Origin of the sequence: Clostridium gasigenes (genome assembly GCF_900104115.1) — a bacterium.
In the GTDB taxonomy this organism is placed as follows: Bacteria; Bacillota; Clostridia; order Clostridiales; family Clostridiaceae; genus Clostridium; species Clostridium gasigenes.
On sequence record NZ_FNJM01000004.1, the window covers coordinates 173,015 to 230,685 of the forward strand.

General features: G+C 27.9%; 55 protein-coding genes and 2 tRNA genes (2 of these 57 running past the window's edge). 46 read left to right on the forward strand and 11 right to left on the reverse strand.

Annotation, left to right across the window (positions count from 1 at the left end):
• On the forward strand, nucleotides 1-476 hold the 3' portion of the coding sequence (locus BLS77_RS09535; protein ID WP_089968759.1) for a helix-turn-helix domain-containing protein. 826 nt of this gene lie to the left of the window's left edge; only the last 476 of its 1,302 coding nucleotides appear in the window; its start codon lies beyond the left edge, outside the window; its stop codon occupies nucleotides 474-476.
• A gap of 17 nt (nucleotides 477-493) precedes the next feature.
• Nucleotides 494-1,756: a helix-turn-helix transcriptional regulator gene (locus tag BLS77_RS09540; protein WP_089968762.1), complete on the forward strand. Its 1,263-nt coding sequence runs from the start codon at nucleotides 494-496 to the stop codon at nucleotides 1,754-1,756.
• 55 nt (nucleotides 1,757-1,811) lie between these two features.
• On the opposite strand, the gene BLS77_RS09545 is transcribed toward BLS77_RS09540, so the two are convergent.
• Nucleotides 1,812-3,878: a helix-turn-helix domain-containing protein gene (locus BLS77_RS09545; RefSeq protein ID WP_089968764.1), complete on the reverse strand. Its 2,067-nt coding sequence runs from the start codon at nucleotides 3,876-3,878 to the stop codon at nucleotides 1,812-1,814.
• A 224-nt stretch (nucleotides 3,879-4,102) separates the two neighbouring features.
• Between BLS77_RS09545 and BLS77_RS09550 the strand changes: the two genes are divergently transcribed.
• Nucleotides 4,103-4,179: transfer RNA gene (locus BLS77_RS09550), tRNA-Arg, on the forward strand.
• 7 nt (nucleotides 4,180-4,186) lie between these two features.
• A tRNA-Lys gene (locus BLS77_RS09555) sits at nucleotides 4,187-4,262 on the forward strand.
• Between the two features lie 81 nt (nucleotides 4,263-4,343).
• Here BLS77_RS09555 and BLS77_RS09560 read toward each other — a convergent pair.
• The 4 genes from BLS77_RS09560 to BLS77_RS09575 all read right to left on the reverse strand — a co-directional run bounded on the left by BLS77_RS09560 (nucleotide 4,344) and on the right by BLS77_RS09575 (nucleotide 5,971).
• Nucleotides 4,344-4,526 (reverse strand): alpha/beta-type small acid-soluble spore protein, encoded by a 183-nt coding sequence (locus tag BLS77_RS09560; RefSeq protein WP_089968767.1) that lies wholly within the window; start codon nucleotides 4,524-4,526, stop codon nucleotides 4,344-4,346.
• Between the two features lie 88 nt (nucleotides 4,527-4,614).
• A complete protein-coding gene (locus tag BLS77_RS09565; RefSeq protein WP_089968770.1) occupies nucleotides 4,615-4,797 on the reverse strand; it encodes an alpha/beta-type small acid-soluble spore protein in 183 nt (60 codons plus the stop codon).
• Nucleotides 4,798-4,979: 182 nt separating this feature from the next.
• Nucleotides 4,980-5,162 carry an alpha/beta-type small acid-soluble spore protein gene (locus BLS77_RS09570; RefSeq protein WP_089968772.1) on the reverse strand — a complete coding sequence of 61 codons (183 nt, stop codon included), beginning with the start codon at nucleotides 5,160-5,162 and terminating at the stop codon, nucleotides 4,980-4,982.
• A 209-nt stretch (nucleotides 5,163-5,371) separates the two neighbouring features.
• Nucleotides 5,372-5,971 carry an ECF transporter S component gene (locus BLS77_RS09575; RefSeq protein WP_089968774.1) on the reverse strand — a complete coding sequence of 200 codons (600 nt, stop codon included), beginning with the start codon at nucleotides 5,969-5,971 and terminating at the stop codon, nucleotides 5,372-5,374.
• A 334-nt stretch (nucleotides 5,972-6,305) separates the two neighbouring features.
• Here BLS77_RS09575 and scfA point away from each other — a divergent pair, with 334 nt between their 5' ends.
• The 6 genes from scfA (at nucleotide 6,306) to BLS77_RS20565 (ending at nucleotide 13,000) form a co-directional block, all read left to right on the forward strand.
• The gene (scfA, locus tag BLS77_RS09580; protein WP_089968777.1) at nucleotides 6,306-6,443 is read left to right on the forward strand and encodes a six-cysteine ranthipeptide SCIFF; all 138 of its coding nucleotides are present in this window, start codon (nucleotides 6,306-6,308) and stop codon (nucleotides 6,441-6,443) included.
• Nucleotides 6,444-6,561: 118 nt separating this feature from the next.
• Nucleotides 6,562-7,917, forward strand: coding sequence for a thioether cross-link-forming SCIFF peptide maturase (gene scfB / locus BLS77_RS09585; RefSeq protein WP_089968779.1), 1,356 nt, complete (start codon nucleotides 6,562-6,564; stop codon nucleotides 7,915-7,917).
• Between the two features lie 32 nt (nucleotides 7,918-7,949).
• Nucleotides 7,950-9,173 (forward strand): M16 family metallopeptidase, encoded by a 1,224-nt coding sequence (locus BLS77_RS09590; protein ID WP_089968781.1) that lies wholly within the window; start codon nucleotides 7,950-7,952, stop codon nucleotides 9,171-9,173.
• Nucleotides 9,174-9,185: 12 nt separating this feature from the next.
• On the forward strand, nucleotides 9,186-10,598 hold the full coding sequence (locus tag BLS77_RS09595; protein ID WP_423231030.1) for an aminotransferase class I/II-fold pyridoxal phosphate-dependent enzyme: 1,413 nt from the start codon (nucleotides 9,186-9,188) through the stop codon (nucleotides 10,596-10,598).
• Nucleotides 10,599-10,912: 314 nt separating this feature from the next.
• Complete coding sequence (locus BLS77_RS09600; RefSeq protein ID WP_089968785.1) at nucleotides 10,913-12,298, forward strand: MATE family efflux transporter; 1,386 nt, start codon at nucleotides 10,913-10,915, stop codon at nucleotides 12,296-12,298.
• A gap of 75 nt (nucleotides 12,299-12,373) precedes the next feature.
• Nucleotides 12,374-13,000 carry a hypothetical protein gene (locus BLS77_RS20565; RefSeq protein ID WP_089968788.1) on the forward strand — a complete coding sequence of 209 codons (627 nt, stop codon included), beginning with the start codon at nucleotides 12,374-12,376 and terminating at the stop codon, nucleotides 12,998-13,000.
• A gap of 75 nt (nucleotides 13,001-13,075) precedes the next feature.
• Here the strand turns inward: BLS77_RS20565 and BLS77_RS09610 are convergent, their stop codons facing one another.
• Both BLS77_RS09610 and BLS77_RS09615 read right to left on the reverse strand, forming a co-directional pair.
• Nucleotides 13,076-14,989: a glycosyltransferase gene (locus tag BLS77_RS09610; protein ID WP_089968790.1), complete on the reverse strand. Its 1,914-nt coding sequence runs from the start codon at nucleotides 14,987-14,989 to the stop codon at nucleotides 13,076-13,078.
• Between the two features lie 17 nt (nucleotides 14,990-15,006).
• Complete coding sequence (locus tag BLS77_RS09615; RefSeq protein WP_089968793.1) at nucleotides 15,007-15,306, reverse strand: hypothetical protein; 300 nt, start codon at nucleotides 15,304-15,306, stop codon at nucleotides 15,007-15,009.
• Between the two features lie 157 nt (nucleotides 15,307-15,463).
• On the opposite strand from BLS77_RS09615, the gene BLS77_RS09620 reads away from it, so the two are divergent.
• The 12 genes from BLS77_RS09620 to hisE all read left to right on the forward strand — a co-directional run bounded on the left by BLS77_RS09620 (nucleotide 15,464) and on the right by hisE (nucleotide 26,522).
• Nucleotides 15,464-17,302, forward strand: a complete 1,839-nt coding sequence (locus tag BLS77_RS09620) for a glycosyltransferase (protein WP_089968796.1) — start codon at nucleotides 15,464-15,466, stop codon at nucleotides 17,300-17,302.
• 12 nt (nucleotides 17,303-17,314) lie between these two features.
• A complete protein-coding gene (locus BLS77_RS09625) occupies nucleotides 17,315-18,370 on the forward strand; it encodes a polysaccharide pyruvyl transferase family protein (RefSeq protein ID WP_089968799.1) in 1,056 nt (351 codons plus the stop codon).
• A 316-nt stretch (nucleotides 18,371-18,686) separates the two neighbouring features.
• Nucleotides 18,687-19,832, forward strand: a complete 1,146-nt coding sequence (hisZ, locus tag BLS77_RS09630; protein WP_089968802.1) for an ATP phosphoribosyltransferase regulatory subunit — start codon at nucleotides 18,687-18,689, stop codon at nucleotides 19,830-19,832.
• The gene (gene hisG / locus BLS77_RS09635) at nucleotides 19,822-20,445 is read left to right on the forward strand and encodes an ATP phosphoribosyltransferase (protein WP_089968805.1); all 624 of its coding nucleotides are present in this window, start codon (nucleotides 19,822-19,824) and stop codon (nucleotides 20,443-20,445) included. The genes hisZ and hisG overlap by 11 nt, the downstream gene beginning before the upstream one ends.
• A gap of 89 nt (nucleotides 20,446-20,534) precedes the next feature.
• Complete coding sequence (gene hisD / locus BLS77_RS09640) at nucleotides 20,535-21,821, forward strand: histidinol dehydrogenase (protein WP_089968808.1); 1,287 nt, start codon at nucleotides 20,535-20,537, stop codon at nucleotides 21,819-21,821.
• Nucleotides 21,822-22,877: a histidinol-phosphate transaminase gene (gene hisC, locus BLS77_RS09645; RefSeq protein ID WP_089968811.1), complete on the forward strand. Its 1,056-nt coding sequence runs from the start codon at nucleotides 21,822-21,824 to the stop codon at nucleotides 22,875-22,877.
• A complete protein-coding gene (hisB, locus tag BLS77_RS09650) occupies nucleotides 22,874-23,461 on the forward strand; it encodes an imidazoleglycerol-phosphate dehydratase HisB (RefSeq protein WP_089968813.1) in 588 nt (195 codons plus the stop codon). The genes hisC and hisB overlap by 4 nt, the downstream gene beginning before the upstream one ends.
• Nucleotides 23,462-23,555: 94 nt before the next feature.
• Complete coding sequence (hisH, locus tag BLS77_RS09655) at nucleotides 23,556-24,170, forward strand: imidazole glycerol phosphate synthase subunit HisH (RefSeq protein ID WP_089968816.1); 615 nt, start codon at nucleotides 23,556-23,558, stop codon at nucleotides 24,168-24,170.
• Entirely contained in the window at nucleotides 24,167-24,886 is a 720-nt protein-coding gene (hisA, locus tag BLS77_RS09660; protein ID WP_089968818.1) for a 1-(5-phosphoribosyl)-5-[(5-phosphoribosylamino)methylideneamino]imidazole-4-carboxamide isomerase, read from the forward strand. Before hisH ends, hisA begins: the two co-directional genes overlap by 4 nt.
• Before the next feature lie 8 nt (nucleotides 24,887-24,894).
• Nucleotides 24,895-25,656 (forward strand): imidazole glycerol phosphate synthase subunit HisF, encoded by a 762-nt coding sequence (gene hisF / locus BLS77_RS09665; protein WP_089968821.1) that lies wholly within the window; start codon nucleotides 24,895-24,897, stop codon nucleotides 25,654-25,656.
• A gap of 155 nt (nucleotides 25,657-25,811) precedes the next feature.
• Entirely contained in the window at nucleotides 25,812-26,150 is a 339-nt protein-coding gene (gene hisI, locus BLS77_RS09670; RefSeq protein WP_089968823.1) for a phosphoribosyl-AMP cyclohydrolase, read from the forward strand.
• 45 nt (nucleotides 26,151-26,195) lie between these two features.
• Nucleotides 26,196-26,522, forward strand: coding sequence for a phosphoribosyl-ATP diphosphatase (hisE, locus tag BLS77_RS09675; RefSeq protein WP_089968826.1), 327 nt, complete (start codon nucleotides 26,196-26,198; stop codon nucleotides 26,520-26,522).
• Between the two features lie 105 nt (nucleotides 26,523-26,627).
• On the opposite strand, the gene BLS77_RS09680 is transcribed toward hisE, so the two are convergent.
• On the reverse strand, nucleotides 26,628-27,395 hold the full coding sequence (locus BLS77_RS09680) for a histidinol phosphate phosphatase (RefSeq protein ID WP_089968829.1): 768 nt from the start codon (nucleotides 27,393-27,395) through the stop codon (nucleotides 26,628-26,630).
• Nucleotides 27,396-27,545: 150 nt separating this feature from the next.
• Here BLS77_RS09680 and BLS77_RS09685 point away from each other — a divergent pair, with 150 nt between their 5' ends.
• From BLS77_RS09685 to BLS77_RS09750, 14 genes are all read left to right on the forward strand, one after another.
• On the forward strand, nucleotides 27,546-27,887 hold the full coding sequence (locus BLS77_RS09685; RefSeq protein ID WP_089968832.1) for a hypothetical protein: 342 nt from the start codon (nucleotides 27,546-27,548) through the stop codon (nucleotides 27,885-27,887).
• Between the two features lie 46 nt (nucleotides 27,888-27,933).
• The gene (locus BLS77_RS09690) at nucleotides 27,934-29,184 is read left to right on the forward strand and encodes a TcaA 3rd/4th domain-containing protein (RefSeq protein ID WP_089968835.1); all 1,251 of its coding nucleotides are present in this window, start codon (nucleotides 27,934-27,936) and stop codon (nucleotides 29,182-29,184) included.
• Nucleotides 29,185-29,199: 15 nt separating this feature from the next.
• Nucleotides 29,200-30,573, forward strand: a complete 1,374-nt coding sequence (locus tag BLS77_RS09695) for a murein hydrolase activator EnvC family protein (RefSeq protein ID WP_089968837.1) — start codon at nucleotides 29,200-29,202, stop codon at nucleotides 30,571-30,573.
• Between the two features lie 526 nt (nucleotides 30,574-31,099).
• Complete coding sequence (locus tag BLS77_RS09700) at nucleotides 31,100-31,288, forward strand: hypothetical protein (RefSeq protein ID WP_089968838.1); 189 nt, start codon at nucleotides 31,100-31,102, stop codon at nucleotides 31,286-31,288.
• An 87-nt stretch (nucleotides 31,289-31,375) separates the two neighbouring features.
• Nucleotides 31,376-32,167, forward strand: a complete 792-nt coding sequence (locus BLS77_RS09705; RefSeq protein WP_089968841.1) for a hypothetical protein — start codon at nucleotides 31,376-31,378, stop codon at nucleotides 32,165-32,167.
• 156 nt (nucleotides 32,168-32,323) lie between these two features.
• On the forward strand, nucleotides 32,324-33,607 hold the full coding sequence (gene tig, locus BLS77_RS09710; RefSeq protein ID WP_089968843.1) for a trigger factor: 1,284 nt from the start codon (nucleotides 32,324-32,326) through the stop codon (nucleotides 33,605-33,607).
• 171 nt (nucleotides 33,608-33,778) lie between these two features.
• Nucleotides 33,779-34,366: an ATP-dependent Clp endopeptidase proteolytic subunit ClpP gene (gene clpP / locus BLS77_RS09715; protein WP_089968846.1), complete on the forward strand. Its 588-nt coding sequence runs from the start codon at nucleotides 33,779-33,781 to the stop codon at nucleotides 34,364-34,366.
• Between the two features lie 44 nt (nucleotides 34,367-34,410).
• Nucleotides 34,411-35,706, forward strand: coding sequence for an ATP-dependent Clp protease ATP-binding subunit ClpX (gene clpX / locus BLS77_RS09720; protein ID WP_089968848.1), 1,296 nt, complete (start codon nucleotides 34,411-34,413; stop codon nucleotides 35,704-35,706).
• Nucleotides 35,707-35,918: 212 nt separating this feature from the next.
• A complete protein-coding gene (gene lonB, locus BLS77_RS09725) occupies nucleotides 35,919-37,595 on the forward strand; it encodes an ATP-dependent protease LonB (protein WP_089968851.1) in 1,677 nt (558 codons plus the stop codon).
• 189 nt (nucleotides 37,596-37,784) lie between these two features.
• Nucleotides 37,785-40,118: an endopeptidase La gene (gene lon / locus BLS77_RS09730; protein ID WP_089968853.1), complete on the forward strand. Its 2,334-nt coding sequence runs from the start codon at nucleotides 37,785-37,787 to the stop codon at nucleotides 40,116-40,118.
• Nucleotides 40,108-40,716: a ribosome biogenesis GTP-binding protein YihA/YsxC gene (gene yihA, locus BLS77_RS09735; protein ID WP_089968855.1), complete on the forward strand. Its 609-nt coding sequence runs from the start codon at nucleotides 40,108-40,110 to the stop codon at nucleotides 40,714-40,716. The genes lon and yihA overlap by 11 nt, the downstream gene beginning before the upstream one ends.
• A gap of 210 nt (nucleotides 40,717-40,926) precedes the next feature.
• Entirely contained in the window at nucleotides 40,927-41,385 is a 459-nt protein-coding gene (locus BLS77_RS09740; RefSeq protein ID WP_089968857.1) for a hypothetical protein, read from the forward strand.
• A 40-nt stretch (nucleotides 41,386-41,425) separates the two neighbouring features.
• Complete coding sequence (locus BLS77_RS09745; protein ID WP_089968860.1) at nucleotides 41,426-41,650, forward strand: hypothetical protein; 225 nt, start codon at nucleotides 41,426-41,428, stop codon at nucleotides 41,648-41,650.
• 113 nt (nucleotides 41,651-41,763) lie between these two features.
• Entirely contained in the window at nucleotides 41,764-42,315 is a 552-nt protein-coding gene (locus BLS77_RS09750) for a hypothetical protein (RefSeq protein ID WP_089968863.1), read from the forward strand.
• 169 nt (nucleotides 42,316-42,484) lie between these two features.
• Here the strand turns inward: BLS77_RS09750 and BLS77_RS09755 are convergent, their stop codons facing one another.
• A complete protein-coding gene (locus BLS77_RS09755) occupies nucleotides 42,485-43,420 on the reverse strand; it encodes a hypothetical protein (RefSeq protein ID WP_089968865.1) in 936 nt (311 codons plus the stop codon).
• 110 nt (nucleotides 43,421-43,530) lie between these two features.
• The gene (gene perR, locus BLS77_RS09760; RefSeq protein ID WP_089968868.1) at nucleotides 43,531-43,938 is read right to left on the reverse strand and encodes a transcriptional regulator PerR; all 408 of its coding nucleotides are present in this window, start codon (nucleotides 43,936-43,938) and stop codon (nucleotides 43,531-43,533) included.
• Nucleotides 43,939-44,260: 322 nt separating this feature from the next.
• On the opposite strand from perR, the gene BLS77_RS09765 reads away from it, so the two are divergent.
• The 9 genes from BLS77_RS09765 to BLS77_RS09805 all read left to right on the forward strand — a co-directional run bounded on the left by BLS77_RS09765 (nucleotide 44,261) and on the right by BLS77_RS09805 (nucleotide 55,048).
• A complete protein-coding gene (locus BLS77_RS09765; protein WP_089968869.1) occupies nucleotides 44,261-44,593 on the forward strand; it encodes a hypothetical protein in 333 nt (110 codons plus the stop codon).
• 235 nt (nucleotides 44,594-44,828) lie between these two features.
• The gene (locus BLS77_RS09770; protein WP_089968872.1) at nucleotides 44,829-46,043 is read left to right on the forward strand and encodes an EAL and HDOD domain-containing protein; all 1,215 of its coding nucleotides are present in this window, start codon (nucleotides 44,829-44,831) and stop codon (nucleotides 46,041-46,043) included.
• 113 nt (nucleotides 46,044-46,156) lie between these two features.
• Nucleotides 46,157-46,375, forward strand: coding sequence for a hypothetical protein (locus BLS77_RS09775; protein ID WP_089968874.1), 219 nt, complete (start codon nucleotides 46,157-46,159; stop codon nucleotides 46,373-46,375).
• Between the two features lie 180 nt (nucleotides 46,376-46,555).
• Entirely contained in the window at nucleotides 46,556-48,547 is a 1,992-nt protein-coding gene (locus BLS77_RS09780; RefSeq protein WP_089968876.1) for an ATP-dependent helicase, read from the forward strand.
• A gap of 158 nt (nucleotides 48,548-48,705) precedes the next feature.
• Nucleotides 48,706-48,894 carry a hypothetical protein gene (locus BLS77_RS09785; protein WP_089968878.1) on the forward strand — a complete coding sequence of 63 codons (189 nt, stop codon included), beginning with the start codon at nucleotides 48,706-48,708 and terminating at the stop codon, nucleotides 48,892-48,894.
• A gap of 167 nt (nucleotides 48,895-49,061) precedes the next feature.
• A complete protein-coding gene (locus tag BLS77_RS09790) occupies nucleotides 49,062-51,038 on the forward strand; it encodes a cell division protein FtsA (RefSeq protein WP_089968881.1) in 1,977 nt (658 codons plus the stop codon).
• Between the two features lie 14 nt (nucleotides 51,039-51,052).
• Nucleotides 51,053-52,237, forward strand: a complete 1,185-nt coding sequence (locus BLS77_RS09795) for a M20 metallopeptidase family protein (RefSeq protein ID WP_089968884.1) — start codon at nucleotides 51,053-51,055, stop codon at nucleotides 52,235-52,237.
• Between the two features lie 66 nt (nucleotides 52,238-52,303).
• Complete coding sequence (locus BLS77_RS09800) at nucleotides 52,304-53,275, forward strand: RluA family pseudouridine synthase (protein ID WP_089968887.1); 972 nt, start codon at nucleotides 52,304-52,306, stop codon at nucleotides 53,273-53,275.
• A 159-nt stretch (nucleotides 53,276-53,434) separates the two neighbouring features.
• The gene (locus BLS77_RS09805) at nucleotides 53,435-55,048 is read left to right on the forward strand and encodes a putative polysaccharide biosynthesis protein (protein ID WP_089968889.1); all 1,614 of its coding nucleotides are present in this window, start codon (nucleotides 53,435-53,437) and stop codon (nucleotides 55,046-55,048) included.
• Between the two features lie 165 nt (nucleotides 55,049-55,213).
• Here BLS77_RS09805 and spoVB read toward each other — a convergent pair whose 3' ends face one another.
• Nucleotides 55,214-56,713, reverse strand: a complete 1,500-nt coding sequence (spoVB, locus tag BLS77_RS09810; protein WP_089968892.1) for a stage V sporulation protein B — start codon at nucleotides 56,711-56,713, stop codon at nucleotides 55,214-55,216.
• A gap of 194 nt (nucleotides 56,714-56,907) precedes the next feature.
• On the opposite strand from spoVB, the gene BLS77_RS09815 reads away from it, so the two are divergent.
• Nucleotides 56,908-57,671 carry the 5' portion of a PQQ-dependent sugar dehydrogenase family protein gene (locus tag BLS77_RS09815; protein WP_089968894.1) on the forward strand. It continues 526 nt past the right edge of the window, so the window shows 764 of its 1,290 coding nt (coding positions 1-764); the start codon lies at nucleotides 56,908-56,910; its stop codon lies beyond the right edge, outside the window.

Here is a 57,671-nt window from a genome sequence, read left to right on the forward strand (position 1 = left end):
TATCTCAAATTGAAAATAACTTAGGGAAATTATTTTATGAATTTGATAATTTAGAAGAATCATTTAAGCATTATGAGATTTCAAAAGATATTAGAGTTAGACGTAAAGATAATAAGGTAATTGAAACTTTAATTAATATTTGTGAAAATTATATTAAACTTAAAAATATTAATATGTGTGAACAAATATTAGAAGAAATTAAAAACTATTTAGGAGAAGAGGACATTGAAGAATTAATAGAAGTTAACCTTTTATGGTACAGAATTTATACAATAAAGGAAATGGATAAGGAAGCGGAATATATACTAATAGATACGTATAAACTAGCTAAGACAAATGACTTATTAAATAAAGCCGGTCAAGTTGCTATTATGATTGGCAAATATTACATTGATAATAAGAAAGATTTTGAGGCAGCTAAATATTTAGATGAAGGAGTTACTATTTTTAAGAAAATTGGAATTCTTAAAGAGTAATTCAACCGGGGGTTTAAATGGAAATACTATCAACAGGTGAAAAAATAAAAAGGGCTAGAATATATAAAGATATTACTCTAAAAGAATTATGTGAAGATAAAATATCTATTTCTAAGATGAGTTGTATAGAAAATAGTAAGATTAAAGCAGATGAGAGCATATTAAGATATATAGCTAGCAAGCTGTCAGTAGATTATAGTTATTTAGTTCAAGATGTACATGAAGAAATAATAGTTAATATAGGTCTGATTAATAATAATTCAATTAGAGAAGAAGAAGTAGAAGAAGTGTTAAATCATAACATTCACTATTCTTTAGCATATAAATATTATGATTTAGCATTTGAATTAATGCATAAATTATTTTTATATTATGTTGAACATAATAAAATTGAAAACATACAACTTATAACTTCACAGTATTATGATTTATATCAAAAAAATAATACTGAAGAAAGTACTATTCACTATTATAGAGATATGGCAACTTTCTTTTTAAGTATTGGAGAGTTTAATGAGTCTATAAATTATTATAGTAGAATTAGAGAAGTTATTATAGCCAGTGGAATTAAAAACAAAAGTATCTATGCTTATATTTGTTATAATCAAAGTGTAGTTTATGAAAAAATTAATATGATAAATGAATCATACACTGTTTTAAGTGAATCTATTAAATATATAAATAGTATACAAGATGACATAGATAAAGGTGAAATATATCATTTCTATGCTAGTTTAAGTATAGTTTTAGGTAAAGATGATGCACATTTATATAAGGATTTAGCATATAAATATCAAAAGGATAATCCTATAGCTTTAGCAATTTCAAAAAGTAAAAATGGGAAATGTTATTTTTGCGTAGGAGAAAGAGAAAAGGCTATAAAAGAGATATTAGATGGCATTGAAACTTTTCCTGTTGATAATAAGGAAAAATATGTTAAATTTTTGAACGAATGTATAAATACCCTTTATGAAAATAAAGAGTATGATAGGGCTTATGAACTAATAGAAACAGCTGTGGATATGTCTATTAATACTAAAGTTAATGAATTAATGGAAGAGGCTTATTATTTAAAGGGCATGATACTGCAAAAAAAAGGTATGTATATGCAAGCTGAAATGTATATGAACCTTTCTTTAGATTTCATATTTAAATGTGGTACAAAAGAAAAGATGTATAAGAGGTATTTAAATATGGCAGAACTCTATTATAACTTAAATGAACCAAAGGACTCTTTAAAGTATTTTACACTTGCAATGAAAATTGAAGGGAAATTTTAGAGAAAAATAACAAGTCAAATAGATTGACTTGTTATTTTTTTAGACTCTTAAAATATTATTTTAAGTTTTTAATTACAATTAGTTTAGCTCCATATCCCTTTAACTCAACAACTATGTTAAGAATGGTACTTTTTTTAGCATACTTAAAATCAATTTTAGGAAAGGATGCTTTATGGATAATTTCTTTTTCTTCATTATTCAATCTATCGGGAGAACCCATAGATAACCAATAATTATATGAGGAACCTATTTCTTCATTAACCTCATAAGTAATTATACGAGAGGCATTTTTAACATTAACTATATTTAAGGAAAGTTTCTTTTTAGAAGCTTTTGCTTTGAATCTCTTTTTATAAATTTCAGTATAATTTAATTCGTTTTCTACATCATCATTATGAGAGTACAATAGTATGCAAAATTTATCATCTTTCTTAGTTACAATACAGCCAGGATCCATACATACAATTTCATCTCCAAGCTTACTTAAAAGATAGTAAGCATAATAAGAAGGTTTTTTAATTCCCATATCATTAACTATTCCAGGAGCACCTATAAATACTTCGTTAGTTAGATAGACTTCCTTTTCTAAAACATCAAAAGCTCTTAAAAAGTCTAAAGAATCTTTATTAAATATATTATTATGAATTATATAAGGAATCATAAAGGCGGTATCATATAATTTGTTTAGGTTTTTTACAGAGCTAAAAGTATCCTCTAAAATTTCACAATTATATTTAGTAGTTAATAAATTAGTTATTTCATTTTTAATTTCATCTGTTATAGTAGTTGAAAATTGAAATTTAAAGTTAGATAAGTTTATAAAATCAATTTTAGAAAAATACTTAAAAAAACTATTAAGCACTTGTTTAAACCTATCTAATGAAAATAGTGGATTATCAAGAACTATAATAGGTTTTAAACTAATATAGTCTAAATATTCAATAACACTTTTAGTTCTATTCCAGTTACAGAATTCTGAATTTGTGAATATTCCCATATCACTATTAAATAAATTTTCTATTCTGCCATAGTTAAAATGAATATCTTCTTGTATACCTTCTAAAATATCTTTATTATCTTCAATTAATAAATCAAAAGCTTCACCAATGTTAATTATTTCTTTATAATGAGGCGTAAAGACATCGATATTTTCATCCATGTCAATATGTACTTTCCAAAGCTTATTTTCATAATTAAATCTTTCATAATCTTCAAGATCATAGGATAAACAATCTAAAGCATCTTCTAATTGAAATAACTCAATATTTTTAAGCCTTTCAAGAGCCTTTTCACTTAGCTTATTTTTCTTTCTATATTGAAGTGGTGTACAATCATAATAAATTTTAAAATTTTTATTTAAATATCTTATATGAGAGAAACCAACCACATCTGAAATATCAGAAATGCTCAAGTCTGAATCAAGAAGGAGTTTAACAGATTCCTCAACTCTTGTAATATTTATTAAATCTGTAAAACTTTTTCCTGTAGCATATTTAATTTCATGAGATAAATATTGAGGACTTAAGAATTCTTTTTTAGCAATATCTTGCAGTGTAATATTATTATTATAATTGTTGAATATATATTTAGATATTCTATGATATCTAGCTAATTGTTCTGTTTTTTCTTTAAGTGCCTCTTGTTCATAGGTTAAATAGTGAAAATTATTAATTAAATGATAAAGTAAATGAACAAGTAAGGATTCAACTTCTTGATCGTAATCTTCAGATTTTTGAACAGTTTCACATAAAATACGAGCAAGAAAGGCTTTTAGTTCATAATATTCTTCGCTTTCTTGAGCATCATCGTCAGTAGAATTTGCATAAAAGAAAATATTATTTATATCTTTATAATATTTTTCGAAAAAATAAGGATCTATATGAAAAATAAGTACTTTATTATCTTCATTGCTATAAATTCTATGGGCTTCATCTACATTTACAATTTCTAATTCCTTTTCTTTAATTTCAAAAGAATCTGTATCTATATTAATATTAATACTTCCTTTTAATACATATAAAATTTCAATAGAATTATGCCAATGTATTGGATATTCCTTTATATTAGCGTATGAAATTTTAATTGGTAAATCTAATGGATAGTTTATATATTCTTTTCTCATAAAACATCACCTTTTCTTAGTATATAGCTATTATACCCAACTTATAGCTTATAGTAAAATATAAGTCATGTTAAAAAAATAAGTTAGATAAAAAGAAAATAAAAAATCAACTTAAGTGAGATTTTGAATAGTATGAATTGTTGCCGAATTACAACATTTTAAAAAAACAAAAATAGTGTTGACCATTAAAGGAAAACACTGTATTATAGGATAAGTAGTAACAAGCGTCTTTAGCTCAGCTGGATAGAGCAATGCCCTTCTAAGGCATGGGCCAGGAGTTCAAATCTCTTAAGGCGCACCATATACTTGGTTTACTAGCTCAGTTGGTAGAGCACTTGACTTTTAATCAAGGTGTCCCGGGTTCGATTCCCGGGTAAGCCACCAAAAATAAATATTAATAATTTATTATTAATAAAAAAAAGAGAAACACTTAAGTGTTTCTCTTTTTTTATATTGTTATATGATTTACTTTATTCCACTTTCATATTGTTGAACCATTCTTTTAACCATTTCTCCACCAACACTACCGCATTGTTTTGAAGAAAGATTTCCGTTATAATCTGTAAATGGTACTCCCATTTCACTTGCTACTTCAGTTTTAAATTTTGATAATCCATTTTTTGCTTCTGGTACTAATGTTTTTGCCATAATAAATTCCTCCTTAAATTTGAAAAATAATTATCTGCTATAATACTTTTTTATTAGTTAATGTAATTAAAGAATAAATATGAATAGTTTATTTTATTCCAGATTCATATTGATTAACCATTCTTTTAACCATTTCTCCACCAACACTACCGCATTGTTTTGAAGATAAATCACCATTATAGTCAGTGAAAGGAACTCCCATTTCATTTGCTACTTCAGTTTTAAATTTTGATAATCCATTTTTTGCTTCTGGTACTAAACTTTGTGCCATGATAATTCCTCCTTAAATTTAAGAGATTTTTTATTTACTTTAATGTTATGACCAAATACACTATTCGATAAAGTGTATAAACGCATTTTATGAACTATTAAATATTTTTTACTTTAATGTTACAAGTTAATATACCCATTGGACAAAGAGTATAAATGCATTTAACTAATTGCTAAATGATATTACTTTATTCCAGATTCATATTGATTAACCATTCTCTTAACCATTTCTCCACCAACACTACCGCATTGCTTTGAAGAAAGATTTCCGTTGTAATCTGTGAATGGAACACCCATTTCACTTGCTACTTCAGTTTTGAATTTTGATAAACCTTTTTTTGCTTCTGGTACTACACTTTGTGCCATAATAAATTCCTCCTTTTCTTATTTAATATTTTGTTTTATAAAGCGTTTCTGCTTTACAATACTATTGTGTGCATAAGTAAAATATATAACCTGCAAAGATTAATCCAATATAGGGAAAAAGAATAACAAAAAGAAAATATTGTAATAAAATAAGTGAAATTGTATTAAAAAAAGCTCAAAACATAGTTTTGAGCTTTGGATATATATAATTAATTTTTCTTTGTTTTTAATATTCCTATTACAACAGGAATAGTTATTAATGCTGACAGTAAGGCTTCAGGTAATCCATTTGTCACACCAATAGTTAGCAAAGTAGTACCTACGATATTAGGTGATATTGCTAAAGCTTCAGCAAACTTATCTAAATAGAATATATATGTAAAACCTAAAACACCAATTGTATTAACTAAAGTTGCTAAAATAGCGGCAATGCCGATTGATAATTTTTGTTTTTTTAATTTGTTTTTTAATAGATTATAAACATAAAATGCTACTACACCAACAAGTATTCTTGGAACAAGTGCGGTTATAGGATTCCAAAATATAAATGATGTTGGACCAGGTGCTGTAAAATTTTGATACATTGAAAATAAACCAAATATTAAGCCTACAACAGCACCCACAATAGGTCCTTCAATTATACCACCAATTATAACTGGTATATGCATTATAGTAAGTCTAAAGGCTGGTAATGTGATAAAACCCAATCCTGAGACTCCTAAAAATATAGATATACCTGATAGCATAGCGATTACTACCATTTTCCGAATTTGTTCTCTCGATTTTCCAATTTCTTTGCTTTGAATCATTGTATAAATCCCCCTCGTTATTATTCCTTTTAGGATATAATTCGTAAAAATTTTTAAAATACTAGGTTCAGTTTCATATTAGAATACTGACTTTTTAATTTTACCATAAATATCAAAATAGTAAAGAGGTGGATGATATACAAATAGGATATTTTTTAAAAAAACTTTATTTAAATTTGAGAAGTTATTTATTTGGAAAAAAGTTAATGAATATTGAGATTTTATAATCATTATCCTATAATAAGGTAAATAAAGGCTTGCATATAGGACTATATTATGGTGTGAAATTATGTTATAATTAGATGTTATATTTCGCAAAAAGGGGAGGATTAGTATGAAACACATAAAAACAATAAACAAACCAAATATCAAAAATAGTTTAGCAAAACCAGGATGTAAAGAATGTGCAAACTCATGTCAATCAGCTTGTAAAACTTCTTGTACAGTTGCAAACTTAGAATGTGAAAACTAAATTTTTAAGGGCAGTAACTTTATTGTTACTGCTTACTTTATTGTAAATTAAAACTAGTAGAAAAATTAAAATAGATAGTTATTAATATAAATTGTTAATATAAATGGAGGGAAAAAACATGGCTTCAATTCATAAATTTAAACAAGGTGAAAATTTCTTTGTTTTAGACGTAAGTACAGGTGCAGTTCATATTGTAGATGAACTAGTATATGATTTAGTAAATGAAGAAAAGATGGAATCTAAAGAAGAACTTATAAATAAGTTTGGTAATAAATATGGTGAGGTTATTATTTCAGAGGCTTATGATGAAATAATGGAACTTGTCAGTGAAAATATATTATATTCAACTGATAACTATGAAGAAATAGCACATAGCTCTATGGATGATAGAGATTATATAAAAGCAGTATGTTTAAATATAATTCATGGTTGTAACTTAAGATGTAAATATTGTTTTGCTGAAGACGGAGAATATCATGGGAATAAAGGTATTATGTCACTTGAAACTGCAAAGCAAGCTATTGATTATGTAGTTAAAAGAAGTGGACCAAGAAGAAATTTAGAAATAGATTTATTTGGTGGAGAACCAACTATGATAATGGGTACTATAAAAGAAATAATAAAATATGCAAGAGAAAATGAAAAAGCTTGGAAGAAAAATATTAGATTTACAATGACAACAAATGCTACTCTTTTAAATGATGATATGATGGATTTCATGGATAAAGAAATGGGGAATATCATTCTTTCATTAGATGGAAGAAAATCAGTTAATGATAATGTAAGAATTAAAATAGATGGAAGTGGATCATATGATGATATTATTCCAAATATAAAGAAAATGATTGAGAAAAGAACAGAAGGAAAGATGTACTATGTTAGAGGTACTTTCACTAGAGCAAATACAGATTTCTATGAAGATGTAATGGCTATGGTAAATGAAGGCTTTGATCAAGTTTCAATTGAACCAGTTGTTTTAGAAAAGGGACATGCACTTGCTATTACGGAAGAAGATCTACCAAAAATAATGGATAATTATGATAAATTATATGAAGAAATGTTAGAAAGAAAGAGAACTGGCAAGGACGAATTTAACTTCTATCACTTTAACGTAGATTTAAATGGTGGACCATGTGTTTATAAGAGAATATCAGGTTGCGGAGCAGGGTTTGAATATGTTGCAATAACTCCTCAAGGAGATGTATATCCATGCCATCAATTTGTAGGAAGAGAAGAATATAAACTTGGAACTATTTATGATGATAGTTATAATGCAGAGCTTGGAAAAGAATTTAAAAAGGCTCATATATACAATAAGCCTAAGTGCAGAGAATGTTGGGCAAGATTCTACTGTAGTGGTGGATGCCAAGCTAATAACGTTAGTTTTAATGGCGATATGAATGTTCCTTATGAAATAGGATGCAAAATGCAAAAGAAAAGAATCGAATGTGCAATTGCGTTAAAGTCTGAATAAGATATCTTAAAAAAAGATCTTGGAGGTGTATTTTGAAGTCGTATATTTTAGAAAATAATTTAAAAATAATATATAAAAAAACAACTTCTAAGTTAACCTCTATTTCAATCTCTTTAGATGCTGGAGCTGCAGTAGATGGGAAAAGCCTCGGCATTGCCCATGCTACTGAGCATATGGTTTACAAGGGAACTAGCAAAAGAAATGAAAGTGAAATTAATAAAGATTTAACTAATATTTTTGGATTTCAAAATGCAATGACAAATTATCCTTATGTTATTTATTATGGTACTTTGTTAAGTGAAGATTTCAAAGATGGAGTAGAAATATTTTCAGATATACTTATAAATCCAACATTTAAAGAAGCTGGATTTAAAGAAGAGATGGATGTAATTATTGAAGAACTAAAAGAGTGGGATGAGGAAGTTGAGCAATACTGTGAAGATTGTTTATTTCTAAATGCTTTTAATGATAGAAGAATAAAGTATCCTATTATAGGAACTTCAGAAAGTTTGAAATCTATCACTTTAGAACAAATAAAGTCTTTTCATAAAGAATTTTATTACCCAGGAAATATGACCATTGCTGTAGTATCATCATTGGAGTTTGAAAAAGTTAAAGATATTATTGGGAATTACTTTGGAAATTGGAATAATATTAGTTATAAAAGCATAGAAAATGTAATATATGAAAATCCTAAAGTCAAAACTTGTATAAATTATAGAGATGGAATAAATACTTGTAAGATAGAAATTATATTTCCAATACATTCACTAGATAATAATGAATTAAAAGCCCTTAGAATATTTAATGAGTATTTTGGGGAAGGTGTGAATTCTGTACTTTATGATAAATTAAGAACTAAAAATGGACTTGTTTATGATGTAATTACAAAAATTGCATATGAAAAGCATATTAAGCTATATAAAATCAATTTTAGCACTTCAAAAGGGAATTTAAATGAATCATTAAGATTAGTTAATGACTGTATAGATGAAGTGAAAAATTTTGAAAGTTATATAGATGAACATAGAATTAAACAATTTATAAAAACATTAAAATTAAAAAGATTATTTAGAGAAGAGCAAGGTATTGTATTAGCTAAGGAATTATCTATTTATAGTACAATGTTTAATGATTATAAAGTATATTCAGAAGAATTTAATGGTTTAGATGAACTTACAAGTGGATTTATAGTTAGAACTGCATGCAATATATTACAAAATCCATCTATCGAAATAGTTTGTAGTAGAGATTAGGGAGATAACATGATTAAAAAAGAATTACCTTTATTAGAAGAATTATTAAAGTATCATAAAGAAAATAATTTAATCCTTTCAATGCCTGGAAATAAGTGCGGAAAAGGATTTTTAAGAGATGATATAGGACGTAAATTTGTAAATAACTTAGGTTTTTTAGATATAACGGAAGTTGAACCTTTAGATAATCTTCATTGTCCTGAGGGAATTATTAAAGAAGCTCAAGATCTACTAAGTAAAACTTATGGTGTTAAGAAAGCTTACTTCATGGTTAATGGAAGTTCAGGTGGGAATTTAGTTTCCATATTCTCAGCTTTTATAGAGGGAGATGAAGTATTAGTTGAAAGAAATTGTCACAAATCTATATATAATGGGTTAATACTTAGGAAACTTAAAGTTACATATATAGAGCCTATTATAGATAAAAAAAATGGAGTTTTTCTTCCTCCTAATGAAGAAAATATATATAAAGCTTTAAAAAAGGCTAATAATCCAAAGGGAATTATTTTAACATATCCTAATTACTTTGGGATTTGTTATGACATAGAAAATGTTATAAAAGATTTGAAAGGGAAAGGTATGAAAATAATAATTGATGGTGCTCATGGTGCTCATTTTGGGGTTAATGAAAAATTACCTAAATCAATAGTGGCATTAGGAGATTATGTTGTCTTGAGTGCTCATAAAACATTGCCTGCATTAACTCAAGGATCATATTTATTAGTTAACGAATATAATAATAATATTGAATTTTATATAAGTGCCTTTATGACTACGTCACCTTCTTATTTGATAATGGCCTCTTTAGATTATGGAAGATATTATTTAGATAAATATGCAGATCAGGATTATGAAAAGTTAATTATTTTAGCAGAAGAGTGGAAGAAAAAAATAAATACTATTAATAAAGTTCATATTTTAAATAAAGATGATTTGGAAGATGGATATGATTTAGACTTAAGTAGATATTTAATTGTACTTAAAGATGGATATAGTGGGCATAAGCTTTTAGATTATTTAAGAACTAAAAAAATACAAGCAGAAATGAGCTTTTCTTCTGGAGTAGTATTGATTTTATCCCCTTTTAATGCAGAGAAGGATTTTGAATATATATATAATTCTATAAATGAATTAGATTTAAATAGTTTAAAAGAAAATAGTAATATAGAATATTATAATGTGATACCAAGTAAGGTAATGGAACCTTATGAAGTATTTGAGAGTGAGTGGAAATTTGTTGATATAGAACAGTGTGAAGGGGAAATATCTAAGGATGCAATAGTTCCATATCCTCCTGGAATTCCGTTAATTTGTGCTGGTGAAATAATTTCTAAAGAAATTATTGAAATTATAAATAATTATATTGAAAATAATAAAACAGTAATTGGTGTAGTTAATAAAAGGTTAAAGATTTTAGATGTATGAAAAATAGACTAGTATAGTGACTTTTGGATTATTTTAGTGTCTCTTAGACAATTAATGATAAAAAGATTATAAAAATAGGGACTTTCGTCATATGCTAAAAGGGACTTTAATCACCTTTTATAATTAAATAATAAGTAGTATAATAGTTACATAACCAAAATAAATATTATATATAATGATTACCCCTTATTATATATGTAAAAGCCCTTGAATTTTAATTCAAGGGCTTTTTTATATGTATATACAGCTAAGTAGTATATACTAGATAGTATATTTTAAAATATAAATTTATAGTCAATAAGTAAGGAGAAAAAATGGAAATAAAAGAAAAAAATAAAATTAACTTAGGAACAGATAATGTAGGCAAGCTATTGTTTAAACTTGCACTACCTGCAATTATAGCTCAAATTGTAAATGTATTGTATAACATTGTGGACAGGATTTTTATAGGACGAATGATAGATGGAGATATTGCTATGGCTGGAGTTGGAATAGCATTTCCAATAATAATAATAATATCTGCCTTTAGTTCTCTAATTGGTGTAGGTGGAGCTCCACTTGCAGCTATTAAAATGGGTGAAAAAGATAATGATGGTGCTGAAAAAATAATAAGCAATAGTTTTTCTATGTTAATTATAATAGGCATTATATTAACAATAGGATTTTTAATATTCACAGAACCATTACTTTGGGCTTTTGGAGCAAGCGAAACTACTATAGGATTTGCTAAAGAATATTTAAATATTTATTTAATAGGAACTATATTTGTTCAAATATCACTTGGTATGAATTCATTTATTAATACACAAGGATTTACTAAAATTGGTATGTCAACTGTGTTGATTGGTGCCGGTATAAACATAGTATTAGATCCCATATTTATATTTGGATTTAACATGGGTGTTAGCGGAGCAGCTCTTGCTACAATAATAGCTCAATTAGTTTCAGCAATATGGGCATTGAAATTCTTGTTTGGAGATAAAAGTATAATAAAGATAAGGAGAAAATATTTAAAGCCAAATATGAAAATAGTATTATCAATTACAGCATTAGGAATTTCGCCATTTATAATGCAATCAACAGAAAGTTTAGTTTTAATATCATTAAATAATAAATTAATGATGTATGGTGGAGATTTGGCTGTTGGTGCTATGACTATAATGAGTAGTATCATGCAAATAGTAACACTCCCTATTGTTGGATTGGCTCAAGGCGCGCAACCTATAATGAGTTATAACTTTGGTGCTAAGAAAATAGAAAGAGTAAAGAAAACTTTTAAAATACTATTTACATGTGCAATAATGTATACCGTGTTTATGTGGTCATTACTTAATATTTTCCCAGAAGTATTTGTAACTATATTTAATGATAAGCAAGAGATTATAGAAATGACATCTTGGAGTATAAAAATATTCTTCGGAGGAATATTCTTATTTGGAGCACAAATGGCATGTCAACAAACATTCCTTGCTCTTGGGCAAGCTAAGATATCATTAATATTAGCACTTCTTAGAAAAATAATATTATTAATACCACTAGTGTTTATACTTCCAACATTATTTGATGACAAGTTAAAAGCAGTGTTATTTGCAGAACCAATTTCAGATATATTAGCAGCTCTCACGACAATGGTATGTTTTGCGATCTTCTATAAAAAAACATTGTCTAAAATAGATGAAAAATCTAGCAATGTTAAGTAAGAAGTTAAGAACAAACACTAAAAAAATACATATATTATAGTAGGGATAAAATATATTCGCAAAAGAGGTGCTTAAATGGATTATTATGCTGAAAGTCATGAAATGTATATTAACAAATTTGATACAAGAATTTCTGAAAATATACAAGGATTTTATAATAGAGGATTTAGATGTTATTGTTATGAACACAGATGCTCAGGAAAATGTTGGGTAGGGCCGATGGGACCGATGGGACCAATGGGACCAATAGGACCAATAGGGCCAATAGGGCTACAGGGACCAAAGGGGGATCCTGGCATTGGTGTAATTAACACAGTTTTTAATGGAACGATATTAAATAAGAGTACACCAAATAATAGCAATATATCATATAAAAAGGATTTTGTAAGTGGAGCTGATATTATACAAGTAACAAATACAATGTTTAGTTTAGCTGAAAATCATATATATATGGTAGCTCATAATACAAGTGCGACTATAGATATACCAGGATTTATAGCGGTTATAGCGAGATTAGACGGTATTGAACAAGAAGAAAATTCAGTAAGAAATGTAAATAATACTACGAGTGGAAATATAAGTATGTCTGCTACTTTTCTAGTAAAAACTATGGAGACAAAGAGGTATATAGACTTTTTGATCAGGTCATCTTCAGTAAATTCAAATATGACAGGTAGTATATCAATAGTTAAAATAATGTGATGTTGTAGAAAAGAATGAGCCCTTATATAAATTTACTTTTAGTAGATTATATAAGGGCTTATTTTTTAAAAAACTTCAAATATCAGATAAATTTAATAGGTCATCGAATAGTTTACTAATAGAATGTGCTGTATTTATTAAATTCAAATTTTTGTTGCAATAGACTTTACACCATCTCCCAAGTGATTCACAGGACTTAGTATTACTAAGGAGATAAGTAATACTTTGAGTTAAATATTCTGAATAAATACCTAAATTTTTAGTATTTGCTTTTGAAGTGTGATCTCCAAAATTAGTACAAATCATATCTGAAATATTATTTTCATTAACTATTTCAACGAGTCCATTAAGCCCAAGAGTTATTACAGGTTTAGAGCAATTCATTGCTTCTAAAGCAACTCTACCTGTCCCTATAACCAAAATGCTATCAGAATAATAATCATTAACATTATATACAGCTCCTAGTACAAAAACTCTTTTAGATTTATAAAGGGAGTTTATGGTTTTAGCATAGGAATCAATTAGTATCTTGCTATCTCCATCTCCAAGAATTACGGCATAAAGGTTAGGGTCATTACAAGTGATTTTTTCAAAGCTTTTAAGAAACATAATTGCAGCAGGAGCTTTACCGGAAGAAAGTCTGCTACAATATAGTATGATTCTACCATCATTAGGTAGGTTTAATAGTTTGTGAAGAAAGTTAGTTGATTGTGTATATACATAAGGTTCAATAGTATTTGGTATTAGTGAATAAGATACTTTATCATCATTTGGTAGATAGTGAGAATAGAAGGTTTCAACCTCCTTACTAACAAATATAATTCTTGATAGATATATTGAATAATTTTTAATAAGGTCTTTAGAATAAAAGGTTCCGTGTAGTGTTAATATTATAGGAATATCTGAAAATTTTTTCAAATCACAGCATAAAGGGATATCATTAGGAAGATGAAATTGAATTAACTTAATATTATACTTTGCAATTATTTCTCTTATATAATTTATTAAACCCCAATAAGATTGGGGTTCATTTTTAGTTTGACGTAGATTTATTTTGAGTACAGGTATATTATTTTGGACAAATAAATCCTCTAATACGCCACCGGAAGTAAGAATATATGTGTATATCCCAAAATTACGTAATGCCATTGAAATAGTAAAAATATAGGTTTCAGTACCGCCAATATTTAAACTATCTATAATAACTAATATATTATATTTGATATCATTATTTAAAATGCTAATATTTGAATCCTTTATTATAGCTTCATAAAGATAATTTCTATATTCAATACATTTATTTGTATTGAATATAGATATCTTATTTGAACTATTTAAACTGTTATCCATCATTATGCTTTCAGGATAGGGTATTCGTGCATTTCTAAAGTAATAGAGGACTTCGGGTATTTTCTCTATAGATGTATAACGAAGAAGATATAGTATAAAATCTAGTTCGGTGTCTAAGGAGTAGTTTAACAAAAATTTAGTAATTGATAGCAAGAAACTTTTTTGCATCATAAATGTATATATATCTAGAGGAACATAGCCTCCTAAGGTTGCAAAATCAATTTCATTTGCTGTAATAAAGTTATTAGAGTCATTTGAAGTATTTTTTAGTTTTGACTTACTAGTAAGTGGTAGTTCTAAACATGAGCAAATAGATAAAGAACTATTTTCTTTCATAAAAGAACTTTGTCTCTCTAATCTTTTATGATGCTGAATATCTGAGCTATTTAAAATAGCTATTAAATCTCCTTCAAAATGTGGAAATAAAGTTAATAAACAGTTTATTAGAGAAGTTTCATCTTTTCTTTCAACTATATGAATTCTACTATCAGATAAAGGTGTAATAATATTCAAATCTTTTGATTTAAATATTAAGAATAATTCCCAATTTATAAGGCTTTGAGATGTAATGTTTTTTAATGCAAAATGAAAGTTATTAATATCTGATACTATCATAACCAAGCTTATTAAGGTATTCATAATAGCTAAACTCCTCTTTAAATATTAGAAAATGTCACAGTAATATCAGGACTTGTTGGACCATAGTAAACTTCGTAAAGTATTATATTGCGTGTATCACCATAACCATTGATTACTAAAGGGAAGTCAATAGTATTAAATCCATTTGCTGATACAAAATAATTTTTGGAATCTACCAAAACAGCAGAGCCAGTATCCCAGTTATAGATGTATATAGATTGAAATGCTAATGATTGAGAAGTATTTCTTAAAACTATTCTTAAAATTTTTGTGTCAACTGGACGTCTTACAACACCAGTAGATAAAAAATCATCCATATTAATTTCCTCCTGTTAATAAAAATTTTTATTATTAAAATATACATATATATTCTATTGTATGAAAAATAAAGAATAGTGCTATAAGAATATAACAAAATTCTTTATTTATCATAGTATATAATAGCTGGAATATAAAACGGGAGGAAAAAATAGTATGGAAAAACTAAGAGAAATAGAATTAGTTAGTATAGTTGTATCAAATTATAATAACGAAAAATATATTGAGGAGTGTTTAGATTCATTAGTAAATCAGACTTATAAAAATATTGAAATAATTATAGTTGATGATGCATCTACAGATAATAGTGTAGACGTGATAAATAATTGGATTAAAAAAGTAAGTGTGGATTTAGATAAAGAAAATAGAATAGTTTTTTTGAAGTTGCCAAGGAATGTTGGATTTTCAGGAGCAGTTACGGCAGGGTTATATTTAACAACTGGCGAATATATAGCCATGCAAGATGGTGATGATTGCTCTAATGAAATGAGAATAGAAAAACAAATTAAGTATTTAAAAGAGAATAAGGATATTAAAGTTGTAGGAACAAATTATGCAACATTTACAGATAAGAGAGAAAAGCCTAAGCTATTACCTAATTTTGTTGAGTATGGTGTTGAGAAAATCAGAGAAATATATTCTAAAGGTGGTAATGCTATATCCTACGGAACACTTTTATTTGAAGGTAATATTTTTGATGCTGTAGGAGGACTAACAAAGAAGATAGATGGCGCGGAGGATTATGACTATATAACAAAGTTATTAAGTTATGGAGCCGATAATATAAACGAGGGACTATATTACTATAGAATTCATACAGCTCAAAGATCTAGAGAGTTCTATGGATTAGCATCCAAAAAGAGATATAAAATTGATAGGGAGAATCTAAGAGTAATGTTAGTCTTAGATAGGTTTAATGTGGGTGGCACAGAAACGCATGTACTAACTTTAGCTAAGGAATTGTTAAAACAAGGAATAGCAGTTACTATTTTAGGAGCAGATGGACCCTTAGGGCCTGAATTTAAAAAGTTAAAATGCAAGATATATAATATGGAATTTCCACTTATAGTAGCAAGAGATAAATTTACTATTGATGTATTTAAAGAGCAGATAAGAAGAGTAATTGAAGCTGAGGATATTAATATAATACACGGACATCAGTCTCCTTCAGGAAGTCTTGCTTTAGAGGCTGGTAGGGAATTTAATATCCCATATATATTTACTATACATGGCAAGTATTATCACGATATATTGAATGATAAGCTACCACGATGTAATTCGATAATTAGTGTAAGTCATCCAGTATATCAATGGTTATTAGAGGCTGGAATTCAATCTAAAGTAGTCCCAAATGGTGTTATTTATAATGACTTTAATGAAGGTAGTAAAGATAATTATATAAGAGAAAAATATGGAATACCAAAGGATGCTATGGTTGCAATGTATTGTAGTAGACTTGCATGGGGGAAAGTTAAAACGTGTGAAAATTTAATAAGAGTTTGTAGAGATTTAAAGAGACGGGAAAATATAGAAATGCATGCGCTGATTGTTGGAGATGGACCAGGATATGAGGAGCTTAATAGAGTTGGAAATAGAGCTAACAACTTAATTGGAGAAGACCTTATTCATTTTGCGGGTAATCAGCTAAATTTGGTAGATTTTTATGCTACAAGTGATTGTGTGGTTGGAACAGGAAGGGTTGCAATAGAGGGTTTAGCGGCTAAAAAAATTGTTATTGCCACAGGAAATGATGGATATTTTGGTTTAATAAATGAAGATAACTTTTATGATTCATGGAAGCTATATTTTGGAGATCATGGATCGAATATAGTTAATAATGCAATGTATCTATATAATGATTTAAGAAAGTTCTATTTAGAACAAAAAACTTTGGATTTAGGTATTGAAAAAATATATATAAAAAGTAAATATATATTTGATATACCTGTTATTGCTAATGAAATTATAGATATATATTTAGATTCATTTAATTAGGGGGAAGTAGTTATGAAAGTATTGTATCTTGGTTGGGTTGGGGCAAATAATATTGGTGACGAATTGATGTTTAATAATTTTAAAAAAGTAATAAAGAATAAATATGGAGATAAATGTAGAGTTACTCCATTGTTTTGTCCGGAAACTTATAATGATTTTGATGAATATGATTTAGTATGCCTTGGTGGAGGATCTATTCTATTAGAGGGATTTATAGCTGTGTTGTATAGAGCATTAGAGCAGGGAAAAAGAGTAATGGTATGGGGATCGGGTTATGATGATTTATTGGGAAATGAGTTTATAACAAGACTAGAAGATTTATATATTTCTCCATATGTATATTCTGATTCAACAGAGGAAAAATTAAACGAAATAGCAAAAAAAGCAGATTTTTTTGGTGTAAGGGGTCCGTTAACTTATAAAATATTAGAAAAGTCAAATGTGGATATGACAAATATTGTTATATCGGGAGATCCAGGGTTTTTACTAGAAAGTGCAAATATTAATGAAATAGGAACGAATATTGATTTTACAAAGAGTGATAAAGTTGTAGGTATTAATATGGGGACTTCTTATAATAGGATTTATGGTGGTAGAGAAGATTTGGTGGAAGTGGAACTTATAAAAGCTTGTAATAAGCTTTTAAAGACTGGGTATAAGTTGTATATCTATGCTATGTGGCCAACTGATTTAAATTTAGTATTAGATTTGTATAAGAAGTTACCAAAATCAGAAAATGTTATATTAGATATATTTATTCATACTGGGGAGGAATTAGTTAGTATAATGAAAAACTGTGTCTTTACAATAAACTTTAAATTACATGGTAATGTAGCTTCAGCTGTAGCAAAAGTACCATTTATATGTTTAGGATATAGATTAAAAGCATATGACCTTGTTAAATCTATTGAATGTGAAGAATTAAATATACCTACAGATTCAGAGAATATATATGAAGAAATTGAAAAATGTATTTTACGTATAGAAAAGAATAAAGACGAAATAATTAGTAAAATAGATAAAAATATTACAAGGTATAAAGATATTCTTACTAATTGCTTTAAATAATGTATCTAATATAGGGATATACTAGTTTAAGTATATGGTTGAATCTATAATGTGATATTTTAATAGTAAAAAATAAAAATTATGATGGATATATATGAATTTTTATAATGACTAAGATAATATGCTAATTACAATTAATTATAGTGAATATGGTGTAATTATGTTCAAATAATAGAAAACCACGCATTATTTTGTGCATGGTCTTTTATTATATATATTTAAATTATAAAGTATTGACAATAAACATGTGGTGTAATATTATAAGAACACATCACTTTAGTGTATTAAAGTGATAAAATGTGAAGGAGGTTTGGATATGCAAGAAAATATAATACCAGAAGGAACAAGGGATTTACTTGGTGATGAATGTAGTGTACGAGAAGAATTAATTAAAAACGTTAAAAGCGTATTTACCAAATGGGGATATGATGAAGTAATAACACCTACAGTTGAATATTACAATACATTTCATTATAAAACACAAAGCTTAAAAGAAGAGGAAATGTATAAGTTTTTTGATAGTAAAGGAAGAATTTTAGTTTTAAGACCAGATATGACAGTTCCAATAGCTAGAGTTGTTGCAACAAAGTTAAAAGATCATAAGACCCCAATTAGGTTAAGGTATGAATCGAATGTTTATAGAGTTAATGAAAGCTTAGGTGGAAAAAGAAATGAATATACAGATTGTGGAGTTGAACTTATAGGGTTAGATAGTAATAGTTCTGATTTAGAAATACTAATAACGGCTCTTGAAGTTCTAAAAGTTGCAAATGTAGAAGAATATAAATTAGAAATTGGAGATATAAATTTCTTTAATTCAGCAATAAATACTTTAGGAGTAAAAGAAGAAGAGAAAATAAGATTAGCTGAATTAATAGAAAAGAAAAGCTTAAAAGCATTAGAGGATTTTCTAGAACAATTAGATATTGAAGAAGATAAAAAACAATTTTTCAAAAGGCTTCCTTGGTTGTTTGGAGGAAAATCAATTTTAGAAGAGTGTAAGAGTCTTACATTTAATGAGGGAATGAATGCAAGTTTAAAATATTTAGAAGATTCATATAATAAGTTAGAGAGGTTAGGATTTGGAGGTTTTATAACATTAGATTTAGGAATGGTACCAAGACTTGACTATTATACAGGTATTATTTTTAGAGGTTATGTGCAAGGTGTTGGGAATACAGTGCTTAGTGGCGGTAGGTATGATAATTTAATCAAAGTATTTGGAAGAGATGAGAAGGCTATTGGTTTTTCAATTAATATAGATTGCTTAATACAACTAGTAAAACATGAATCTGTTTCACATGAAAACAAATTTGCAATAACTTTCAATAAAGATAATGAGACTTTAGCAATGACTAAGGCACTAGAAATAATAGAAAATGGTGGAATGGTAAAAATGTTTCCAAGTGAAGAAGTAAATAAAGTTATAGTTGCAGGTAAGGGGGAGAAAAATGGGAATTAGTATTGCATTAACTAAGGGGCGTTTAGAAGAAGAAACAGTAAAAATATTAGATAAAGCAAATTTTGGAACATCAGAGCTTAAAAATAAGGGGCGAAAGTTAGTTTTTAAGGATGATAAGGAAGATATAAGATATTTTTTAGTTAAGGCAGCAGATTCTATAACTTATGTTGAACATGGAGTAGCTGACATTGGAGTTGTAGGAAAAGATACTTTACTTGAAAGTAATCATAGTTGTTATGAAGTTATGGATTTAGGCCTTGGAAAGTGTAAATTCATAGTAGCATCATTACCAGGTAGAGATTTATTTAATTCTATAGGTCATATAAAAATAGGAAGTAAATATCCAACAGTAACTAAGGAGTTTTTCAAGAAAAAAGGAATGGATGTAGAAATTATTAAAATAGAAGGATCAGTTGAACTTGCACCAATACTTGGGCTTTGTGATGGAATTGTAGACATTATGGAAACAGGAACAACACTTAAAGAAAATGGCTTAGTTGTTCTTGAGGATATTTGTGAAATAAGCGCAAGATTAATTGTTAATAAGGCTAGTTTTAAATTAAAGCAAAAAGAAATTAACTGTTTTTTAAGTAGAATAAAAGAGCACATATAATAAATAATATTAGGGCAAAATAGCAATTAGAAATATAAGTGATTTTAAAAGTTAGTAGGTATAAGCAATAAATAAAGGGGTGGGGCTAAATGCTTAGATTAATGGAGTTAACAGAAAAAAACAAAACAGCATTAATAAAAGAATTAAAGGAAAGAGAAAAAGACGACGATTTAGAAGTTGTAGCAAAAGTTTCAAATATACTTAGTAAAGTTAAAAAGCTTGGGGATAAGGCTTTATTATCATTTACTAAAGAATTTGATGGGGTAGATTTAAAAGAATTAGAGGTTAAAAGTGAAGAATTAGATAATGCTTTTAAATTAGTAGAAAAAGAATTTATTAATGCCTTACAAGAGGCAGCCTTAAATATAAAAGAGTATCATGAAAATCAAAAAAATAGAGGATATATTTTAAATAAGGAAGATGGAGTTTATATGGGCCAAAGAGTCATTCCTTTAGAAAAGGTAGGGATATATGTTCCAGGAGGAACTGCGGCCTATCCCTCTTCAGTTTTAATGAATGTTATTCCAGCTAAAGTTGCTGGAGTAAAAGAAATAATAATGGTTACTCCACCAAGTAAAGATGGCGGAATAAACCCATATATTGCAGTAGCTGCTAAAATTTCAGGAATAGATAAGATATATAAAGTTGGAGGAGCACAAGCAGTTGGAGCATTAGCTTATGGAACAGAAACTATTCCTAAAGTAGATAAAATAGTTGGACCTGGAAATATGTTTGTAGCAATTGCTAAAAGATTAGTCTTTGGAAAAGTTGATATAGATATGATTGCAGGGCCAAGTGAAATATTAGTTATTGGTGATAAAAATGCCAATCCTAAATATATTGCAGCTGATTTAATGTCACAGGCAGAACATGATAAGTTAGCTTCTTCTATTTTAGTAACAACATCAATGGAGTTATATAAAAATGTAGAGAAGGAACTTGAAAAGCAAGTTGAAGAGCTAGAAAGAAAGGAAATAATAAAAGAATCTCTTAAGAATTTTGGAATAGCAATAGTATGCGATAACTTAAAGGAATGTATTGAAATATCAAATATATTAGCACCAGAACATTTAGAAATAATGACAGAGAATCCTATGGAGTTATTAGGAGAAGTTAAAAATGCTGGTTCAGTATTTTTAGGACATTATTCACCCGAACCAGTTGGGGATTATTTTGGGGGAACAAATCACGTGCTTCCAACTAACGGAACAGCAAGGTTTTTTTCGCCATTATCAGTAGATAGCTTTATAAAAAAATCTTCATATCTTTATTATTCAGAAGAAGCCCTTAAAAAACATGGTGAAAAGATAATTTTGTTAGCCCAAAAAGAAGGGTTAACAGCACATGCAAATTCTGTGAAAGTGAGGTTGAATTAAATGAAAGAAGTTAACTTGTATGATAATGGAGTAGATGAAAAAGGAATAAGATTAAATGGAAATGAAAGCTATATAGCACTTGATGAAAAAAATCTATTTAAAATAATAACATTAATGAAGAATGTTGAATTAAATAGGTATCCAGATACTGAAGGATTAAAGGTAAGAGCCTGTTATGCAAAATATGCAAAAGTAAAGGCAGAAAATATAATAATGGGAAATGGCTCAGATGAAATGTTATCACTAGTTATAGGCTCAACTATTGGAAAAGGTAAAAGAATTTTAACCCTAGATCCAGATTTCTCTATGTATGATTTTTATGCGACCTTAAATGATGGAGAAATAATTAAATATAAGGTAAATGAAGATGGTAGTTTTGATATACAAGATTTCATTATGTTTGGAATTGAAAGTAATGTTGATTTAATAATGTTTTCGAATCCAAATAATCCAACTGGTTTCGCTTTGCCTAATGAAGCTATTATAGAGCTATTAAAAGCTTTCAAAGATACAAAAGTAGTTATTGATGAAGCTTATTATGAATTTAATAAAGAAAGTATAGTTGAATATATAAATGAATATAAGAATTTGTTAGTTACAAGAACACTATCAAAGGCATGGGGTCTTGCGGCTATTAGAATTGGGTTTTTAATTGGAAATGAGGAGCTTATAAAAAAATTAAGAGATTACAAAGTTCCTTATAATGTGAATTCGCTTTCTCAAGTTGTAGCTGAAAATATGCTAGGAAATACGGAGAGAGTAATATTAGATTCAAATGTAATAATAGAGGAAAGAGAAAAGCTATTTTCAAATCTTAAAGAATTACAAAAAGAAAGTTCTTTAGAAATAAAGTTTTATAAATCATCTGCTAACTATATTTTTGGAAGAACTAATTATAAGGATGTATTAATTAAAGCTTTAAATAACAAAGGAATAGTTATAAGAAATTTTAGTGATGATTCATTTAGAATAACAGTTGGTTCAGAATTCGAAAATAATAAAGTAGTAGAGACTATTAGAAAAGCCTTTGTTTATAATGGAGGGAAAATGTTATGAATAGAATTAGTAAAATCGAAAGAATAACAAATGAGACAAGTATTAAATTAAAAATTAATTTAGATGGAGAAGGAAATAGCAGCATAGATACAGGTGTTGGTTTTTTTGATCATATGCTAACACTGTTATCTTTCCATAGTGGAATAGATATTGATTTAGATGTTAGGGGTGATATTGAAGTTTGTGATCATCACCTAGTTGAAGATGTAGGAATTGCTCTTGGAAAATGTGTTAATGAAGCTTTAGGAAATAAAATTGGTATAAAAAGATATGGAACATTTTATATTCCTATGGATGAAGCGTTAGTAACTGTTTCTTTAGATATAAGTGGAAGAGGATTTTTGCATTTTGAAGGAGAATTTAAAAGAGAATCAATAGGAAATTTTTCAACAGAAATGGTTAAAGAGTTTTTTAGAGCATTTGCTTTTAATGCGGGGATTACACTTCATGGAAGAGTTCTTTATGGTGAAAATGATCATCATAAAATAGAAGGATTATTTAAGGCTTTAGGAAGAGCTTTAAAAGAAGCGATATCAATAGGAGATAGAGCAGACTTATTACCTTCTAGTAAAGGAATGATATAGAAATATGTAGTTAGTTACATAAAAACGTTGATTTTTATGTGGTGTAAACTATAGATTTTTATGGGCTAGTATTTTAGAGTTTAGGAGGGTATTTATGATTGTTATTATAGATTATGGAATGGGAAATTTAAAAAGTGTATATAATGCCTTAAAGGTTTTGGGTTTAGAGTGCAAAATATCATCATCTCCTAATGAAATAAGAGCTGCAAAAGCATTGATTCTTCCAGGCGTAGGAGCTTTTAAAGAGGCTATGGATAACTTATGTGAAAACTCTTTAGATAAAGTTATAAAAGAAGAATGTGCAAAAGGAAAGTTTTTACTAGGTATATGCTTAGGTATGCAAATGCTTTTTAATAAAGGTTATGAACCAGAAGAGACAGAGGGGCTTGGACTTTTACATGGAGATATTGTCAAAATGGAACCTAAGGAAGAAGTGAAAATTCCTCATATGGGATGGAATAGTCTAGATTTTAATAAACAAGATGTAATAACTAGTGGATTAACTGGGGATAGTTTTGTCTACTATGTGCACAGTTTTTATGTTAAAGGATATAAAAATGAAGATTTAGTAGCATCTTCAAGTTATGGTGAATTAATTATACCAGGCATCGTAAGAAGAGGCAATATTATAGGGGCACAATTTCATCCAGAAAAAAGTGGAGATATAGGGCTTGAAATTTTAAAGAACTTTGGGGAGATGATTAAATGATAATTATACCTGCAATAGATATTATAGATGGAAAACCTGTTAGGTTATATCAAGGGGACTATAACAGAAAAGAAATTGTTGCAGAAGATGTTTTAGAACCTGCATTATCTTTTCAAAAACAAGGGGCAGAATTTATTCATTTAGTTGATTTAGATGGAGCCAAAAAAGGAAAATCAGTTAATGGGGAACTTATTATAAAAGTAGCTAATGCTTTAGATATTCCTGTTGAGGTTGGTGGAGGAATAAGAACCTTTGAAACAATAGAGTATCTAATTAACAATGGAATTTCAAGGGTGATACTGGGAACAATAGCGATGGAAGATAGAGAACTAGTTAAAAAGGCTGTTGAAAATTTCGGAGAAAAAATAGCAGTAGGAATAGATTGCAAAAATGGATATGCCTATGGAAGAGGATGGCTAGAAGGTAGTGAAATTTATTATATAGATTTTGCAAAGGACCTTGAAAGATTAGGTGTTAAAAATATAATTGTAACTGATATAAGCAAAGATGGAACATTAGAGGGACCAAATGTAGATATGATTAAAAAGTTAAAGAAGGAAGTAAACATAGATATTACTGTTTCGGGTGGAATTGCTAACATATCAGATATAAAAGAGTTAAGGGATATAAGTGTGTATGGAGCAATAACTGGAAAAGCTATTTATGCAAAGACACTATCTTTAGAAGAGTCTATAAACTTATGTAAGGAAGAGTAGGTGACGGTATGCATACAAAAAGAATAATACCTTGTTTAGATGTTAAGGATGGGAGAGTTGTTAAGGGAATAAATTTTAAAGGTTTAGTAGATATTGGAGATCCAGTTCTACTGGCGGAGTTTTATAATAAGCAAGGTGCAGATGAATTAGTTTTCTTAGATATTACAGCTACTCACGAGGGTAGAGGGACAATGATACAAGTGGTTGAAAGAACTGCAGAAAGAGTCTTCATTCCATTTACAGTTGGAGGGGGAATAGCAAACCTAGAAGATATTAAAGCAATATTAAGAGCTGGAGCGGATAAAGTAAGTTTAAATTCAGCAGCGGTTAGGGATAAAAATATAATAAAAGAGGGATCTTACTATTTTGGAAGTCAATGTATAGTTTTAGCAGTAGATGCTAAAAAACGTAATGATAACACAGGATGGAATGTGGTGATAAATGGTGGAAGAATAGATACTGGCATAGATGCGTTAAAGTGGATAGAAGAGGCAACAAACCTTGGGGCAGGAGAAATTCTATTAACTTCAATGGATGCGGATGGGACTAAAAAAGGATTTGATTTAGAGTTAACTAAAACAGTAAGCAATGCTACAAATGTGCCAGTAATAGCATCAGGTGGATGTGGGAACTTAGAACATTTCTATGATGTGTTTAAAGATGGAAAAGCTGATGCAGCGCTTGCAGCATCTTTATTTCACTATGGAGAATTAACAGTAGATGAAGTTAAGAGATTCTTAAATACAAAAAATATTCCAATGAGATTTTAATACGGTTAATTCAATAAGTAAGGATCAAAATAGATTAGCGTATTGACTAGTTATTTCTTTGAAGAGGTCTAAGGTAAGTAAATATTCCTTATATGTAATTAGTGCAACTGCATATAAGGAAAATTAAAAATATAGTTAGTAGAAGGAGAATTATTTTGGGGAATATTTTAGAGAATGTTAATATAATAGACTTTAATAAGGGGAAAGGGTTAGTTCCAGCAATAGTTCAACATTATATAAGTAAGGAAGTTTTAATGCTTGCGTATATGTCTAAGGAAAGTTTAATTAAAACTTTTGAAACGGGAACTACCTGGTTTTATAGTAGAAGTAGAAATGAGTTATGGAATAAGGGAGCAACTTCAGGAAATATTCAAATAGTTAAGGAAATAAGAATAGATTGTGATGAAGATACATTATTAATTTTAGTAGATTCTAAAGGAGTAGCTTGTCACACTGGGGCAAGAAGTTGTTTTTATAGAGAGTTAAACATATGAAATAAAATAAAAGTTTAGGGCGCATTATAAAAGGGGGAAAATTATATGGAAAACATAATGAAGGATTTATATGATGTTATATTAGGAAGAAAGAACTCAAAAGAGGAAGGTTCATACACCTCTTATTTGTTTGCAAAGGGAATAGATAAAATATTAAAGAAAATTGGGGAAGAATCAACGGAGGTTATTATAAGCGCAAAGGGAACTGATAAGGAAGAGCAAATAAATGAGATATGTGACTTGAGTTATCACTTGTTAGTTATGATGGCAGAGCTTGGCATATCTGTTGATGAAGTAGAGGCTCAGTTAATAAAGAGAAAAGAAAAAATAAATAATTTTAAAGGTGAAAGAAAAGAAATAGAGAAAGTGTAAGGGATCTGAAGAAAATACACTAACATATTTACTAGTTATTTTAAAAAAATGTCTAAATAAAAGCTGAATTTAGCAATAATGCTAAATTTAGCTTTTTTTAATTTGTTAAAAATACTGAGGAGACCTTTCTTTAAAATAAATTCCTTTAAGACCTATTTTAGAAATCATTTCCTGAGCTAGGGTAAAGTTTCTAAAAATATCCGATGATTTATGTGCATCAGAACCTAGTGTTATATGGACACCGCCTAAGTCTTTATAAAGAGTATATATATCAAAAAGTGATTCTTGAGCTTCTTTAGAAGTTAAACGTGCAGTGTTTAACTCTAAGACCTTATCCTTAGAAATTAATGTCTTCATAATTTCAGAAAGAGTATCTTTATAATCAGCTACTAAGATTTCATTATTATCAAAAGGTGCATACCTACAAAGATAATCTATATGACCAAGTGCATCAAAGTTATTATAAAGCTTTGAGCATTCTAACATATCATCTAAGTAGTTTTGAAAAAATTTCTTTTTAGGATAATTAGTATTTATATAGTTATTATAAATATCCATATTATTTACTGAATGAATAGATCCTATAACATAATCAAAATTAAAGTTAGTGGTAATTTCATTATTACCATCATAGATATCTTTGGCTAATCCTATTTCTATACCAAGTAATAAAGAATGGGATTTATATTTTTCATAGGTTGATAAATAACTAGGGATATCACATCTAAACTCATCTAATACTGGATAATTTAAATCTGTATGTTCTGTTAAAATGATACCCATATTATTTTTATTAGAAGTATTAATAGCATCTTCTATAAGCATAATACTATCGGTGGAAAATTTAGAATGCATGTGGCTATCAAAAATCATAAATTACCTCCAATTGAATAAAATTTAATTATTTGTAAATTATATCATAAAGCGATATGTCTTTATATAAAATTTACATTAAAAAACAGTTAAATAACTTGGAAAACTGTGTTAATATATATAAAATTAAGATAAAAAGAGGTAAAAATTATGATGGAATTATTTAAAATTAAAGATTTAGTATTTAAGAGAGAGGAATTTTTAGATAATATAGACGAATTTGGAGATATAATACCAATTATACAAGATTTAAGTAGTGAGTTAACTTATGAAAAAATAGAGTGTACAAGTGTTAATGATTGTTGTGAAAAAACAAGTGAAAATTATATAGTTGAAATACAAGGATTTCTTAATGAAGATGATGAATTTGTAACAAGAGAGGAAATAGAAGCTTTAGGAGTGCAAACTTCAGTAAAACCTCTAGATCTATTTGTTATAAGAATTTATAAGTGTATAGAATGCAATAAATGGATTATAGATATTTTAGAGTAATATAAGTGGACCGTTATTTATTTAAATAGGCTTAAGTGAGGTTGGAATGAAAAAAAATAATGAGATTTTATCTAAGGTTAAGGATTATATTAATAATTTTAAATTAGAGCTTGGGAAAATTAATAAAGAAAGTATAGTTTCTTTTATTAAAGTAAGAAAATATCTAATAACTAGTATATCTATAATAATTATAATTTTACTAATGGTATCAGGTAAGGTTTTTATAACTAGCGAAGATAAACTATTAAATGATTTAGAAATATCTATGAAACAAGGAAACAGTAGCAAAATTTATGGAGACATATTAGTAGCGGATAAAAAGGTAAGTAGAAGTGAATTAGATCCCTTAATTAAATATTATAATTCAGATACTACAAAGATTAATAAAGTATTAAGTGAACTTAAAACTAGTGGAGTAGGTGAAGTATTTACAATTAAAAGTAATAAAAAAGGAATTTGGAAGGATTACTATTTAGAAGTAAATACTGTAGATATAAAGGTTAACTGTAATTTCTCAAATGCAAAAATATTTGTAGATAGCAATGAATTAAATGAAGATAATCGTAGTAGTGGAATAGTTCCTGGATTGTATAAAATAAAAGCAATACTTAAGACCAATTATGGCGATGTTGAAAAAGAAATTGAAGTTTCATTAATTCAAAATGAAGAAGTATCTATAAATTTAGAGGCAGTTGATTTAAATATTACATCTAATTTTAATGATGCAAAGGTTCTTATAAATGATAAGGATATAAATAAAAAAGTTAGTGAAATTGGTGATTATGGACCAATTCCAACTAATGAAAGTATTGATATAGGTATACAAAGGGAATTCCCATGGGGCATTATTAAAAGCGAAAAAATAAAAGTAAATGATTCGCCTAATATAAATATAGATATTAATATGGTAAATGAGGAACTAACTACGCAGATAGAATTAAGCATTAATAAATTTTATGAAAGTGTTTTTAATGCTTTAAATAAAAGAGACTATAGGCTAATAGTTTTAACTAATGAAGAAATCCAAAGAAAAATATATGATGAAATTAATAAAAAAAGTTTAATATTTAAAAATAACTATGAAATAAGTGAATTAGAAACAAAGATAGAAAATAGTGAATTTAAATATGAAGATAATTTATATAAAGCTCAAATAGTTATAAAAATTAATTATTCTATAGATAAAAAAATGTTTTTATTATCTAAAAATAGAGAAGAGAGCATGTTCCTTACTAATATGGAGTTAGTTGGGAATGAATGGGTAATTAAAGAAATTCAAAAATTTGGTTTAGAATAGATTAAGAGGAGAAAAATGAATAAAATAAAAAATAAAATTATAATAGTATTATGTCTTATATTTTTTAGTACAAGCTACGTATCTGTCTTTGCAGAATCGTCAGATGCGATTAAAAATGAAATGGAAGTTAATAAAGAGGCTATGAATGAAATAGATAAAGATAAAAATAAAATAGAAGAAGACAAGGTAACCCAAGGTAGTGAATTAGATAAATTACTTGAGGAAATAGAGAATAAAGGTGCGGAACTTTCAGTAGCAGAAAAAGATGTTGAAGTTTTTCAAGTTAAGATTGATAAATTACAAGAAGATATAAATGTAATTCAAAAATCAATAGATGATGCAGAAGCTGAAATTTTACAAAAGGAAAAATTAATTGACCAAAAAGAAGAAGAGTTAGTAAAAACTCGAGATATATTAGATAAAAGAATTAGAAGTTACTATAAAATGAATATAACATTACAATACATATATATGATAATTAAAAGCGATGGGCTAGGACAACTATTAAGCAATATACAAGCTATATCAAGAGTTATTAATATAGATAAAGAGTTAATGGACAGTATTAAAAAATTCCAAAAAGAATTAGCTGTAGAAAAAGATAATCTTGATAAGAGAGTAGCTAAAGAAAAGAAAGATAAAGAGGATATATCTTATAAACAAAATGAAATTTTTGAAGCTCAAAAAGAATTTGTAGTTATAAAGGATGCTAAGCAAATTCAAATGAATAAATTGTTAGCGCTAGAATCTGAAAAACAAAATTTAATTGCAACTTTAACATCAGAAGAAATTGCGCTACAAGAAAAAATAGGAGATTTAGTATCATATAATGATGATCTTAAGGCAGAGTTAGATAATATATTTAATAGTATTAGTAATAGCAACAACGGGAACAATAGTGGGAGTACTAATGAAAATAGTAATGGAACTAGTAATGAGAGTAACAATAATAGCACCAATAATGAGAGCAACAACAATAGTGGAACAAACAATAATGAGAATACTGGTGAAGGGTTCTTAAGACCTACAGATGGACCTATTACAGATCCTTTTGGTGGAAGAACTAATCCAGTAACTCTTCAACCAGGATTCCATAATGGAGTAGATTTTGGAAATGCATCTAATACACCGATAAAAGCATCCAAAAGTGGAGTTGTAACATATGCAGGCTGGATAAATGGTTATGGAAACAGTGTTATAATTGATCATGGCGGTGGAGTAACAACCTTATATGGACATGCAAATAGATTAGATGTTTCTGTAAATCAAAATGTTACTAGAGGAGAAACTATTGCATTAGTAGGTTCTACTGGCATGAGCACAGGGCCTCACTTGCATTTTGAAATTAGAATTAATGCACAACCTGTAGATCCTATGGGTTACGTTTAATAAAAGTTAAAATAAAAAATAAATTTTTTATTATATTTAGGCAGCTGAAAAAATACTAGAATATTGATTAGTGTATTTCTTAGCTGCCTTAGTTATTTTTATGTAAATAAAGCTACATATGTTTTTTTAGAAGTGAAAAATTTATAATATTGAAAAATTAATACACAACAAAAACCGACAAAAACAAAACCTGTACAATAATTATTGTACAGGTTAAAGGGTTTATATCCATTCGAGAAAGGGAATAAATGGATATAGTGTGGGGTTTTATTATAAATCTACTAATGCAATATTAGTAGAAGGGTATGGGCATATTAAAAGTATAATGAAAAATAGAATTATATTAAAGTTATTTATAACAATATTATATAATAAAAATCAGAAAAATCCAATAGTTTTATAGAATTAAATTAATAAAAGTAATAATTATAACTTTATTGATTTTATTGTGAAATTTGTTGAAAATACTATTGTAAATTAACAAATAAGAAATATAATATGTTAATATAAAAGTGAGGTGATATAGATGATAGAAATAAAAAAAGAGGATATATTAAAAGTATCTCCAGATTATGAGGATTATACGGAAAATGAAGCTAAGTTAACTATAGATGAACTAAAAGAACTTGGGATGGAGCAATCTAAAAAGAGTTGCTGTGGTAAAACTGGCGGATGTTGTTCAACTAGTGGAAAAGGTTGTTGTAAGACACGTTAAAAATAAATACTAAAGAAAAATATGTTTTTTATTTTTAAAAATATAGTATATAATATATTTTATTAATTAATCTAGGAGGGTAATAGTTTGAGAAAACCTAGTATATTTAGTAGAGATTACGAAAGACAAATTAGAAAGCGTAAAAGAATAATAACTACTATTTCAATTATAGCTTTCTTAATAGTAGTTGTTTTGGGAGTAAAGTTTACAACTAAAACTTTTAATTTTACAGATGTTAAAGCAAAAATACAAAAATGGGTTGATGAGGACACTTCTGAAAACAAGATAGTAGATGAAGTCCCGAATATAGAATCAACATCTGAAGCGCCGATAGAACCAATAGTGCCAAAAGCTAAAATTATGGAATTAAAGATTAGTGAAGGAAAAATTTTGAAAGTAGAATATGAAGAATTAGAAGGGGTAATTAAATTTAAGGAGGCTAAAGAAATTCCAGAAGGTATTGAATATAATATTAGTCCTTCGAAACAACTTGTAGTAGTAACAGATGATAAACAAAATATTAAAGTTATTAATACAAAAGGCGAAGAAAAAAATATTACTAAAGATAGTTATGTTTCACCAAAAGGAGAAATTTTCAAAAAGGATATAGTGCAAAGCACCTATAAAGATTATTTGTGGCATAAAAGTGCAAAGTTCATAAATGACAAAAAAATAGTGTATAAAACTAATATGCCTTATTTTGGTAGTGGTCTTAATCAATATTTATGGCTAATAGATATTGATGGTAAAAATGAAATTACTTTGTGGCAAAGTAAAGGTAAAGATATAATTATCGGAAATATTAAAGAAAAAGGTATTGAAGTTACAATAGATGGTAATATCAAATATATAAATAATGATAATAATTTAGTTAATTAGATTAAGGAAGCTTGAAAAAATAAAAGTTTTAATATAATTACCATCAATAAAGGTTTAAGAAAACAAAAGTTTGAATATAATTATAAGTATATGTTATAATAAGCTAGTTATATCAATAAAAATTATAGTATATACTATTTCAGGAGGAAGAATATAATGGAAGCTAAAATGGAAAGAATAGAAACTAACGTTGTTAAATTTGAGGTAAAGGTTGCAGCAAAGGAATTTCAAGCTGCTTTAAACAAGTCTTATAATAAAAATGCTAAAAACTTTAATATACCTGGATTCAGAAAAGGTAAAGTGCCAATGGCAATAGTTAAACAACAATACGGAATAGAAGTTTTACTTGAAGATGCAGTTAATTTTGCAATAGATGCTTCATATCCACAATTATTAAATGAAAATAAAATCAACCCAGTTGATTACCCACAAATAGAAGTAATTACTGCTGAAGAAGGTAAGGATTTTGTTTATACTGCTCAAATAACAGTATATCCAGAAGTTAAACTTGGAGAATATAAAGGCTTAAAAATCGAAAAACCAAGTTATGAAGTTACTGAAGAAGACGTAAATGCTAAATTAAAAGAAACACAAGAAAAGAGCTCAAGAGTTGAAGTTAAAGAAGATGGAATAATAGAAAATGGAAACATAGCTATTATTGACTTTAAAGGATTCGTTGATGGAGTTGCTTTTGATGGTGGAGAAGGATCAGATTATTCATTAGAAATCGGATCAGGTTCTTTTATAGATACTTTCGAAACTCAATTAGTGGGAGCTAAATCAGGAGATAATGTTGAAGTTAATGTAACTTTCCCTGAAAGCTACGGAAAAGATGAATTAAACGGTAAAGATGCTAAATTCGAAGTTACTATAAAAGAAGTTAAGTCAAAAGAATTACCAGAATTAGATGATGAATTTGCTAAGGAAGTTTCAGAATTTGATACATTAGCTCAAATGAAAGAAGATATAGTTAAAACTATGACAGAAGAAAATGCAGCTAAAGTAAAAAATGAATATGAAGATGCGGTAATTAACGCAGTAGTTGAAAATGCTACAATCGAAGTTCCAACTATTATGATAGAAAAAGAAATAGATATAATGGTTAAAAACTTAGAAACAAGACTTTCACAACAAGGCTTAACATTAGAGCAATATTTCCAATTTACTGGAACAGATGCAGTTAAGATGAGAGAATATATGAAAGAAAATGCTGAAAGAAAAGTTAGAACTGACTTAGTATTAGAAGCAGTAGAAGTAGCTGAAAAAATTGAAGTTTCAGAAGAAGAAATAAAAGTAAAAGCTGAAGAAGTAGCTAAAATGTATGCAGCAGATGATGCAAGCATGGTTGATTTATTAATTAAGAATCAAAGAGTTGCTTTAGAAGTAGATATTAAGACTGGAAAATCAATAGACTTCTTATTAGAAAACAACAAACAATAAACAACAAACAATGAATAATAAAGAATAAATGATTGCCAGAATTAATTCTGGCAATTATTTAGAATAAACTATTAACAAAATTATATAAATTTTATATAATTTAGTATAGGATCTTTATATAAATGGATATATTATATAATAGGGTAAATTTTAGAAAAGGAGGCAAAAAGAATGAATTTAGTTCCAATGGTTGTAGAACAAACTAGTAGAGGAGAAAGATCATACGATATTTTCTCAAGATTATTAAAAGATAGAATAATAATGATGAGTGGGGAAGTAAATGATGTAACATCAAACTTAATCGTATCTCAGCTATTATTTTTAGAAAGTGAAGATCCAGATAAAGATATATATATATATATAAATAGTCCAGGTGGATCAATTACAGCTGGTATGGCTATTTATGATACTATGCAATATATAAAACCAGACGTATCAACTATATGTGTCGGTATGGCAGCTTCAATGGGAGCTTTCTTGCTTTCATCAGGTGCTAAGGGTAAAAGATTTGCATTACCAAATAGTGAAGTTATGATTCATCAACCTTTAGGTGGCTATCAAGGTCAAGCAACAGATATTGATATTCATGCTAAGAGAATATTAAGAACTAAGGATTTGTTAAATAATATTTTAAGTGAAAATACTAACCAAACTATAGAAAAAATTAAATCTGATGTTGAAAGAGATTACTTTATGTCAGCAGAAGAAGCTAAGAATTATGGATTGGTAGATAAAGTAATTAGTAAAAATGAAAAATAAGGTTATAAGAAATAATTTTATAATAATCTAAGCGAGGGGATTTTATGGCTAAAAATGAAGAAAAAAAACAATTGAAATGCTCTTTTTGTGGGAAAAATCAAGAACAGGTCAAAAGATTAATCGCTGGACCTGGAGTTTATATATGCGATGAGTGTATAGATTTATGCTCTGAAATTATAACAGATGAATTTGAAGAACACATTGAGTTAGATACTACAGCGTTGCCTAAACCAGCAGAAATAAAAGCTAATTTAGATGATTATGTAATTGGTCAAGAAAAAGCTAAGAAGGCTATGGCAGTTGCTGTCTATAATCATTATAAAAGAATTAATGCTAATTCATCAGATGATGATGTAGAATTACAAAAAAGTAATATACTTTTACTAGGCCCTACTGGATCAGGTAAGACACTTTTAGCTCAAACCTTAGCTAAGTACTTAAATGTACCATTTGCTATTGCAGATGCTACTACTCTTACTGAAGCTGGATATGTAGGAGAAGATGTTGAAAATATTCTATTAAAGTTAATTCAAAATGCTGACTACGATGTAGAAAGAGCACAAAAAGGAATAATATATATAGATGAAATAGATAAAATAGCTAGAAAATCTGAAAATCCGTCTATTACTAGAGATGTATCTGGAGAGGGAGTTCAGCAAGCGCTATTAAAAATATTAGAAGGTACAGTTGCTTCAGTTCCTCCACAAGGTGGAAGAAAGCATCCTCATCAAGAATTTATACAAATAAATACTGCTAATATATTATTTATTTGTGGTGGAGCTTTTGATGGAGTTGATAAAATTATTGAAAAGAGAACAAGAGTTAGTTCAATAGGTTTTGGAGCTCAAATACAATCAAAGGAAACAAGAGATGTTGGTAAGTTGTTAAAGGATATAATGCCTGGAGACTTATTAAGATTTGGTCTTATTCCTGAATTTGTTGGAAGACTACCTATTGTTGTTACATTAGAATCTTTAGATACTTCAGCTTTAATTAATATTTTAAGTAAGCCAAAGAATGCATTAGTTAAACAATATAATAAATTGTTTGAAATAGATAATGTTGAACTTGAGTTTACAGAAGCTGCATTAAAAGCTATTGCAGAAGAAGCTATTTTAAGAAAAACTGGGGCTAGAGGGTTAAGGTCAATAGTGGAAGAAACAATGATAGAAACCATGTTTGATGTACCTTCAGATGAAAGAATATCTAAAGTAATTATAACAGAAGATAGTATTAAAAATAAAACTGCACCAGAGGTTGTTAGATTAGAAGAAGGGGTTGTTAGACCTCAAATTAAATCTAAAAAAACTAAGAAAAGAAAGAGTATAGAAACTGCTTAATTATAAAAAAGAGATAGTATTTCAAATTAATTTTTGAAATACTATCTTTTTATTTTTTTGCTACATTACTTATTTAAAGCGTAAAATAAAATTAGTATAAAAATTTGGAATAATAACCTTAATTTATAGAATATAAAAGAACCTTTAAGTTAATAATAAAGATATGAAATTAGGAAGGGAGGGAGCATTTATAAATTGTAAATGCGAAGCGTATGACAGAAATTCTAATCATGTTACAAATATTAATGATGGTGCTATTTATATTCTTTATGATAAATAGTAGTAAGAATAACCACACTAATAAAGTGGTTATTCACAAAGAAAACGAAAAAGAAATGAGTAAATTAGCAAAAATGAGAAGTGTTTGTTTAACTGAACCATTAACAGAAAAGAGTAGACCAAGAACATTTGAAGAAATTATTGGTCAAGAACAGGGGATAAAAGCATTAAAGGCGGCTTTATGTGGTCCAAATCCTCAGCATGTTATAATATATGGTCCGCCAGGTATTGGAAAGACAGCGGCAGCAAGGCTAGTATTGGAAGAAGCGAAGAAAATGGAGCGGTCACCATTTAAAAAAGGTGCTAATATAATAGAAATAGATGCAACGACTATAAGATTCGATGAAAGAGGTATTGCAGATCCACTTATAGGATCTGTTCATGATCCTATATATCAAGGGGCCGGGTCACTAGGGGTTGCAGGAATACCACAACCAAAGGCAGGTGCCGTAACTAAGGCACATGGGGGTATTTTATTTATTGATGAAATTGGTGAATTACACTCAACAGAACTTAATAAACTTTTGAAAGTATTAGAAGATCGGAAAGTGTTTTTAGATAGTTCGTATTATAGTTCTGAAAATCCTAATATACCAGATTATATTAAAGAAATATTTGATAATGGGCTACCAGCAGATTTTAGATTAATAGGAGCGACTACAAGAAGCCCAGATGAAATAGTGCCAGCAATTAGATCAAGATGTGTAGAAATATTTTTTAGAGGACTTCATCCAGAAGAAATACAAAAAATAGCTAGAAATTCTGCCACAAAAGTAGGATTAGAAATAACCGATAAAGGTATTGATATTGTTAGTAGGTATTGTACAAATGGAAGAGATGTAGTTAATCTAGTACAACTTTGTTCTGGTTTTGCAATTAATGAAAATAGAAAAAATATAACAGAGGAAGATATAGACTGGGTTATAGAAAATGGTCAATACATAGAAATACCTAATAAAAAGATAAAAGATAAGCCTGAGATAGGTATTGTCAATGGGCTAGCAGTATATGGAGCAAATATTGGAATGGTAATGGAAATTGAAGCAACGGCAAGAAAAATATCTCATAGAAAAGGTGAACTAAAAGTAACAGGTATAGTTGAAGAAGAAGAAATAAGTAATAACAATAGAAAAATAAAGAGAAAGAGTACCGCATATTCATCTATTCAAAATGTATTAACAGTTTTAAATAATATATTTGATCTAGATTGCGAAGGATATGATATACATGTCAATATACCTGGTGGAGTTCCTGTGGATGGGCCTTCCGCAGGAATAACAATAGCAACAGCTATTTATAGTGCAGTGAAAGGGAAACCTATAGATAATAAAGTTGCCATGACTGGTGAAATTAGTTTGCTTGGAGGAGTAAAGCCTATTGGTGGGGCGTCCGCTAAAATACTTGCGGCTAAAAAAGCTGGAGCAACTACAGTAATAATACCCAAGGATAATTGGAATGAAAATTTTAATAAAATAGAAGATATAAATATAATTCCAGTAAATACACTAAAAAATGTTATAGATATAGCTATATTAGAAAATGAAATAAAAAATGAAATTAATATAGATGTTTTAGTAGCATCACCTATTGACTCAGTAAAATTGGATTAAATAATTTGAAAAAAATACTAACTCTGGATAATATTAATATTATGAGTTAGTATTTTAACTTTTTATTCCTTTAATATATTATAAAAATAAGCTTTGTGGATTTTTATAGCTGGAAATATTGAAAAATTAATAAATTATGTGTATACTAGAAAAGTTAAATAATTTATTTTAAAGGATGGAGGAAAATAAATGAATGATAATTTAATAACTCTGCCTTTAATTCCTTTAAGAGGAATTACTATTTTTCCAAGTATGATTATACATTTTGATGTTGCTAGGGAAAAGTCAATCACAGCATTAGAATCAGCCATGGAGAAAGATGTAGAGGTATTTCTTGTAACACAAAAAAAAATAAAAGATGAAGTGCCTAAATTAAAAGATTTATATACTATAGGTACTGTATGTAAAATTAAGCAGCTATTAAAGTTACCAAATGACGTAATAAGAGTTTTAGTTGAAGGTATAGAAAGAGCTAAACTAATAGAGATTACAGGTAATGAAAAATATATAGAAGCTAATATAGAAAACTTAGAGGAATTAGAGAACAAAGAATATGAAGGTGTAGAGGCATATATTAGAACGTTAAAAAAATGCTTTGCAAAATATATTAAAATGTCAGAAAATGAAAAATCAAATATATTAAAAATATTTGAAGAAATAAAGGATTATGATGAAATAGTAGATGTAATTTCAGCATATATGTTAGTAGAAGACGAGAAAAAACAAGGGGTTTTAGAAGAATTAAATCTTATAAAACGAATAGAAAAGCTTATTATAATAATCAATAATGAAATTGAAATTGTAAAAGTTGAAAAAAGAATAGATAAGAAGCTTAAAAACTCTATGGATAAGGTTCAAAAAGAATATTATTTAAGAGAACAAATTAAAATTATTCAAGAAGAACTTGGTGAAGATAATGATGAAAAAAAGGAAATAATAAAATACGAGGAAAGAATAAAGAAAGCTAAACTTCCAAAGAATGTAAAAGAAAAAGCTTTGTATGAGATTTCTAGATTAAAAGCATCAGAAGGTCAGGGATCAGAGGGAAATGTTATTAGAAGTTACTTAGATTGGATATTAGATCTTCCATGGGGAACAAAAACTAAAGATACCTTTGAAATTACAAAGGCTTCAAAATACTTAGATGAAGAGCATTATGGTCTTGAAGAAGTTAAAGAAAGAATAATTGAGTATCTTGCAGTTAAAAAGCACACTAATAGCTTAAAAGGACCTATTTTATGTTTAGTTGGACCACCAGGAGTAGGAAAGAGTTCTATAGCAAAATCTGTAGCTAATGCATTAGGTAGAAATTTTGTTAGAATTTCATTAGGTGGATTAAGAGATGAAGCAGAGATTAGGGGACATAGAAAAACTTATGTTGGTGCAATACCAGGACGAATAATATATGCTATGAAAGAGGCAAAATCTAATAATCCATTAATACTATTAGATGAAATAGACAAGCTTAATTCAGATCAAAGAGGAAATCCGGCAGATGCACTTTTAGAGGTTTTAGATTCAGAACAAAACAAAGAATTTAGAGATAACTACTTAGAGTTAGATTTTAACTTGTCGGAAGTTTTATTTATAACTACAGCTAATTCAACAGACACAATACCAGGACCCTTATATGACAGAATGGAAATAATAGAAGTATCCGGGTATACCTATGAAGAAAAGTTCCATATAGCTAAAAAACATATAATTCCTAAGGTTCTTAAAAATCATAATTTAACCTCAGAAAATATTAAAATTTCAGATAGTATAATAAATGAAGTAATAAATTGTTATACAATAGAATCTGGAGTACGAGGGCTAGAAAGGGTTATAGGGAAGTTAATTAGAAAATCACTTACTGAAATGTTAAAGACAAACAAGGAGTCGTTAATTATTTCAAAAGGTAAACTTGAAAAGTTATTAGGACCTAAACCTTATACTTATGATAAGATAGATAAGGAAGATAGAGTAGGTGTTGTTAATGGTATGGCATGGACGGCATACGGAGGAACAACTCTGCCAATAGAAGTTGCCGTAATGAAGGGAACAGGTAAGTTAGAAATAACAGGTCAGTTAGGTGAAGTAATGCAAGAATCTGCTAAAATTGCAGTAGGATATGTTCGTTCAAATTCAAACAAGTATGGATTAGAAGCGGATTTCTATAAAAATACAGATATTTATATACATGCTCCAGAAGGATCTATTAAAAAAGATGGACCTTCAGCGGGAGTAGCTATGGTTACAGCAATAGTTTCAGCTTTATCTAACAAAAAGATAAGAAGAAATATAGCTATGACTGGGGAAGTAACACTAACAGGAAAGGTACTTGCTATAGGTGGATTAAAAGAGAAGAGTATAGCAGCGCAAAGAAGTGGTGTAGATACAATAATAGTACCTAAACAAAATGAAAAAGATATAATTAAAATACCGAATTCTATAAAAAATAAGTTAAAGATTATTTTAGTAGAAGATGTTAAAGAGGTATTAAATAATGCATTAATTGGAGTGGATACCATTGAGAATTAAACAATCAGAATTTGAAATATCAGCAGTTAAAAGAGAACAATATCCTGTAGATGGACTTCCAGAGGTGGCCTTTGTTGGACGATCTAATGTTGGGAAGAGTTCAATAATAAATGCCTTAGCAAATAGAAGACATTTAGCAAAAGTAAGTCAAACACCAGGTAAAACAAGACTTATAAACTTCTTTATGATAAATGAAGGTGAATTCCATTTAGTAGATTTACCTGGATATGGATATGCTAAAGTTTCTAAGACAGAACAAGCAAGTTGGGGAAAAACTATAGAAATGTACTTAACTGATAGAGAAGAACTTAAGAGAGTTATTTTATTAGTTGATTCAAGACATAAGCCAACTAAAGATGATTTAATTATGCATGATTGGGTAAAGCACTTTGATATTGAAGCTATAGTTGTAGCTACTAAAAGTGATAAATTATCTAATAATGAGTTAAGAAAATCTGAAAAGATAATTAAAGATACAATGGGTCTAACAAAAGATGATAAGTTCTATTTCTTTTCTTCTTTAAACAAAAAGGGAAAAGATGAATTAATTAATTATTTATTTGAAGGATTAGTAGAAGAAGAAAATGAGATAGAATAATACAGTAAGTCATACGTAAAAATAGACTAGAATATTAGCTTGTTATTTTTTCGAAGATGCCTAAGAACCCCTAAAGCGCAAACTTTAGGAGTTCTTATTTTTTTATAGAAAAACATAAAACTTTTAAGAGAAAAACAGTGTCAAAGTTAAGTACTAATCATAGTATATACTATAAAACAAAAAAATAAAGACCTTGAGGAGGAACAAACTATGGAAATGAATGAAATTCTAAACGGCTTAAATTCATGTGGTTGTGGAGATGAAAGTTCAAATTGTACACCAAATTGTACACCAAATTGTAACACAGGATGTAACACAGGATTTGGTGGTGGATTTGGTGGTGGATTTGGTGGTGGATGCTGGATATGGATACTATTAATATTACTTTATAGTCGTTCAGGATCAAAAAGCAAATCTAACAATAACTGTTATTGCTGTGTAAAGAAAAAAAATAACTGCTGCTGTGAAAAGGAAAAACAATATTGTTGCTGTGAAAAGGAAAACAATGATTGTTGCTGTGAACACAATGAATCAAAAGGTGGATGTTCATTCTATTTATTCTTATTAGTTATATTATTCATTTGTAATGGTAATGGTAGTGGAAGAGATTGTGGAAACAGTGGATTCGGTGGATTAGGTGGATTTGGAAATTTACTTGGTTGTTGTTAATAAAAAATAAAAGAGTTCTATTAAGAAAGGAGCGATAGATATGTCAAAAAAATGCTGTAAAGATGGTTATGAATGTGTACCTTGTTGTGGAAATAATAGTGATGGAGGTATTTTATCAGGGTTAGGCAGTGGAATTACTCCAATAATATTCCTGTTAATAGCTTGTTCATCAGGATTATTATGTTCTAACAGTTCATTTTTAATAATTTTACTATTCTTATTATGCGGTGGCGATTCAATGTCTAGTTTACTTGGATCATATTAATAGCATAAAAGATGGAGGGTTTATAGCCCTCCAAAAAAATGTCCTAAATTATAAACATATTTAATAAATATACATATAATGAATTAGTAAGGAATTTGTTGGGAGGATCCTAAATGTCAAAAAAAAGAGAAAGAAATAAATCAGAAGAATGTCAGTGTTCAAAGTGTCAAAATAAATCAGGGAAATTAAGTAGTAAATTAGATAATAATCCTTTTGGGATTAATCCATCACAACTTAATGGGATGCTGGGAAATATAGATATGAGTCAAATAGGAAATATATTATCAGCTATGAATAAAGATGGTTTTGATTTAAATAACATAAATATTGGATCTGTTAAAAATATGATGTCTGGTATGAATGGAGGACAAAATAATCAAGAACTATCCTCAATTCAAGATATGATTGCTAATATGGGGAACTCACAATCAACGCAAAATAATATAGAAAATCAAGAAAGTACAAATATTAAATATAATAATAATGAACGCGATAATGGTCGATATAATAAGAAGAGTAGAAATAAAGAGAACATTACTGATATAGAAGTTGATGAGAATCTAGAAATGCTATTATCTCTTAGAAAGATAGTGAGTTATGATAAGGTGAAATTTATAGATAAAGTAATAGAACTTTATCATAAGGGCTTATTTGAAGAGAAATAAAAAAATGTATAAAAACAAATGATGCAGTCAATACTATTAATGTACCGGAGAAAATATTCTCCTATAGCAAATAAAGAGAAATCTTTATTAAGGCTAAACCCCCCCATCCCCCTTTTAGGCCGCGAAAGCGGCCTTTTAGTTTAATTTAATTTTTATTGGGTTGTTAATATTATAAACCTTTTTTTATGGCTGATATTTTTAATTGGGTAGAGGAATCTACTTCTATAGTTAAATATAGGAATAGTTCTTTTTTTTCAGTTGAAGAATCTAATTTATTTACTTCTTCAAATGATAAGCACCAATTAATAGTTGTTATATTACCGCTGTCATCCCAGATACTATCGTAGAAATAGCCATTTTGAAAAGAATAAGTATAAGTATCTTTATATAAATTCCATAAAAGACCTAATTCATTAGTATCAATGGTTGAAGAAAATATATCAGGAGCATCAGATAACTCATAAGGATATTCTATAAGATCAATAAAAGATTGAACCAAATTTAAATTTGGAACATTAGTTTTAGAGAAAGTAGTATCTTTAAGGGATTTACCATTAAAAATATAAGAATTAGTAGAACTATTACCTTCACTAGAGGAAATTGATAATATTTTAGGTGTTCTAGAATTATTTGAATCTAATATACCTAAGATATTATTAGAGGAAGTGTATATATTGAAAAAGTCAGTTTTATTCCAAGTGAATATATAGTTAATAGGCTTATTATCTTTAAAAGTTGTAATAATAATTTCAGGTATCCCATCACGTGAAAGATCTAATGTATTAAATCTTAATGGCCAATTAGGAGAAAATTCTCCGAGTATTTTAGAATTATCACTAGGTTGTAAAATATAGTCCTTAGAAGCTGTTTTTACTTTTACTACATATGTATTTTTTTCTAGAATAACTTCTAAGGTTTCTTTTTCTCCATCTCCATTTAAGTCTAAAGAAGTTTCGGTATTAGTATTAATGTTTGCAACTGTATTTTGCGAATTTTTATTATATATATATATATAATAAAAAGAAAATAATAAAAAAAGTACTATTAGAAATACTATTAAAGATGAAAAAATACTTTTCTTCTTTATAACAATAAATTTAGACATGCAATCACCTCAATAAAGTATATGTCAAATAATATATATAAATTCAAAGTAAATAGATATTAAGGTGCATTCAAATAAAAAAAGACCAGTAATCTACTTAGTTAAGTAGATTACTGGCATTCCTTACATATTCCATAAAAAAATACTTTGTTAGATAAGATTTTATAACCTGATTTATCTTCAGCAGTTTGATTTAGATTACTGAAAGAGACATCTTCTAAATCATCAACTTTACTACAAGATAAACATTGGATATGAGCATGTTGTTTAGGATTCCCATCATATCTGAAATTTCCTTCACCGACATTTATTTCTTGAACTAATTTAACTTCAACTAAAGTTTTAACAGCTTTATATACAGTTGCTAAACTCATTGTTGGGTAATTTGGTTGAAGTGCTTTATAAATAATTTCGGCAGAAGGATGTTCTTTTGTACTCATTAGATATTTATAAACTGCTAACCTTTGAGGCGTAAGTTTTAATTTTCTTTCTTTAAAGATAGAAATTATATTATCCATTTGACACCACCCTATTATATTATTAGATTAATTATATTCAATTATAAAGACAATGTCAATTAGTATTAATTAGTAAATTAAATGAAGTAATAATTAATATTAATATTGGATGTATTGCTATTAAACTAAATATTCAAAATAATGTTGCAAACTTATAAACCGTATGTTAATATAAAGGCAGTTGTTAATTAATTAACAAAGAAAAACAAGGAAATATAAATTACCTATATCTTATGTAATTTATAATATCATATAAATATAATAAAGTAATATAAAAAATAAAAAATATGGAAATATATTAAACTTTTTAGGAGGAATTATAATGTCAAAGTATAAAGTAGGCGACGAATTAATAATAGTTAATGAACCTGGTCAAGATGAAGAAAAATTAAAAGAGTTAACTCATTTAACAACTAATGGAGAATATGCCCAAATAGCTTGGGGATTAAAAATAATAAATGTTGAATATGATAAACCACATGTAACTTTAACTTATAGAAATGTAAGTGGAGAATTAAATAAGGTTTTTGCAGAATGTAGAGATATTGAAAATTTCGATCAACAAAAGGTTTTAGAAAAAGCTTTACTTAAGGCTTTCCAAAACGAAATAATAAATATATCAGTATTTAAGAATAGTTCTGCTAAAAAATTATAAGCGAATTAAGCTATTTTATTTTGAATAGCCCTAAATGATTAATTATAATAATGAATTAAAGATAGAGCTAATGTTCTATCTCTTTTTCATTTAGGCATTTAAGTCGCTTCAAAAAATACATTAAAACAGGTAAAGTAGATTTTTTATATGAAAAAGAAAAATACAAAAAAATTAAGAACTTCCAAAAATATTATTATTATTGTATAATTATCTAATAAAATATTAAGGAGGTTCTATGAAAATTTTTTTAGCAAGACAAGCTATTTATAATAAAAATACAAAAATAGTTGCATATGAAATTCTATATAGAAATTCTTTGAAAAATACATTTGATAAAAATCAAAAACAAGAAGAAGCAACATATAAAGTTATGCAAAATATATCATCTTTTGGATTAAATATTTTAACAAAGAATAAACTAGCTTTTATTAATTTTCCGGAAGAAGTTATCAATAGTAATATGGCAACGTTGTTACCACCGGATAAAGTAATAATTGAAGTGCTAGAAACTGTAGAACCAACAAAAGAAATAATTGCAAATTTAAAGTTTTTAAGACATAAAGGCTATACCATAGCTTTAGATGATATAAGTACATATAAACAAGTAGAAGGTTTTTTAGGAGTTATAGATATTGTTAAAATAGATTATAAACTATCAAATAAAGCTGAAAGAATAAATATTATAAAAAAATTAAAAAATAAGAATATTAAAATGCTAGCAGAAAAAATAGAAACAGAAAATGAAATGATTGAGGCAAAGATTCTAGGTTTTGATTATTTTCAGGGATATTATTTTAGTAAACCAACAGTAATGGAAAGTGAAGATATTGCAGCAAAAAATAGAACAATATTTTATGTAATAATAGAGCTTATGAAAGAAGATTATGATATTAATAGAATGGAAAACTTAATTAAGTCTGATATAGGGTTAACGTATAAGTTTATTAAGTTTATAAATTCAGCTTATTTTAGTTTTATTCAAGAAGTTTCTTCAATAAAGAATGCAGTAATGCTTATTGGAGCAAATGAATTAAGAAAGTGGCTGTGTATAATTTCAATTTCGGAAATGAATTCAAATATAGGAGAAGAACATGCAAATAATATAATTATTAGAGCTAGAATGTGTGAACTAATATCAGAAAATAAAGGATATAATGATAAAGACTTAGCATTTATGGTAGGATTATTTTCAGATATTCATATGTTAATGGATAAGTCATTGATTGATGTTGTAGAGGAACTTCCAATTGGGAAGGAAGGAAAAGCTGCTTTGCTTGGAGAAGATAATATTTATAGTGATATTCTTAATTTAGTAATTGCTTATGAAAACATGGATGAAGAAAAGATTCAAATTATATCAAGTAAGACTAAAGTAAATATAGATAAATTAGGGGAAATTTATTTAGCATCAATTGAATGGGGTTCAAAGTTGTTAAATATTAATAGATAATTTATTAATAGATAATTTATTCATGTAATATTTAAAAAAAGCTTTGTTTTTAAAAGGAATTATACTATAATGTATCTATGATTTCGGTTTCAATGGGGATTGGGGGGAGTTTTATGAGTAAGTGTCCATTTTGGTCAACAAAAAAAGAAAGGGTTAATTGTTATGATGAGTGTCCAATGAATGGAATGGTCTCACAAAAAGAGGCGTGTCCGTTTAAAAAGGTTTTAGACGAAACTAAAATAGCATATAAGGATATAGAAAATGAAAATTTTGCATATTCACAAGAAAAGCATGGAGAGTATGATTTTTTTAAGAAAATGAGTAGTTATTAAAAGTGGTGTATCTCAACTAGAGATACACTGCTTTTGCTTATGTACAGATTTATAAAAATTAAATAATTAATAGTATAAAACTATTGTGAACTTTAATACTAAGAATAACTTAAATTGTTATTTTCTTTCGGCACCCTAATCTAGAAAATAGTCAATGCTAGTAATCAATAAGGAGACTTTATGGAAGTTAAATTAGATAAATATCAAAAAGAAGCTGTTTATATAAAAGAAAAGAATGTACTGGTAGTTGCAGCGCCAGGTTCTGGTAAGACTACAGTAATAATAAATAGGGTTAATCATTTAGTTATAGATTTAAAGGTGAAAATAGGTAATATAATAGTTATAACTTTTACTAGAGCTGCAGCTGATAATATGAGAAATAGATACAAGAACTTATTTAATAGAGATAAGTCACCTTTTTTTGGGACTTTTCATGGATTGTTTTATAAAATACTTTTAAAGGAAGGATATAATATAGCAATTATTGAAGGTGGAATATCCCATAGAATAGTTAAAGCAGTACTAGCGAAGTATTCAGATGAAGTTAGTGAAGATAAAATAAAAGAAGTTTTAAATAATATTTCTACATTTAAAACATCTCTTATGGAAAGAGGGAACTTTATACCGTCCATAAGTAATGATATTTTCGATGAATGCTATGAAGGGTATGAAGGATATAAGAAAAAAAATCAACTTTGGGATTTTGATGATTTATCAATTAAAGTAATAGAATTATTTCAAAATAATAAAAGTATCTTAAAAAAGTATAAAGATATATTTAACTATGTTTTAGTTGATGAGTTTCAAGATTGTGATGATATTCAAGTTAATTTTTTAAAGTTGATTAATGAGAATAATGAACTGTTTGCAGTTGGAGATGAAGATCAATGCATTTATTCATTTAGAGGATCAAGGCCGGAATACATGGTAACTTTCAAAGAATTATTTCCTAAGGGCAAAAAGGTATATTTATCTATAAATTATAGAAGTAAACAAAATATAGTTGAAAATTCAAAGTATGTAATTGAAAATAATGAAAATAGAAATAAAAAAGAAATTAAGGCGTTTAATGAAAGTGATGGGATAATAAAATATTCAAAGCCTTACAGCGAAACAATGCAAGGTGAAGAAATTGCTACGATTGTGAAAGAATCTTATGATAATATAACTGAAAATGCAGTGTTATATAGAACTAATATGGAAGCTAGAAGCATAATAGATGTTTTTACAAAAAGAAAAATAGAATTTATCTTATTGGATAAAGGATATAATTTCTTTGAACATTTCATATGCAAAGATATTTTAAGTTATCTTAGATTGGCTATTGATATAAAAGATAAGGCTAGCTTTGTACATGTTATAAATAAACCATTTAGATATATAAGTAAAAGCAGTCTTGAAAGTGTTAAATCAAGTTTTGAAGATAACAATCCTTTTGATATTCTTATAAATAAAAAAGATACTCCACCTTTTCAAGCTAAAAAGCTAAATGATTTAAAAAAGGAAATTCAATATTTAAATAAACTATCTCTAGGATCTGCAATTCAGTATATAATTTCTGATCTTAAATATAGTGAGTATTTAAAAAACTATGGTGAAAAATATAATCAAAGTATAGATGACTTAGAGGATGTTTTAGAGGAATTTAAAAGTGCAGCAGAAGGTCTTAGAACAATAATAGAACTATTTGGACATGTTGAAAATGTTAAGGAACAAATAGAGAAAAGTAAGGGTAATAAAGAGGGCGTAATTCTTTCAACTATACATGGGGTAAAAGGAATGGAATTTAAAAATGTATTTATGATAAATTGCGCAGAAGAAACATTGCCACATAAATCCTCAATAGAAAAAAATTTAGAAGAGGAAAGGCGATTGTTCTATGTTGGAATTACAAGAGCAATAAATAACTTATATCTTTATTCGCCAAAAACAATAAGAGGACAATTTAAAGAATCATCAAGATTTATAGCAGAAGGAAACTTTAGCAAAGAATCGGAAGTGGATCATTATGGATTGAAAATCGGAGATTATATTCATCATAGAACTCATGGTGATGGAAAGGTAGAAAATATTGAAGGCGATAAGGTTCGTATAAACTTTGATGTAGATATTATAAGATCTTTTTCATTAAAGGTTTTAATGGAAAATAATTTAATAATAATTGTAAGTTAAGAAGATGAAAGAAAACAACAAATTATTTGCAAAAAGTCCTTTATGTAATGATTTTTCATTTTTATAAAAGGTGTACAAATAAGACTTTACACTTTGTGTTCAAAGAAGTATATTAGATAATAGTAAGTCATATTAAAAAGAATGTGAGGTAAAATCATATGAATAAACAAGAAGAGAAAGAATTAAGAGCAGAGATTAAGGAAGAAATTATAAAATATACAGTGAAATCTGAAGGTGTTTTACAAGTTGAGTTTGAAGAATATATATTAGAATTAGAGTTAGAAACTAAAGATGTAACTATAGATAAGATTATAGAAAAAATTATTGAAGACATGGATGAAGAATAGTGGGAAATACAGTAGGGTATCGTAAGATAGCCTATTTTTATACCTATAATTTCATAATTAGCTAAAGAAACCTAGTAATTGATTGAATGTTAAAACTTTATACGATATAATTTTAGTAGGTTTATAGAATTATATAGACCTACTATCTTAATAAAGAAGGTAAAAGAATGAATAATAATGATATGAAATTTGCACTTGATATAGGGACAAGATCCATGATAGGTACCTTAGGTGTGGTTAAAGAAGATAAATTTGAAGTTATATGCGAGAAATATTTAGAACACGAAGAAAGAGCAATGATTGATGGTCAAATTCATGATATAGATCTTGTGGCAAAAGGAGTAAATATTATTCTTAAGCAAGTTGAAGAAGAAGTAGGATTTAAAGTAGATCAAGTTTCAATTGCAGCTGCGGGACGATTTTTGAAGACCATTAACTCTAAGGGAACAATGGATTTAAATATAGAAGAAGAGATAACAAAAGATATTATCAGAAGCTTAGAACTTACAGCAGTAAAGAAAGCTGAAGAAAAAATTAATAGAACTACAAACGGGAAATTATATTGTGTAGGTTATTCAGTTACTAATTATTACTTAAATGGATTTTTGATTTCTAATTTAATAGGTCATAAGGGAGAATCAGTTGGAGTAGAGGTTATAGCTACATTTCTACCGAGGTCAGTTGTAGATTCATTATATACAGTTATGAAGAAAGTAGGTCTTAGAGTTAACAATTTAACATTAGAACCAATTGCTGCTATTGAAGCTGTAGTTCCTAAAAAATTGAGGCTTCTAAATATAGCATTAATAGATATTGGTGCAGGAACATCAGATATAGCAATTAGCTCAAATGAGACTATTTCATCATTTGGAATGGTTCCACAAGCTGGAGATAAAGTAACAGAAGCTATAGCCCAAGAATATTTAGTAGACTTTAATACTGCTGAAAATATGAAAAGGCGAATAGGAATTGATGAAGAAATTACATATACAGATGTTTTAGGATTTGAAAATTCTATTAAATCTGAAAATATAAAAAAAACAATAGAAGCAGTTGTTAAGAAAATTGCACAAAGCATAGGGAGTAAAGTGAAGGAACTAAATGGTAATAAACCACCAAGTGCAATATTCTTAGTTGGTGGGGGAGCACATACTCCAGGTCTTATTGAACAAATAAGTGAAGTTGTAAATTTACCACTTCAAAGAATTGCAATAAAAGATAGAACGGCTGTAATAGACTGTATTAGTAATAATGGACTTGGATCAGCGGGAGTAACAGTACTTGGAATTGCATTAGTAGCACTTAAAAATGCAGGAAATGATTTTATAGATATTATTCTAAATGGATCACCAATAAGCATGTTTAATTCTCATGAACATACTATAATGGACGTGCTACTGCAAGCTGGTATTAACCCATCTATGCTTATTGCTAAAAAAGGAAAAAATATAAGATATACTTTAAATAAAAATAAACGAATAGCATTTGGGGAAAAAGGGGAAAATCCAGTTATAGAGCTTAATAAAACATTAGCAGCACTAGATTATAAGGTTAAAGAAGGTGCAAAAATTAATATTATATTTGCGAAAAATGGAAAAGATGCAAAACCAAAAGTTATGGAACAAATTAAAGAGTTCATGAGTATAAGTATTTATATAAATGATGAGATTATAAACATTGAACCAAAGGCTTTCATAAATAATAAAAGTGTTAAATTAGATGAGTTTATAAAAAATGATGATGTTGTTAAGATAATAATGCCTAAAACCATAGGCGATATTAAAAAGTATATACTTAATAAAGAAACATCATTATATAAATCAGGAATATGTTTAGAAAAAGAATATAAATTAATAGATGGAGAAAGGTTAACTACTAGTAAAGATGTAATAACTACTATAAATCCCAAAATATATATTGATAAAGATAGAGATAACTATTTAGATATAGTTGTTACTGTTAATTCAGAAAAAGTTATTCTAACCGGAAAACAAGAATATATATTTGTAGACATATTTAATTTTATAGACTTTGATTTAAAATCAGCAAATGGGACAATTAATCTTAAACTAAATGAAGAGAATGCAAGCTATACGGATAAAATCAAAAATCAAGATATAATAAAAGTATTCTGGAGCAATTAGTTTAGGGAGGGAACATGATTAATTTCAAAGAAGAAGCAAATACTATAAAAGAAGAGCTAATAATAATTAGAAGAGAACTTCATAAGTATCCTGAAATAGGAATGGAAGAATTTAAAACACGAGAGCTAATAAAAACATTTTTAAAAGATGAGGGAATACCTTTTATAGAGGTTGCTAAAACTGGAGTTTGTGGAATTATAAAGGGCGAAAAACCAGGACCAATTAAAACCATAGCACTTAGAAGTGACATAGATGGGTTGCCAATGGATGATAAAAAGACTTGTGATTACTCATCAAAGATAAATGGAAGAATGCATGCTTGTGGACATGATGCTCATATAGCCATACTCCTAGGCGTTGCAAAAATTTTAAATAAGAATAGAAATTTTTTCAGTGGAAATGTGAAACTTTTTTTTGAACCAGCAGAAGAAACAGTGGGTGGTTCAAGGTTTATGATAGAAGAAGGGGTTTTAGAAAATCCAAGTGTTGATGTGATTTGTGGATTACATGTAGAAGAAACTATAGAATGTGGAAAAATAATGGTCAAAAGTGGTGTTGTTAATGCATCATCTAATCCCTTTAAAATAAAAATAAAGGGATCAGGTGGTCATGGAGCTTATCCTCATACCACGGTAGACCCTATTGTCATAGCAAGTAGCGTAGTGCTTGCTATTCAAAATATTATAAGTCGGGAAGTTAATGCTGCAAACCCAGCAGTTATAACAATTGCTTCAATTCATGGGGGGAAGGCTCAAAATGTAATCCCAGAAGAGGTTAATATAAAAGGGATTATAAGAACACTAATAAAAGAAGACAGAGAGTTTATAAAAAATAGAGTAGTAGAAGTAGTTGAAGGTGTTTGTAAATATTCAAGAGGAACCTGCGAAATTGAAATAGAAGATTCGTACCCATCTCTTTATAATGATGATAATATGGTTAGTATTTTAAAGAGGTCCGCAGAAACTATAATAGGTAATGAAAATATTTTAAATCAGGAAAATATCAAGATGGGAGTGGAGAGCTTTGCATATTTTGCAGAACAGAGACCTTCGGTATTTTATTTCCTAGGTACTGGGAATAATGAAAAACACACGAGTTATCCAGCCCATAGTAGCCTTTTTGATATAGATGAGGATGCAATTGCGGTAGGAATAGCTATTCAATGTCAGTTAGTGTCGAATTATTTGACAATAACTTAAATTAATATTAATCTATAAGAATGGGAAAATATAAATTAGAGTATAAAATGCTAGGAGTGATTTAGTTTGATAATAGGAATAGGTACAAATGAAGCAGGCCAAAGATTAGATAAATTTTTAAGAAAGTTATTAACGGATGTTCCGCTAAGCGCTATTTTTAAAGCTTTAAGAAAAGGTGATATTAGAATTAACGGTAAAAAGCAAAAAGAAAATTATGCTCTACAGTTAAATGATATTATAGAAATAAAATATTTAAAAAGTAATCAAGAAGAAATAAACAAAAAGCCTAAGTTTATAAAAGTAGATGCCACAGGAATGAAGATAATATATGAAGATGATAATCTTATAGTTGTTGAAAAATGGCCAGGAGTATTAATACATCCAGATCAAAAGAGTGAAGAACCAACTCTAACTGATTTTGTATTATCATACTTAAATGAAAAGGGAGCATACCTTCCAGATAAAGAAGTTACATTTACTCCAGCATCATGTAATAGATTAGATAGAAATACTTCTGGAATAGTTATGTTTGGTAAAACTTTTGAAGGTTTAAGAACATTAAATGAAATGATTAGAGAGAGAAAAGTTGAAAAATACTATATGACTCTAGTTACAGGAAAAGTTAAAGATGGAATATACACAGGATATATTAAAAAGAATGAAGATGTAAATATATCAAAAGTATATGATGAAGAAATTCCAAATTCAAAAAAAATAGCTATGGAAGTTAAGACAATTCAAACTAATACAGCATATTCATTAGTGGAAATTGATTTAATAACAGGTAGAAGTCATCAAATAAGAGCACACATGGCTCATTTAGGTCATGGCGTTATTGGAGACAATAAATATGGAGATAAAAAACTAAATTCATTCTTTGCTAGTAAGTTTGGTTTAAATTATCAATTCCTTTATGCTTATAAACTAATATTTAGAGATGCACCAGGAAAAATGGAGTATTTAAATAATAAAACAGTTGCAGCAGCTTTACCTCCAATATTTAAGAAAATAAAAACAGACGTATTTAAATTTAGATAAAAATTTAAGATGTTATAAGATATTAGGGTTATATAAATATTTTGGGAAGGCATCTGAAAAATTAGACTAGTATATTTACTAGTTATTTTTTCAAGATGTCTAAATATAAAGAGAATGGGAATTTATTTTTAGAACTTTGGCAAGATAAGGGGATTCATTATGGAAGAGAGATCAGCAGGGCGTGGGTTTTTAATATTATCAATAGCAGGAATATTAGGGAAAATTTTAGCTGCATTATATGTTCCACTTTTAACAGGACTGATAGGTACTGATGGATATGGAATATATTACAAAGGATATGATGTATTCATATTTTTATTTGCTATAAGTAGTTTTGGCGCACAGCCTGCCATTACAAAAGTTGTTACAGAACTGAGGGTTTTGGGAAATCATAAAGATGCATTAAGAGCTATGAAGTTAGCTAGAAAATATTTGGCTATTGGAGGTTTTTTAATATCTGCATTATTTATGATAATAGCCTTTCCTTTAGCAAATATGGTTAGTAAAGGTAGCGGTGGGTTTACTTTTATGTTTTTAGCACCGGCTATTTTTTTTGCAGCAGTTTTATCTGCCTATAGAGGATATATGCAAGGTATAGAAGATATGCAATCACTTGCTATATCATCTATAATTGAACAACTAGTTAATGTAGTTTTAAGTCTAGTATGTGCATTTTTATTACTAAAAGTAGGTGGCGGTGACAAAGAGTGGGGAAGTGCAGGAGCTACCATTGGTACTTCGCTTGGAGCTATAGTTGCTATTATATATATTATGTATATATACGAAAAGAGAAATTATGAAGATGAAGCTTATGCATTAGATACGGGAAAGAAGAAAGTTTCGGATAAAAAAATAATTAGAAAACTTATTAAATATGGACTACCTATTACATTAGTTGCAGCTATACAAAATGCTGCAGGAATGGTAGATATGTTTACTGTGACAAATAGATTAGAGTTTGCAGGGTTTACAGCAACGAGTGATATGTACGGGACTTTAGGTCAGTATAAAACACTTATTTATGTTCCATTAACAATAGTAACTGCCCTAGGTACATCAATGTTTCCACGGATAATACGGGCATTTGTTGAGCGAAATAAGAAAGATTTAAGAAAACAAATGAGTTATTCATTTAGGCTTACATACATAATAACAATACCCGCAACATTTGGACTTGCGATTTTAAGTAAGGAGATATATGTATTCTTATTTAATAAAACTACTGGATATGAATTATTAATGTTTGGATCAGCAGCTTTAATATTAATGGCTATAACAACTATACAAAATGTTATTTTGCAAGGAATAAATAAGTTTTATTTAATAATGGCAACAGCAAGCCTTGGATTATTAGCTAAATTTATTGCAAATTATTTATTAGTTGGAATTACGGATATAAATATAATGGGAGCTGTTATTGGTAATTTTCTTGCATTTGGAATACCGCTAGTAATAAATCATATTAAGCTTCAAAAAACATTTAAAATTAAAATTCCAATAATAAGACAATCAATAGTGCCATTAATATCATCGATAGTAATGAGTTTTACTATTATTTTTATAAGGATTCCGTTATTTAGAGTATTTAGTATTCTAGGAGTTCAAGGTAGATTAGTAACAGCTATTGGAACAATAATTCTAATGGCTATAGGTGGAGTAGTTTATCTAGTTGTAATGGTGTATTTTGGTGGAATAAGAAAAATAGATTTAGATATGGTTTCTCCAAGGTTATATACACTAATGCCAAGAGGGATAAGAAAGCAACTTGGATAATTTCATTTAAATCCTTAACTTATTTTTTATTTCAAATCTCTAACTATCTAAATTTAAATATTTAATAACATAAAAGACTATTGGTGTGCCCAATAGTCTTTTATGTTATTTTTTTGAAGGTATCTTAGGTTAATGTTGGTATATTTATTAGATACATCTATGAAATTAATCTTCCTCAATACCAAAGAAGCTTAATACTGCAAAAATTGCAAATGTACCTAAAATAATAGTTAAATTTTTAATAATAAATAAATCAGATAAAATAGTCTTAGATAGTATGTTCAAAAATAAGAATGTTAATATAGCAAGTAGTGAAAATATTGCTATGTTATACTTAGATAAATTTAATTCTAGATGTTTTTTCACTTCATACATATTTATAATTAATGTTACTGTTGAGGTTATAAATAATGTTAATGCATAGCCTAAAATATTAATACTAGGAATTCCTATGAAAATATATAAACATACAAGCTCTAGAGCAGCAGTTATTAAACAATTTCTAAGAATTACACCTTGTTTATTTAGTCCATTAAGTATTCCAAAAGTACAACTTGCTGTAAAGAATATAGGAGCACAAAGAGATCCAATTCTAATATATTGTCCTAAATCATCTCTAGAGAAAAACATTATTCCTAAAGAATCTGGAATTATATTGCAAATTATAGTTGTTGCAAGTCCAAGTAAAAAAGCTATTTTAAGAACTTTTTTTATTCGAATGGAAGCATTGTAATACTCACCACGACTTAATGTTTGTGAAAGGTCTGGAATAATAAGTGAGTTTATAGATCCAATTACAATCATAGGAAATCCAATGATTGCAAAAGCCATGCCAGTAAATTTGCCGATCATTCCAAGAGCTACTGAAGATTCAAATCCTGCAGCTACTAATCTATGTGGAACAATAAGTGTGGAAATAGTACCAAAAATGTTACCTAAAAACCCATTAATACATAGAGGTAAAGAAATAATAAGTACATTAAATAATAATTGGGAACGTCTTTCGGGCTTTTCATTAGTTTTAGGAGTGTTACCACATACATATCTATAGTATATGTATAATAATAATAAACTTTGGAGTTCTCCTATGGCTAATGATATATAAGCTAAAGTAACAAGAGAAGTTAAAGTTGTAGCATTAAACATAAAGACTAAAAGACCTATTGTTATTATCCTCATTGCCTTTTCCAAAATATCAATAAAAGAAGGAATAGCTATTTTAGAAACTCCAAAGAAATAACCTTTTAAAATATTTGATAAGGCTATAAACACCATAGCAGGACAAGTAACCCTTATTGCATTAACTGTTCTAATATCGTTAACCCCATATTTACTTATAAAAGGTGCAAGAAAGAAAACTATTATACCTATAATAACTGCCCATATAATATTAAAAAAAGCTACACTTCTAACAGTCTTAGTTAAATTATTCATTTCTCCTTTTGCAGTATATACAGCTGATATTTGAGATATTGCGGCTATAATGCCAGCTGTCATTAGACAAATAAACAAATTGTAAATAGGCATTATAAGACTATAAAGACCCATACCTACAGAACCTAAAGTTTTGGATAAATATATAGAAAATATAAATCCCAGAATTCCAGTTGTTATATTTGATGCAGTTAGCAAAAATGAATTTTTTGCAAAGTTATCCTTTCTCAAAGCTATATCACTCCCTTTATTAAAGGAGGAATATCCTCCTTTGACTAAAAATATACAGCATACCTTGGCTTATTATTTTTTCAGCTGCCTTAATGTTTATTCTAAATAAGATATAATTATGATAATTTTTAATATACAGTAATAATTTGGTTATTAAAAAATATAAATAAGTATAGGATGAAGGAGGGTGGACCATGAAGAAGTTTGTGAAATTTTTAATAGGTTCAATTATAATTGTAACAGTAGCTTTTGGAATTTTTAAATTTACTAGTAAGTATAATTTAGATGTAATTTACCAAAATATAGATTGGTCCATAAATGTTAAGGGTTATGAAGGTGCTAAAAGCTTTGATTATGATGAAGATGGAAATTTATATATAGGCTTTAAAGATACTATTAGAATAATAAATAATAATGGAAAAGATGAAGTAATTATTAAAGAAAATAATTTTGATATCTTTGATATTTTATGTAGTTACAATAGATTATTTATAGCAACAGACAATAGAGTTGTAGAGTATAATCTTAAAAATAATACAAGCATAGATTTGATAAGAGATATACCGAATACTGGCATAAATAAGGAAACGAAGTTGTTAGTAAAAGATAATGTACTTTATTTATCTATCGGAACTAATACAAATTCAGGAATAGTTAATGAAAAAGGTGGTGCCTATGATAAACCAGGAATAGAATTATCTTTAACAGGCGTTAATTATGGGGAAAATAAAACCGGTATTTTTTCACCTTTTGCAGTAAATACAGAAAAAGGTGAAAAGGTGAAAGATAATAAACTTGGAAATGGCTCTATAATGGCTTATGATTTTGAAAGTAAAAAAACATCTATATACGCTCATGGGCTTAGAAATATTAATGGATTTGATATTGATAGTGATGGGAAAATAAAGGGAATAGTTGGTGGTATGGAAGATATAGGACCAAGGCCTATTAAAGATGA

Bases quoted from the DNA above. Each gene is read 5' to 3' on its own strand.
- BLS77_RS09540 (WP_089968762.1), top strand. From the start codon at position 494: ATGGAAATACTATCAACAGGTGAAAAAATAAAAAGGGCTAGAATATAT.
- BLS77_RS09545 (WP_089968764.1), bottom strand. From the start codon at position 3,878: ATGAGAAAAGAATATATAAACTATCCATTAGATTTACCAATTAAAATT.
- BLS77_RS09560 (WP_089968767.1), bottom strand. From the start codon at position 4,526: ATGGCAAAAACATTAGTACCAGAAGCAAAAAATGGATTATCAAAATTT.
- BLS77_RS09565 (WP_089968770.1), bottom strand. From the start codon at position 4,797: ATGGCACAAAGTTTAGTACCAGAAGCAAAAAATGGATTATCAAAATTT.
- BLS77_RS09570 (WP_089968772.1), bottom strand. From the start codon at position 5,162: ATGGCACAAAGTGTAGTACCAGAAGCAAAAAAAGGTTTATCAAAATTC.
- BLS77_RS09575 (WP_089968774.1), bottom strand. From the start codon at position 5,971: ATGATTCAAAGCAAAGAAATTGGAAAATCGAGAGAACAAATTCGGAAA.
- scfA (WP_089968777.1), top strand. From the start codon at position 6,306: ATGAAACACATAAAAACAATAAACAAACCAAATATCAAAAATAGTTTA.
- scfB (WP_089968779.1), top strand. From the start codon at position 6,562: ATGGCTTCAATTCATAAATTTAAACAAGGTGAAAATTTCTTTGTTTTA.
- BLS77_RS09600 (WP_089968785.1), top strand. From the start codon at position 10,913: ATGGAAATAAAAGAAAAAAATAAAATTAACTTAGGAACAGATAATGTA.
- BLS77_RS20565 (WP_089968788.1), top strand. From the start codon at position 12,374: ATGGATTATTATGCTGAAAGTCATGAAATGTATATTAACAAATTTGAT.
- BLS77_RS09610 (WP_089968790.1), bottom strand. From the start codon at position 14,989: ATGAATACCTTAATAAGCTTGGTTATGATAGTATCAGATATTAATAAC.
- BLS77_RS09615 (WP_089968793.1), bottom strand. From the start codon at position 15,306: ATGGATGATTTTTTATCTACTGGTGTTGTAAGACGTCCAGTTGACACA.
- BLS77_RS09620 (WP_089968796.1), top strand. From the start codon at position 15,464: ATGGAAAAACTAAGAGAAATAGAATTAGTTAGTATAGTTGTATCAAAT.
- BLS77_RS09625 (WP_089968799.1), top strand. From the start codon at position 17,315: ATGAAAGTATTGTATCTTGGTTGGGTTGGGGCAAATAATATTGGTGAC.
- hisZ (WP_089968802.1), top strand. From the start codon at position 18,687: ATGCAAGAAAATATAATACCAGAAGGAACAAGGGATTTACTTGGTGAT.
- hisG (WP_089968805.1), top strand. From the start codon at position 19,822: ATGGGAATTAGTATTGCATTAACTAAGGGGCGTTTAGAAGAAGAAACA.
- hisD (WP_089968808.1), top strand. From the start codon at position 20,535: ATGCTTAGATTAATGGAGTTAACAGAAAAAAACAAAACAGCATTAATA.
- hisC (WP_089968811.1), top strand. From the start codon at position 21,822: ATGAAAGAAGTTAACTTGTATGATAATGGAGTAGATGAAAAAGGAATA.
- hisB (WP_089968813.1), top strand. From the start codon at position 22,874: ATGAATAGAATTAGTAAAATCGAAAGAATAACAAATGAGACAAGTATT.
- hisH (WP_089968816.1), top strand. From the start codon at position 23,556: ATGATTGTTATTATAGATTATGGAATGGGAAATTTAAAAAGTGTATAT.
- hisA (WP_089968818.1), top strand. From the start codon at position 24,167: ATGATAATTATACCTGCAATAGATATTATAGATGGAAAACCTGTTAGG.
- hisF (WP_089968821.1), top strand. From the start codon at position 24,895: ATGCATACAAAAAGAATAATACCTTGTTTAGATGTTAAGGATGGGAGA.
- hisE (WP_089968826.1), top strand. From the start codon at position 26,196: ATGGAAAACATAATGAAGGATTTATATGATGTTATATTAGGAAGAAAG.
- BLS77_RS09680 (WP_089968829.1), bottom strand. From the start codon at position 27,395: ATGATTTTTGATAGCCACATGCATTCTAAATTTTCCACCGATAGTATT.
- BLS77_RS09685 (WP_089968832.1), top strand. From the start codon at position 27,546: ATGATGGAATTATTTAAAATTAAAGATTTAGTATTTAAGAGAGAGGAA.
- BLS77_RS09690 (WP_089968835.1), top strand. From the start codon at position 27,934: ATGAAAAAAAATAATGAGATTTTATCTAAGGTTAAGGATTATATTAAT.
- BLS77_RS09695 (WP_089968837.1), top strand. From the start codon at position 29,200: ATGAATAAAATAAAAAATAAAATTATAATAGTATTATGTCTTATATTT.
- BLS77_RS09700 (WP_089968838.1), top strand. From the start codon at position 31,100: ATGATAGAAATAAAAAAAGAGGATATATTAAAAGTATCTCCAGATTAT.
- tig (WP_089968843.1), top strand. From the start codon at position 32,324: ATGGAAGCTAAAATGGAAAGAATAGAAACTAACGTTGTTAAATTTGAG.
- clpP (WP_089968846.1), top strand. From the start codon at position 33,779: ATGAATTTAGTTCCAATGGTTGTAGAACAAACTAGTAGAGGAGAAAGA.
- clpX (WP_089968848.1), top strand. From the start codon at position 34,411: ATGGCTAAAAATGAAGAAAAAAAACAATTGAAATGCTCTTTTTGTGGG.
- lonB (WP_089968851.1), top strand. From the start codon at position 35,919: ATGACAGAAATTCTAATCATGTTACAAATATTAATGATGGTGCTATTT.
- lon (WP_089968853.1), top strand. From the start codon at position 37,785: ATGAATGATAATTTAATAACTCTGCCTTTAATTCCTTTAAGAGGAATT.
- BLS77_RS09740 (WP_089968857.1), top strand. From the start codon at position 40,927: ATGGAAATGAATGAAATTCTAAACGGCTTAAATTCATGTGGTTGTGGA.
- BLS77_RS09745 (WP_089968860.1), top strand. From the start codon at position 41,426: ATGTCAAAAAAATGCTGTAAAGATGGTTATGAATGTGTACCTTGTTGT.
- BLS77_RS09750 (WP_089968863.1), top strand. From the start codon at position 41,764: ATGTCAAAAAAAAGAGAAAGAAATAAATCAGAAGAATGTCAGTGTTCA.
- BLS77_RS09755 (WP_089968865.1), bottom strand. From the start codon at position 43,420: ATGTCTAAATTTATTGTTATAAAGAAGAAAAGTATTTTTTCATCTTTA.
- perR (WP_089968868.1), bottom strand. From the start codon at position 43,938: ATGGATAATATAATTTCTATCTTTAAAGAAAGAAAATTAAAACTTACG.
- BLS77_RS09765 (WP_089968869.1), top strand. From the start codon at position 44,261: ATGTCAAAGTATAAAGTAGGCGACGAATTAATAATAGTTAATGAACCT.
- BLS77_RS09770 (WP_089968872.1), top strand. From the start codon at position 44,829: ATGAAAATTTTTTTAGCAAGACAAGCTATTTATAATAAAAATACAAAA.
- BLS77_RS09775 (WP_089968874.1), top strand. From the start codon at position 46,157: ATGAGTAAGTGTCCATTTTGGTCAACAAAAAAAGAAAGGGTTAATTGT.
- BLS77_RS09780 (WP_089968876.1), top strand. From the start codon at position 46,556: ATGGAAGTTAAATTAGATAAATATCAAAAAGAAGCTGTTTATATAAAA.
- BLS77_RS09785 (WP_089968878.1), top strand. From the start codon at position 48,706: ATGAATAAACAAGAAGAGAAAGAATTAAGAGCAGAGATTAAGGAAGAA.
- BLS77_RS09790 (WP_089968881.1), top strand. From the start codon at position 49,062: ATGAATAATAATGATATGAAATTTGCACTTGATATAGGGACAAGATCC.
- BLS77_RS09795 (WP_089968884.1), top strand. From the start codon at position 51,053: ATGATTAATTTCAAAGAAGAAGCAAATACTATAAAAGAAGAGCTAATA.
- BLS77_RS09805 (WP_089968889.1), top strand. From the start codon at position 53,435: ATGGAAGAGAGATCAGCAGGGCGTGGGTTTTTAATATTATCAATAGCA.